At 42.8% G+C, this 57,671-nt stretch carries 50 protein-coding genes (1 of these 50 running past the window's edge); 20 read left to right on the top strand and 30 right to left on the bottom strand.

What is annotated here, in order from left to right; all coding sequences use genetic code 11:
- Positions 1–338, top strand: the 3' portion of a protein-coding gene (locus DKT73_RS11455) for a DNA alkylation repair protein (RefSeq protein WP_111638690.1). It extends 802 nt beyond the left edge of the window; only the last 338 of its 1,140 coding nucleotides appear in the window; its start codon lies beyond the left edge, outside the window; the stop codon is at positions 336–338.
- Here DKT73_RS11455 and DKT73_RS11450 read toward each other — a convergent pair.
- From DKT73_RS11450 to DKT73_RS11440, 3 genes are all read right to left on the bottom strand, one after another.
- Entirely contained in the window at positions 335–1,693 is a 1,359-nt protein-coding gene (locus DKT73_RS11450) for a GGDEF domain-containing protein (protein ID WP_111638689.1), read from the bottom strand. The genes DKT73_RS11455 and DKT73_RS11450 overlap by 4 nt on opposite strands.
- A gap of 39 nt (positions 1,694–1,732) precedes the next feature.
- Positions 1,733–3,091 carry a GGDEF domain-containing protein gene (locus DKT73_RS11445; protein ID WP_111638688.1) on the bottom strand — a complete coding sequence of 453 codons (1,359 nt, stop codon included), beginning with the start codon at positions 3,089–3,091 and terminating at the stop codon, positions 1,733–1,735.
- Between the two features lie 143 nt (positions 3,092–3,234).
- Positions 3,235–4,440, bottom strand: coding sequence for a sugar transporter (locus tag DKT73_RS11440; protein ID WP_111638687.1), 1,206 nt, complete (start codon positions 4,438–4,440; stop codon positions 3,235–3,237).
- 285 nt (positions 4,441–4,725) lie between these two features.
- Between DKT73_RS11440 and DKT73_RS11435 the strand changes: the two genes are divergently transcribed.
- Entirely contained in the window at positions 4,726–5,796 is a 1,071-nt protein-coding gene (locus DKT73_RS11435; protein ID WP_111638686.1) for a Fe(3+) ABC transporter substrate-binding protein, read from the top strand.
- Positions 5,797–5,837: 41 nt separating this feature from the next.
- Here DKT73_RS11435 and ilvY read toward each other — a convergent pair whose 3' ends face one another.
- Positions 5,838–6,728 carry an HTH-type transcriptional activator IlvY gene (gene ilvY, locus DKT73_RS11430; RefSeq protein WP_111638685.1) on the bottom strand — a complete coding sequence of 297 codons (891 nt, stop codon included), beginning with the start codon at positions 6,726–6,728 and terminating at the stop codon, positions 5,838–5,840.
- Between the two features lie 237 nt (positions 6,729–6,965).
- On the opposite strand from ilvY, the gene ilvC reads away from it, so the two are divergent.
- Both ilvC and modF read left to right on the top strand, forming a co-directional pair.
- On the top strand, positions 6,966–8,438 hold the full coding sequence (gene ilvC / locus DKT73_RS11425; RefSeq protein WP_111638684.1) for a ketol-acid reductoisomerase: 1,473 nt from the start codon (positions 6,966–6,968) through the stop codon (positions 8,436–8,438).
- 214 nt (positions 8,439–8,652) lie between these two features.
- Positions 8,653–10,092 carry a molybdate ABC transporter ATP-binding protein ModF gene (modF, locus tag DKT73_RS11420; RefSeq protein WP_111638683.1) on the top strand — a complete coding sequence of 480 codons (1,440 nt, stop codon included), beginning with the start codon at positions 8,653–8,655 and terminating at the stop codon, positions 10,090–10,092.
- Between the two features lie 67 nt (positions 10,093–10,159).
- Here the strand turns inward: modF and DKT73_RS11415 are convergent, their stop codons facing one another.
- Both DKT73_RS11415 and DKT73_RS11410 read right to left on the bottom strand, forming a co-directional pair.
- A complete protein-coding gene (locus tag DKT73_RS11415; protein WP_111638682.1) occupies positions 10,160–10,759 on the bottom strand; it encodes a DUF4276 family protein in 600 nt (199 codons plus the stop codon).
- Positions 10,753–11,874 carry an AAA family ATPase gene (locus DKT73_RS11410; RefSeq protein ID WP_111638681.1) on the bottom strand — a complete coding sequence of 374 codons (1,122 nt, stop codon included), beginning with the start codon at positions 11,872–11,874 and terminating at the stop codon, positions 10,753–10,755. The genes DKT73_RS11415 and DKT73_RS11410 overlap by 7 nt, the downstream gene beginning before the upstream one ends.
- A gap of 263 nt (positions 11,875–12,137) precedes the next feature.
- Between DKT73_RS11410 and aphA the strand changes: the two genes are divergently transcribed.
- A complete protein-coding gene (gene aphA, locus DKT73_RS11405; protein WP_111638787.1) occupies positions 12,138–12,848 on the top strand; it encodes an acid phosphatase AphA in 711 nt (236 codons plus the stop codon).
- 104 nt (positions 12,849–12,952) lie between these two features.
- Here the strand turns inward: aphA and DKT73_RS11400 are convergent, their stop codons facing one another.
- Both DKT73_RS11400 and DKT73_RS11395 read right to left on the bottom strand, forming a co-directional pair.
- Complete coding sequence (locus tag DKT73_RS11400; protein ID WP_111638680.1) at positions 12,953–13,375, bottom strand: VOC family protein; 423 nt, start codon at positions 13,373–13,375, stop codon at positions 12,953–12,955.
- A gap of 153 nt (positions 13,376–13,528) precedes the next feature.
- Positions 13,529–14,557, bottom strand: coding sequence for a stealth family protein (locus DKT73_RS11395; RefSeq protein WP_111638679.1), 1,029 nt, complete (start codon positions 14,555–14,557; stop codon positions 13,529–13,531).
- Positions 14,558–15,011: 454 nt separating this feature from the next.
- Here DKT73_RS11395 and DKT73_RS11390 point away from each other — a divergent pair, with 454 nt between their 5' ends.
- On the top strand, positions 15,012–15,413 hold the full coding sequence (locus DKT73_RS11390; protein WP_111638678.1) for a hypothetical protein: 402 nt from the start codon (positions 15,012–15,014) through the stop codon (positions 15,411–15,413).
- Positions 15,414–15,483: 70 nt separating this feature from the next.
- Here DKT73_RS11390 and DKT73_RS11385 read toward each other — a convergent pair whose 3' ends face one another.
- The 3 genes from DKT73_RS11385 to DKT73_RS11375 all read right to left on the bottom strand — a co-directional run bounded on the left by DKT73_RS11385 (position 15,484) and on the right by DKT73_RS11375 (position 18,246).
- Positions 15,484–16,254, bottom strand: a complete 771-nt coding sequence (locus tag DKT73_RS11385) for an SHOCT domain-containing protein (protein ID WP_111638786.1) — start codon at positions 16,252–16,254, stop codon at positions 15,484–15,486.
- Positions 16,255–16,558: 304 nt separating this feature from the next.
- A complete protein-coding gene (gene yghU, locus DKT73_RS11380) occupies positions 16,559–17,422 on the bottom strand; it encodes a glutathione-dependent disulfide-bond oxidoreductase (protein WP_111638677.1) in 864 nt (287 codons plus the stop codon).
- A 47-nt stretch (positions 17,423–17,469) separates the two neighbouring features.
- A complete protein-coding gene (locus DKT73_RS11375; RefSeq protein ID WP_111638676.1) occupies positions 17,470–18,246 on the bottom strand; it encodes a ferredoxin--NADP reductase in 777 nt (258 codons plus the stop codon).
- A gap of 313 nt (positions 18,247–18,559) precedes the next feature.
- Between DKT73_RS11375 and msrA the strand changes: the two genes are divergently transcribed.
- The 5 genes from msrA to DKT73_RS11345 all read left to right on the top strand — a co-directional run bounded on the left by msrA (position 18,560) and on the right by DKT73_RS11345 (position 23,494).
- On the top strand, positions 18,560–19,186 hold the full coding sequence (gene msrA, locus DKT73_RS11365; RefSeq protein ID WP_111638674.1) for a peptide-methionine (S)-S-oxide reductase MsrA: 627 nt from the start codon (positions 18,560–18,562) through the stop codon (positions 19,184–19,186).
- Positions 19,187–19,460: 274 nt separating this feature from the next.
- Positions 19,461–20,030: a porin family protein gene (locus DKT73_RS11360; protein WP_111638673.1), complete on the top strand. Its 570-nt coding sequence runs from the start codon at positions 19,461–19,463 to the stop codon at positions 20,028–20,030.
- A gap of 400 nt (positions 20,031–20,430) precedes the next feature.
- Positions 20,431–21,168 (top strand): oxygen-insensitive NADPH nitroreductase, encoded by a 738-nt coding sequence (gene nfsA / locus DKT73_RS11355; protein WP_111638672.1) that lies wholly within the window; start codon positions 20,431–20,433, stop codon positions 21,166–21,168.
- A gap of 127 nt (positions 21,169–21,295) precedes the next feature.
- A complete protein-coding gene (locus tag DKT73_RS20305; RefSeq protein ID WP_232827855.1) occupies positions 21,296–21,472 on the top strand; it encodes a redoxin family protein in 177 nt (58 codons plus the stop codon).
- A 369-nt stretch (positions 21,473–21,841) separates the two neighbouring features.
- Entirely contained in the window at positions 21,842–23,494 is a 1,653-nt protein-coding gene (locus DKT73_RS11345) for an EAL domain-containing protein (protein ID WP_111638671.1), read from the top strand.
- A gap of 268 nt (positions 23,495–23,762) precedes the next feature.
- On the opposite strand, the gene DKT73_RS11340 is transcribed toward DKT73_RS11345, so the two are convergent.
- The 4 genes from DKT73_RS11340 to DKT73_RS11325 form a co-directional block, all read right to left on the bottom strand.
- Positions 23,763–25,235 carry a cache domain-containing protein gene (locus DKT73_RS11340; protein WP_111638670.1) on the bottom strand — a complete coding sequence of 491 codons (1,473 nt, stop codon included), beginning with the start codon at positions 25,233–25,235 and terminating at the stop codon, positions 23,763–23,765.
- 268 nt (positions 25,236–25,503) lie between these two features.
- Entirely contained in the window at positions 25,504–26,805 is a 1,302-nt protein-coding gene (locus DKT73_RS11335) for an NAD(P)/FAD-dependent oxidoreductase (protein ID WP_232827854.1), read from the bottom strand.
- Positions 26,806–26,906: 101 nt separating this feature from the next.
- On the bottom strand, positions 26,907–27,389 hold the full coding sequence (locus tag DKT73_RS11330) for an Hsp20 family protein (protein WP_111638669.1): 483 nt from the start codon (positions 27,387–27,389) through the stop codon (positions 26,907–26,909).
- A gap of 184 nt (positions 27,390–27,573) precedes the next feature.
- Positions 27,574–28,524 carry a LysR family transcriptional regulator gene (locus DKT73_RS11325; RefSeq protein ID WP_111638668.1) on the bottom strand — a complete coding sequence of 317 codons (951 nt, stop codon included), beginning with the start codon at positions 28,522–28,524 and terminating at the stop codon, positions 27,574–27,576.
- Between the two features lie 154 nt (positions 28,525–28,678).
- Here DKT73_RS11325 and DKT73_RS11320 point away from each other — a divergent pair, with 154 nt between their 5' ends.
- From DKT73_RS11320 to DKT73_RS11295, 6 genes are all read left to right on the top strand, one after another.
- A complete protein-coding gene (locus tag DKT73_RS11320; protein WP_111638667.1) occupies positions 28,679–29,335 on the top strand; it encodes an NAD(P)H-dependent oxidoreductase in 657 nt (218 codons plus the stop codon).
- Between the two features lie 695 nt (positions 29,336–30,030).
- Positions 30,031–32,175 (top strand): TonB-dependent hemoglobin/transferrin/lactoferrin family receptor, encoded by a 2,145-nt coding sequence (locus DKT73_RS11315; RefSeq protein ID WP_157959177.1) that lies wholly within the window; start codon positions 30,031–30,033, stop codon positions 32,173–32,175.
- A gap of 84 nt (positions 32,176–32,259) precedes the next feature.
- Positions 32,260–33,339 carry a hemin-degrading factor gene (locus tag DKT73_RS11310; RefSeq protein ID WP_111638665.1) on the top strand — a complete coding sequence of 360 codons (1,080 nt, stop codon included), beginning with the start codon at positions 32,260–32,262 and terminating at the stop codon, positions 33,337–33,339.
- On the top strand, positions 33,329–34,180 hold the full coding sequence (locus DKT73_RS11305; RefSeq protein WP_111638664.1) for a heme/hemin ABC transporter substrate-binding protein: 852 nt from the start codon (positions 33,329–33,331) through the stop codon (positions 34,178–34,180). The genes DKT73_RS11310 and DKT73_RS11305 overlap by 11 nt, the downstream gene beginning before the upstream one ends.
- Entirely contained in the window at positions 34,177–35,196 is a 1,020-nt protein-coding gene (locus DKT73_RS11300; protein WP_111638663.1) for a FecCD family ABC transporter permease, read from the top strand. Before DKT73_RS11305 ends, DKT73_RS11300 begins: the two co-directional genes overlap by 4 nt.
- Positions 35,190–35,969, top strand: coding sequence for a heme ABC transporter ATP-binding protein (locus tag DKT73_RS11295; RefSeq protein WP_198666602.1), 780 nt, complete (start codon positions 35,190–35,192; stop codon positions 35,967–35,969). The genes DKT73_RS11300 and DKT73_RS11295 overlap by 7 nt, the downstream gene beginning before the upstream one ends.
- Before the next feature lie 142 nt (positions 35,970–36,111).
- On the opposite strand, the gene DKT73_RS11290 is transcribed toward DKT73_RS11295, so the two are convergent.
- The 3 genes from DKT73_RS11290 to DKT73_RS11280 all read right to left on the bottom strand — a co-directional run bounded on the left by DKT73_RS11290 (position 36,112) and on the right by DKT73_RS11280 (position 38,430).
- Complete coding sequence (locus DKT73_RS11290) at positions 36,112–36,510, bottom strand: HI0074 family nucleotidyltransferase substrate-binding subunit (protein WP_198666601.1); 399 nt, start codon at positions 36,508–36,510, stop codon at positions 36,112–36,114.
- Positions 36,491–36,814, bottom strand: a complete 324-nt coding sequence (locus DKT73_RS11285; RefSeq protein ID WP_111638661.1) for a nucleotidyltransferase family protein — start codon at positions 36,812–36,814, stop codon at positions 36,491–36,493. The genes DKT73_RS11290 and DKT73_RS11285 overlap by 20 nt, the downstream gene beginning before the upstream one ends.
- A 179-nt stretch (positions 36,815–36,993) precedes the next feature.
- Positions 36,994–38,430, bottom strand: coding sequence for an MATE family efflux transporter (locus DKT73_RS11280; protein ID WP_232827853.1), 1,437 nt, complete (start codon positions 38,428–38,430; stop codon positions 36,994–36,996).
- Between the two features lie 186 nt (positions 38,431–38,616).
- Between DKT73_RS11280 and DKT73_RS11275 the strand changes: the two genes are divergently transcribed.
- Together DKT73_RS11275 and DKT73_RS11270 are read left to right on the top strand one after the other, a co-directional pair.
- Positions 38,617–39,531 (top strand): LysO family transporter, encoded by a 915-nt coding sequence (locus DKT73_RS11275; RefSeq protein WP_111638660.1) that lies wholly within the window; start codon positions 38,617–38,619, stop codon positions 39,529–39,531.
- Positions 39,532–40,843: 1,312 nt separating this feature from the next.
- Complete coding sequence (locus DKT73_RS11270; protein ID WP_111638659.1) at positions 40,844–41,575, top strand: FKBP-type peptidyl-prolyl cis-trans isomerase; 732 nt, start codon at positions 40,844–40,846, stop codon at positions 41,573–41,575.
- Positions 41,576–41,678: 103 nt separating this feature from the next.
- Here DKT73_RS11270 and DKT73_RS11265 read toward each other — a convergent pair whose 3' ends face one another.
- Positions 41,679–42,917 (bottom strand): O-antigen ligase family protein, encoded by a 1,239-nt coding sequence (locus DKT73_RS11265; RefSeq protein WP_111638658.1) that lies wholly within the window; start codon positions 42,915–42,917, stop codon positions 41,679–41,681.
- A 133-nt stretch (positions 42,918–43,050) separates the two neighbouring features.
- On the opposite strand from DKT73_RS11265, the gene DKT73_RS11260 reads away from it, so the two are divergent.
- Positions 43,051–44,457 (top strand): undecaprenyl-phosphate glucose phosphotransferase, encoded by a 1,407-nt coding sequence (locus DKT73_RS11260; protein WP_232827852.1) that lies wholly within the window; start codon positions 43,051–43,053, stop codon positions 44,455–44,457.
- A gap of 12 nt (positions 44,458–44,469) precedes the next feature.
- Here the strand turns inward: DKT73_RS11260 and DKT73_RS11255 are convergent, their stop codons facing one another.
- The 11 genes from DKT73_RS11255 to DKT73_RS11205 are packed head-to-tail and all read right to left on the bottom strand — an operon-like array spanning position 44,470 to position 57,436.
- Entirely contained in the window at positions 44,470–45,687 is a 1,218-nt protein-coding gene (locus tag DKT73_RS11255; protein ID WP_111638657.1) for a glycosyltransferase family 2 protein, read from the bottom strand.
- Positions 45,681–46,748 carry a glycosyltransferase gene (locus tag DKT73_RS11250; RefSeq protein WP_111638656.1) on the bottom strand — a complete coding sequence of 356 codons (1,068 nt, stop codon included), beginning with the start codon at positions 46,746–46,748 and terminating at the stop codon, positions 45,681–45,683. Before DKT73_RS11250 ends, DKT73_RS11255 begins: the two co-directional genes overlap by 7 nt.
- Positions 46,749–46,805: 57 nt before the next feature.
- The gene (locus DKT73_RS11245; RefSeq protein WP_111638655.1) at positions 46,806–47,342 is read right to left on the bottom strand and encodes an acyltransferase; all 537 of its coding nucleotides are present in this window, start codon (positions 47,340–47,342) and stop codon (positions 46,806–46,808) included.
- Complete coding sequence (locus DKT73_RS11240; protein ID WP_111638654.1) at positions 47,339–48,334, bottom strand: glycosyltransferase family 2 protein; 996 nt, start codon at positions 48,332–48,334, stop codon at positions 47,339–47,341. The genes DKT73_RS11245 and DKT73_RS11240 overlap by 4 nt, the downstream gene beginning before the upstream one ends.
- Positions 48,331–49,560 (bottom strand): glycosyltransferase family 4 protein, encoded by a 1,230-nt coding sequence (locus tag DKT73_RS11235; protein WP_111638653.1) that lies wholly within the window; start codon positions 49,558–49,560, stop codon positions 48,331–48,333. Before DKT73_RS11235 ends, DKT73_RS11240 begins: the two co-directional genes overlap by 4 nt.
- Complete coding sequence (locus DKT73_RS11230) at positions 49,557–51,041, bottom strand: hypothetical protein (RefSeq protein ID WP_111638652.1); 1,485 nt, start codon at positions 51,039–51,041, stop codon at positions 49,557–49,559. Before DKT73_RS11230 ends, DKT73_RS11235 begins: the two co-directional genes overlap by 4 nt.
- Complete coding sequence (locus tag DKT73_RS11225; protein ID WP_198666600.1) at positions 51,038–52,339, bottom strand: flippase; 1,302 nt, start codon at positions 52,337–52,339, stop codon at positions 51,038–51,040. Before DKT73_RS11225 ends, DKT73_RS11230 begins: the two co-directional genes overlap by 4 nt.
- A gap of 36 nt (positions 52,340–52,375) precedes the next feature.
- Positions 52,376–53,341: a GDP-L-fucose synthase gene (fcl, locus tag DKT73_RS11220; RefSeq protein ID WP_111638650.1), complete on the bottom strand. Its 966-nt coding sequence runs from the start codon at positions 53,339–53,341 to the stop codon at positions 52,376–52,378.
- On the bottom strand, positions 53,341–54,468 hold the full coding sequence (gene gmd, locus DKT73_RS11215; protein ID WP_111638649.1) for a GDP-mannose 4,6-dehydratase: 1,128 nt from the start codon (positions 54,466–54,468) through the stop codon (positions 53,341–53,343). Before gmd ends, fcl begins: the two co-directional genes overlap by 1 nt.
- A 40-nt stretch (positions 54,469–54,508) precedes the next feature.
- Positions 54,509–55,993 (bottom strand): phosphomannomutase, encoded by a 1,485-nt coding sequence (locus DKT73_RS11210; protein ID WP_111638648.1) that lies wholly within the window; start codon positions 55,991–55,993, stop codon positions 54,509–54,511.
- Positions 55,994–56,038: 45 nt separating this feature from the next.
- Positions 56,039–57,436, bottom strand: coding sequence for a mannose-1-phosphate guanylyltransferase/mannose-6-phosphate isomerase (locus DKT73_RS11205; protein ID WP_111638647.1), 1,398 nt, complete (start codon positions 57,434–57,436; stop codon positions 56,039–56,041).
- Positions 57,437–57,671: the final 235 nt, after the last annotated feature.

Here is a 57,671-nt window from a genome sequence, read left to right as displayed (position 1 = left end):
CCGCACTAAAGCAAATAGAACTGACCCTCACAGAGGAACAGGTTCAGCTGAATGAAGCACTGGAGTTTTCCCTCAACCTACACTCTGTCAGCGACCAAGATCAAACCTTAATGATTGACTATGTGATTCATCATCAAAAAAAGAACGGAAAAACAACGCCCAAAGTATTTAAATGGAAAAAAGCCATATTGCCCGCTGGGCAGTCTTTGACCATGAATAAAAAGCACCCCTTCAAAATCATCACTACACGAGTCTATTATGAAGGGCTACACGAGATAGAAATTCTTATTAATGGTCAATCCAGTGCCAAAAAACGCTTTTTTTTAGCCAAGGATTAACCCGCCATAACACGATTACGCCCAGCCCCTTTGGCTTCATAAAGCAAAATGTCGGCACGTTTTATAACACGAGTTTGATCATCAGTGTCTTGGTAATCGGTCACGCCAAGACTGATGGTAAAATGCGGGATGTCTGCTATTTTTAGCGTTTCTACACTATGACGTAATTGCTCCGCTAGCATCGCCGCCTCCGCCAAATGCGTGTCTTTTAGCAATATGGCAAACTCTTCGCCACCGACTCGACACAAAATATCGGTCTCTCTAAGGCGTTTTCGAAGGGTATTCACTAATAGCCTGAGCACGTTATCACCAACATCATGCCCCTGTGTGTCATTGATTTTTTTGAAATGATCAACATCTAACAAGATCACACTAAAATGATGCCCTCGATTGGCCAACGCCAATTCAGCTTTGACCTGTTCATCCCATTTGTGACGATTAAAAGCGCCTGTCAACTTGTCTCGTGTTGCCAGTTCGAGCAGCTGAGTTTCCACTTCGTCTCGATTATTCATTTCTGCCGAAAACTGCCGAACTAACGCTTTTAAATCTGTCTCTAACTCATCAAACTCATCCAAGCCCTTGTAGCGAATGAGGGAATTATCATGCTCAACGTCAATCGAGCGATGCAAAGAATCTATCTGCCCACGTAATGACCAAATACGTTTGCGAAAACTAATAATGATGTACAAGGTTAAATAGGTGCCAATGGCAAAAGCAGACAGACCTAAAATGACATTCATAGTCACAAAATGCCGTTCTTGATTTTCAACCGTTGCCGAGACATTCATGGTTAACTGGTCTATCTTTTTCAACAACTCATCAGCTTGTGTGTCTAATGCTTCATCTTGTTGTTCTAACTCAGCCCAAACGTTTGCAAAAGCTTGTTTCTCCTGGGCAAGAAAGGCGTCAGCAAGACGATCAAAGTTCATTCGATGCTGATGGAGCAAGTTAATTTGCTGCATCAGTGCTTGATGATCGATTAATTGAATTCTCACGCTGCCAAAGCCAAGCCCTGTGCGAAGTATCTCCGTCGCCTTATCCAATTGTGTGGCTAACTGGGCACTAAATTCATCAAACCCTTTTATGCTATTGGCGCGTAAAGAGGCATCCGTGAAAAAAGCGTCCCCCTGCTGGCGAATACTTTCCATCAATAAATGCTGTTTAAGTTGCAACATCTCCATGTCAGAAATCACTTCAGACAGGGGCACATCAATTTCAGCGACTTCATGCATTTCTGTGTAAATGCGCTGAGATTGATAAGCCGAATAGACAATCACCACAAATAAAAAGGATAAGAGGACAAATGACAAGCCACTAATTTTTCGTGTCATAGAAACATTTAACCAATGAAACATAAAAACTGAATACCTATCGTTAACTAAGAATGCGAAGAATTAACCCGCCACCACTCGATTGCGTCCAGCCCCTTTGGCTTCATAAAGCAGGATATCCGCGCGTTTTACAATACCGTTTTGGTCATCAAAATCTTGATACTCAGTAACGCCAAGACTAATAGTAAAAGCGGGGATATTTTTTTCATTCAGTGTCTCAATTTTTTTACGCAGCTGCTCGGCCAATGAATGGGCGTCACCAAGATGGGTGTCTCTTAGTAATACCGCAAACTCTTCGCCACCAACTCGAAACAACATATCCGTTTCACGCAGACGTCTTCGCAAGGTTTTCACCAAGAAGATCAGCACATTATCACCGACATCGTGACCATGGCTGTCGTTGATTGCTTTAAAATGATCCACATCCAGCAAGATCAAACTAAAATGATGGCCTCGATTCGCCAGCGCCAATTCATCTTTAATCTGCTCATCCCATTTATGGCGATTAAACGCACCGGTTAATTTGTCCCGTGTCGCCAACTCTATCAACTGAGTTTCCACTTCGTCGCGACTGTCTTTTTCCAATGAAAAGCGCGTCATGAGTATCTGCAGATCTTTTTCTAACTCATCTAATTCGTCCGTTCCCTTGTAGCGAAAGGAATCATCCGTTTCATTGGATGACATAGAACGATGAAGGGATTCTATTTGGCCGCGCAATGAGCCGACTTTACGACGAAAAGACAAAATCGTGTAGAGCGTCAAATACCCACCAATCGCGAAGGCAGAAAAACCTAACATAGCGTTTACAATCATAAAGTCACGCTCCTGCTTTTCCACCGTCGCGGCCACCTTCATCGTAAGCTGTTCAATATTCAAAAGCAGCTTTTCCGCTTCAGCGTCTAATAAATCGTCCTGCTTTTCCAGTTCATCCCAAGACCCAGCCTGTCGCTCTCTTCCTGTGTCTAAAAAATGCGAAAACGAGGCTTCGAAACTTATCCTATGACTATGCAACGTATTAATCTGTTTAATTAACGCTTGATGATCCGCCACATTAATACGAATACTGCCCAACGTCATACCAGAATGAATGATGCTAATACTCTTATCAAGCTGCGAAGAAAGACGCTGACTGAACGACTCAAACCCTTTAATACTGTCTTGCCTGAGCACGTCATTCGTCAAAAAGGCCTCTCCCTGCAGGCGAATCTTCTCCATCAACAAATGCTGCTTTAATTGCAGTATTTCAATATCCGCGATCACCTCAGACAAAGGAATGTCAATCTGAGCAACTTCTTGCATTTCTCTGTAGATTTTTTGTGTCTGATAATTTGAATAAACAATGACCACGAATAGAAACGACAAAAGAATGAAAGAAAGACTGCTGATTTTGCGTGTTGTTGAAACAGTTAACCAAGTAAACATAAGACATTCTTATTGACTGAGTTGAAAATAAAACGCGCCTGACCACCTTAACAAAAGTCGCCCCCTAAAACGCATCACCATTGAAGGCGTGATACGATCACTACGGTTACTAAATGGGCACCGCATTAACTCCGTAAATTGCCTCAATCAACCGCAGGTGACAGTGGCTTTGCTAAACGTTTTAACAACATAATAAGCACCACTAAAGCCCCTATCCCCAACAACGCTCCGGTGAAACCAACGCTGCCTAACCCCATATAATGAATTGCTTGACCGCCAACCAGAGCCCCCGCACCAATGCCTAAATTAATGATACCGGAATACAAAGACATAATAATATCAGCTGCGCTGTTGTCGACTTTTAACACTCTGATTTGCATGCTTAAACCAATAATCATGATAGAAGCGCCCCACAACAAGATACAACAAATCAGAAGTGATTCGCTTGGGGCAACAAAATACAAAGCGCTCATGCACACAGATGCCACCGTCACACTCGTGAGCAGCATTAAAGTATTGGCTTTATCGCCAAAATAGCTGAACAAGACACTGCCAAAAATACCCGCCATACCAAACAACAACAAAATCAAGGTAGTAAAGCCACCACTGACAGAACCGACGTCTCTCAAAAAGGGTTCAATGTAACTATAGGCTGTGTAATGGGCAGAAAAAATCATAAAGGTAAAAAAGTACATACCAAGCAGGATACGATTACTCAATACCTCTGGCACCTTACTGAGAGAGCCGGAAAACAAACTCGGCAAATTCGGTAACAACCGATACATAGCCAGCATAATGAACAACGCAATAACAGCAATCACGGCAAATGTCGTACGCCAATCCAGAAGCTGACCAATAATGCGTCCCGCAGGCACCCCCAGCACCATAGCCAAACCGGTTCCCGTCGCCAAAACACTTAACGCAAACGTGTGCTTTCCTTGTGGTGCCACTCGAATGGCAATCGACGCCGTAATCGACCAAAAAACCGCATGGGCAAACGCAATGCCAATACGACTCACTAACAGAACCGTGAAATTCCACGCCACAACAGACAAAATATGGCTCACAATAAACAAAGCAAACAGCCACATCAGTAACTTTTTACGCTCTACTCTGCGAGTCAGTAACATCATGGGCAAGGACATCAATGCCACAATCCAAGCATAAATGGTCAGCATCCATCCGACCTGAGCCGGCGCAATCGAAAAGCTATGCGCAATGTCGGACAATAATCCAACCGGAACAAATTCTGTGGTGTTGAAGATAAACGCACTGAAGCCAAGCACAAAAACGCGCAAGTACTGGACGCGGCGAGAAACCGTTTCCTCAGAAAGTGGGATAGATGTCATGATAACCTGCAGGAAAATGGGCGAGAAGTAATTGCATTATTGTCCACTTTTTTACGCTCTCCGAAATAGGTAAATATGAATGTTTATTGGATTTTAGTTGCTTATACACAAGAACGCATTATTTAAGACATCGCACGTTCATCCTCACGCCATTCACCATAGAAATATATTTTAAAAAATGACTAACAAAAAATAACAAGAACAGGAACTATTCCCATTATTATTTGTCAATTTATCTGTAAAATAGCAACCAATGCACATTGCTTAAATAAAAAGGAAACAATAATGACCAAGTTAGTAAAAACGACCTTAGCGTCTTCAATCCGCAAAGCCTCTACCGTATGTGCTGTTGTGGGCACCTCTATGTTGTCTTTGAGCAGTTTATCCGCTCATGCAGCTGGCGAAGTGAACGTTTACTCCGCACGTGCCGAAGCCTTGATCGCTCCGCTTTTAGACAACTTTTCTAAAGAAAATGACGTCAAAGTGAACCTAATCACAGGCGATGCTGATGCTTTATTAAGCCGTTTGCAATCAGAAGGCAGCGCAAGTCCAGCAGACGTATTTATTACGGTTGACGCAGGCCGTTTGTTCCGTGCAAAAGACGCCGGTGTACTACAAGCATTTGAAACAGAAAAGCTTAAAGACGTTGTACCAAGTCACCTACAAGACCGCGATGGCTACTGGTATGGTCTATCACAGCGCGCTCGAGTGTTTCTATACAATCCAGAAACCGTTAACCCAGCGGAGCTTTCTACTTACGAAGATTTAGCCGATCCAAAATGGAAAGGCAAAATTTGCATTCGTTCTTCTGGCAACATCTATAACCAATCCTTGGTGGCGTCCATGATCGACGCGCACGGCGAAGCCAAAACCTTGGAATGGATCAAAGGCTTAGTGGCGAACTTTGCTCGTCCACCAGCAGGCGGTGACACGGATCAGATTAAAGCCGCGGCCGCTGGCGTATGTGATATCGCAATCGCCAATACCTATTACTTTGGTCGTCTAGGCCAAAGCGATAAGCAAGAAGAGCGCGACGTCTACAACAAACTGGCTATGTTCTGGCCAAACCAAGGCGCTAATGACCGTGGCGTACATGTCAATGTCAGCGGCATTGGTATGACAGCTTCTGCGAAAAACAAAGAAAATGCCACTAAACTGGTGGAGTTTTTAACTAACCAACAAAGTCAAGAATGGTACGCTGAAGTGAACAACGAATACCCCGTTGTTGAAGGCATTGCGCCACCGAAAAACCTAGCCGTATTTGGTGAATTCAAAGCCGATCAAGTGTCTTTGAGCGTGCTGGGTGAAAACAATCGTCAAGCGGTTAAGTTAATGGACCAAGGTGGTTGGAAATAAGTTCATCCTTCCACAGTCTTAGCTAAAAAGAAGAGGCGTGATTACGCCTCTTCTTCCATCAAATTCCAAAACGCTTCTACCAGCGGATTTTTCAAACTTTTCTTCAATGTAAACAAGCCGATATCGTATGGCTCCAGCTCAGGCTGTACATCCAACACCTTAATTCGATCTACAAGCGGGCTGTTATCCAAGACGATTTTCGGCACTACGCCAATACCAAAGCCCAAACTCACCATGCTCACGATGGCTTCGTTACCGGTGACTTGCGCGTAAATACGCGGTGCAATGCCATGCTGTCTAAACCATTCATCCACACGAGTTCGAGACACCCCACTTTCCGATAGAATCATCGGAATGTTTGCCCACTCTTCCGCTGTAATGGGTGTGTGAGTAGGTACATTCGGCACTTGCTGCTCCAGTGGCGCAATGAACAATAAAGGCGAAATGGCAATAGGTTTGAACGCTAAACCACGAGGTAAGTTCGCTGGCCTCGCGGCAATAGTAATGTCTTCTTTACCATCCAAGATATGGGCGATGGCGTGTTCCGGATCACCGGTCCGCAATTTGATTTCTATCCCAGGATACGCAATGCGAAAGCGACGCAATAATTCATACAAAAAACTGTAACTGGCTGTCACCGAACCATAAAGACTGATTTCACCACTCAACTCTCCGGAATTGTCCGTTAGCTCATGTCGAATCAAATGCCACTGACGACTGGTATCGCGGGCGTATTTGAGAAATTTTTGCCCTTCTTTGGTCAATATCACCGTACGATTATCACGATGAAACAGCATTACCCCTAATTCCTCTTCCAAGTGACGAATATTGCGCGACAGAGCCGAAATGCTGATGTGGCACTCGTCGCTCGCACGACCAAAATTCAACGTCTCCGCCAAGGCGAGGAACTGCTTAAGTGTCTTTATATTCATGAAGAACTCTTCTTTTTATTGCGGCCAAACCATAATAAATCATGTTTGCATAAAATGGGACACTGTATTGCGAATATATCAATTTACGAAAAGGTTCTGCTACGTTAGATTAGTCCTACTTGCAGGACGCCATTAAAAGCATAGCTTGGCGGCTGTATCACTTTTTTATATCGGCTTTTTAATATCAGCGTGTTCTTATCGTTGATACATTAATCAAATCTATAGGATGTGTATAACATGGCTAACTACTTCAATACTTTGCCGCTACGTGAGCAACTAGCAGAACTCGCAAAATGTCGCTTCATGAACAGCTCTGAATTTGCAGACGGCGTAGAAGCGCTTAAAGGCAAAAAAATGGTGGTTATCGGTTGTGGTGCACAAGGCCTTAACCAAGGCTTGAACCTACGCGATTCTGGTCTAGATGTTTCTTACGCTTTACGCCCAGAGGCCATTGCGCAAAAACGTCAATCTTGGAAAAACGCCACAGAAAACGGCTTTGTTGTGGGTACTTACGAAGAGTTGATCCCAACGGCTGACGTTGTACTTAACTTAACACCAGATAAGCAACACACGCCTGTTGTTACTGCGGTTATGCCTCTGATGAAAGAAGGCGCTTGCCTATCTTACTCTCACGGTTTCAACATCGTAGAAGAAGGCATGAAAATTCGTGAAGATCTAACCGTCATCATGGTTGCTCCTAAGTGCCCAGGCTCTGAAGTTCGTGCTGAATACGTTCGTGGCTTCGGTGTTCCTACTTTGATCGCGGTTCACGAAGACAACGACCCTAAAGGCGAAGGTCTTGCGCTAGCAAAAGCGTACGCAGTGGGTACTGGCGGTCACAAAGCAGGCGTTCTAATGTCTTCTTTCATCGCAGAAGTAAAATCTGACCTAATGGGTGAGCAAACTATCCTTTGCGGTATGTTGCAAACAGGTTCTATCCTTTGCTTCGACAAAATGGTTGAAGAAGGCATCGACCCAGGTTATGCCTCTCGCTTGATCCAATACGGTTGGGAAACCATCACGGAAGCATTGAAATACGGCGGCGTTACCAACATGCTAGATCGTCTTTCTAACCCAGCTAAGATCAAAGCATTTGATCTTTCTGAAGAGCTAAAAGTGATCATGCGTCCTTTGTACAACAAACACCAAGACGACATCATCAGCGGTCACTTCTCTAAGACTATGATGGAAGACTGGGCGAACGACGATGTTAACTTGCTAAAATGGCGTGCAGAAACGGCTGAAACCAACTTCGAGAAAACACCGGCTGGCGATGTAAAAATTTCTGAACAAGAATTCTTCGACAACGGCATCTTGATGGTCGCTATGGTAAAAGCCGGCGTTGAGCTTGCTTTCGAAACCATGACTGCAGCGGGTATCATTGCAGAGTCTGCTTACTACGAGTCTCTACACGAAACACCATTGATCGCAAACACCATCGCTCGTAAGAAATTGTACGAAATGAACGCGACCATATCTGATACAGCAGAATACGGTTGCTACCTATACAACCACGCTTGCGTACCACTATTGGCTGACTTCATGAAAGGCATCAAAACCGACGTTATCGGTAAAGGGCTTTCTGTAGAAGACAATGGCGTTGACAACAAACGCTTGATCGAAGTTAACACAGCGCTACGCTCTCACCCAGTTGAAGCAGTAGGTGCGGTATTGCGCGGTCACATGGCGGACATGAAGAAGATTGTTTAATACGATTATTGCGCTCGCCAATACTTTGTTAAAAATAGACTCGAAATGCTCATTTATACTTATAAACTCTGCTTTCTCGTCTATTTTTGCCTCGTCTTGGCTTCGCTCATGACATCGTAATGTTTAATGTTTATTTAAAAAGCCGAGATTGTTTCTGTAAATAATCTCGGCTTTTTTGTCTCTACTGGTTCTAAAAAAAACATCAGGAAATACCATGGACAGCATCGGCTTAGACAATATTTACTTCGAAAAAGTAACGGTGAACTTTGATGATCGCTTTACCCTAAGCGAAATTGACTGGACCATTGAGCCCAACCAGCATTGGGTGATTACCGGTACAAACGGTGCGGGTAAGTCTGCTTTGGCGGCGGTGCTGGCAGGCGTAGGCGAAATCGAAAATGGCACAGTCATAGGCCTGCCCAAAAATGTGGGACTGGTGTCTTTTGAGGCCCAAGCCGAACTGATTGCCAAAGAACTAAAAAAAGACGATGCCGATATCATGGACGTGATTTCCCTTGGCACACCCGTTCATGAAATGATTTTCGATTATTGCCAAGACACGGCTCTCGCCCAAGCTCTGGTGGAAAAGTTCGGTTTAAGCACATTGCTCGACCGCGCCTTTCGCAAACTCTCTACAGGCGAAACTCGCAAGGTCATGTTGATTCGCGCCTTAGCGAACAGACCCGATTTACTGATACTAGACGAACCCTTTGATGGCTTAGATGTAGACACCCTTGCCATGCTGCAAGACCATCTTGCTTCCATCATAGACTCCACGCCTATGATCATGGTGCTCAATCGTTTTGATGAAATGCCAGCTTTTATCACGCATATTGCTTACGTTGATAAAGGTAAACTTACCCTTACGGTCGATAAAAGCGACGAAAACGCTTTCAATGAGCTTTATCAACTGCTGCATTTAAAAACCACCGACCTTAACGTACCGCAGGCCGATCCAGCCAACAAACTGCCAGCACTCGACCCCAGCCAGCCATTGGTCAGACTCAACCAAGCCACGATTAAATACGGCGATACGATCATTGTTGATAAGCTGGATTGGACCATAGAACGTGGCCAACATTGGCAACTCAGCGGCCCCAATGGCAGCGGCAAAACCGGCGTTTTGTCCTTGATCACTGGCGATCACCCACAATGCTATGTGAACGACATTTTCGTCTTTGGATTCCAACGCGGTAAGGGCGAAAGCATTTGGCAAATCAAACAATTTATCGGCTACGTTTCCACATCTTTGCAATGGGAATACCGCGTCAGCACCAGCTGTAAAAACGTCATTATTTCCGGCTTCTACGACAGCATCGGTATGTATAGCAAGTCTACCGACAACCAAAAGAAAATCGCCGACCAGTGGCTTACACTATTGGGCATGGAAGACCGCGCCGATCAGCCCTTTAACAAACTTTCCTACGGTGACCAGCGCTTACTGCTCATCGCCCGCGCCATGGTGAAACACCCACCACTCTTGATCCTAGACGAACCCTGCCTTGGTCTAGACGACATGAACCGCCAACTCGTCCTCGCTCTTATCGAGAAAATTTGTGAAGACAAAGAGACTACGGTTTTGTATGTTAATCATCATGCGGAAGACCAGATCAAAGGGATAGAGAACTACTTGGGATTGAAGAAAAACAACTAGCCTTTTCGACTTCCAGAAACACAAAAGCCAACTGAATGAGTTGGCTTTTGTGTTTTATTGCCAGCGCTTATTGTGCAAGACGCTCGATTTTACATAACCATTCATGGAAACCAAGACACATTTCTCGCATTTTAGGGATACCGATTTCAGCGGCTATGTTTGGTCCATGTGTCGTTTTTCTATATTTCGTATTGCTCAACAAACGTTTGGAGGGAGCTGTTTCTACAGAGTTATTGATCGTTTCTGGATTGCTATTAAACTCGGCTAAAACATTCTTGCACCACTGTTGGGCACCACTTTCATTTAACGCTCGCGCCATAGATTCAGGACAAGAAAATAAAAGACCTTCAAATTCATACATTTGAACATATGGAATAAGCTTAGGTTTCACACCTTCATGAACAGAATCCATAAGCCTTCGTTCTAAGGCTTCTTTAGTCTCGCCATCTAGTCTTTTTTTGAACCCATAAAAATCATACAGCGTAGTAACAAACTCAAAACTATTGGCAATCTTTTTCAACTCATTTTTAGCACGCTCGACATTCACATCTCCACCCATTGAGATCGGCGTCATATAAATACCTTTCGTTGCTAAATATTGCCCTAAAACCATTTTTACAAACCGTTCTTCCGTGGGGCCTTCGACTGATATCCCTATTCTTACCATTCAGGGCGCCCTCCAATAATATTTTTAGACCAAATATCTCCCATGGAGTAATCTTCTAACCAATCTTTTAGAGCCACCTCATCAACCCGTTTAAACGTTGATGCGCCTTTTTCCTGATCAACCACAATAAAGTCTTCTGGGTTAAACTGGTTAGCGAACGTAACAGATTGAGTCGAGCAAATAACTTGATTCTCTTTAGCCGTTGCTTTCACAATATCAGCTAGTACTTCTAAAGCTGCTGGGTGCAAACCCAACTCAGGTTCATCAAGAATAATCGTTTTGGGCCTCAATGACTTCGGCTGCAAGAACAAGGTTGCCATGCAAATAAAACGAGCAGTACCATCCGACAACTGATTCGCAGAAAAAGGCTCATCGTGATCTCGATGAATCCATCTTAACAATACTTTTTCTTCACCCTCATTACCGCGAGGCTCTAGATAAAAATCATGAAAATACGGTGCTACCGTTTTTATTGCATCAACAATATCTTGGTAACTACTTTGAAAACCTTTCGTTTTGGAGTTTTTCAACCGATACAAGAAAGAAGCTAAATTACCTGCATTTGAAAATAAAAAGTCTGAAGCTGACAGATCTGTAGCCTGCTTAAAAGATGCTGTGGGGCCTGTATCATGAAAATGATAAACAAGACAATCTTCAAGATAACGTCTTGTATAATTTCGAACTGCTGGACTTTTTGCTTCAGCTCCAAGAAGTAAACCACTTTCTCCTTTAGACCCTTTTATCTCAAACTTTTGACCAGAGGATGAAATAGTGCAGTATTCATTAATAAATACTAAATTATCATCATTTGATCCATGCTCAAAAATGGCATGATAGCCATTTATATTCGCCTTAACATTTATCTCTATTTGCGGCGTGGTCTTAGAACCAAAATGGAAGAATGCATTAGCAAAGCCGTTTTTTTCGACATAGGTTTGTAATTTTCCTTCTGACAAATTCCGCAGAAAAGTAAATAAGGATATAAAATTTGACTTGCCCGAGCCATTCGCTCCAATGACAATATTGATGGGCTCCATTTTCAAGTCCATCTCTTTGATCGATTTAAAACCTTTGATAGCAACACGCTCTAAATGTGTGCTCTGGTTATCCGTCATTCTACACCTACAAACTGTATTAAATACGGTCACAGTATACCAAGAGATCATGCCTGACACGATCCAATTGAGCTTGATCCAAAATTATAAGTCAGCGATGCTGACTGAGATACTTTTTTCATTAGCAGGCTCCTTCGCGAGAGCGAACAGTCTACCTCTACATATCACCTCACTTCATCTTAGCCAAACCAAGAAGCTAGCAAGCCGTATTTTTTAGCGATAGAATGAGAAAATCATTACTAATGAAACCTATAGGGAACACTGTGAACCATACTCTACGCTCACTCACTATTGCACTGGCTTGTGTCGCTAGTTTATCTGCTAATGCAGATCCAAAAACACCAGGCACTCATAAGGGCTATTCCACTATCGATATGACCACGGCGGGCATGCCGTCGGATGTGAAGATGATCTCTGTTGCAGACATTAAGCAAGAGCTTCAAGGCAAAGCGCCTTTTGCGGTGGGTTTTGATATCGATGATACGACTCTGTTTAGCACGCCAGTTTTTTATCGTGGCCAGCAAGAATTCTCGCCAAATGGTTATGCTTATTTAGAAAATCAAGATTTCTGGGATAAAGCAAACTGTGGTTGGGATGCCTTCAGTATGCCTAAGAACATTGCCAAAGAGCTCATTGCAATGCACCAAGAACGTGGTGACAGTATTTACTTCATCACAGGTCGCACTGGTTCTGATTGTAATTTCACGACAGAATATCTAAAAAAGACGTTTGATATCAAAGATATGAATGATGTCATTTTTGCGGGATCAAGCCGTACTGAATACACCAAAACTAAGTACATTAAAGACAATGGCATCAAAATTTATTATGGCGATGCCGATGGTGACATTATTTCAGCAAGAGATGCCGGCGCAGAAGGCATACGTGTGATGCGCGCGGCCAACTCTAGCTACACACCGATTCCAAAGAATGGCATCTATGGTGAACGAGTGCTAAAAGACTCTCAATATTAAATATTGATCCCATATTAAAGAAACTTGAAAGCCGCCATTCATGTAATGAGCGGCTTTTTCTTTCAAATTAATAGGTTAACAGCAAAGTATGCAAAAATGTGACTCTAGCCCTCTTCACTGTTGTTACGTTCTTCTGGTAAATCAGAAAAGTACTCCACAAACTCCAACTCTATGCCTGAAGGGTCAATGAAATACACATTTTTCCTATGAGGGTTTTCTCTTCCGCGATGAGATTCCTGAAAACCAGCGTCTCTTAATCGGTGAATAACCGCTTCGACATTATGGACCTCATAAGCAAAGTGAGCGACACCAAGTTGGTTACTCTTAATGTCTCGACTTTCTCCGGTGCCATTGTCATTAAAGGTGAGAAACTGATAATCATCACCAAAATGCACCCAATTACGCTGAACGCCGTACCAATCTGCCTGACCTTGGGCTCGAATACGCCAATGAGGAAAGGCAGCTTGATAAAAAGCCAAGGTAGTTTTCATGTCTTGCACGACTAAATTTACGTGTTCCAGTTTCATACTTCTTCTCCTTAATCGTCCTATGAAATATCACTATAAGACCTCAAGTTAAGTTGAGGTAAAGTAATTTCTTAGCACTTTTTAAGAAAAATCTGCTTCATAGCAGTACGACTAACACGCCACGATATTGTGTTATGCGTCGCCACCTCATGCCTAAACTAAATCCATCAAGATATCATCTGGTTGCAAACTTAATCGCGTTCTCTCTGGAAAGCCGCCAATGGCTTGAGCAATCCAATCCGCTGCGTTTGGAATGATTTCTACCAATTGAGGAAGATCATTGACGCATAAAAACTTGATGCCAGGATCGGTCGCTTTGCTAAGCAACGCCAACGTATCGCTGCTCGGTTGTCCCTTGCCGTGCCCGCTTGAAATATGAAGATGATCATTGGTTGGATTGATTTTGGCCGCTTTGTTCCGAATACAAGCATGATTATGCAGCCCCTGCGGTAGAAACTGCGCTAAGTTGCGAAATCGGTGACTTATGTTATGCAGGAACTCATCAGGATAACGGGCAAATAATTCAGCCATTATTGAGCGTCGAAAGGGATGCACAACATGTGCCGCAGAAAACAGTTTGGTGGCAGGATACGCCATAATTTGAGCCGCATTGATCTGCATAAAACAATGAAACTTCGCAGGGTCTTCACGCATATCATCACAACCAAGCACCTGACTGTAATCAACCCATTTGCCTCGCAGAACAGGAGTAAGGCCCTCAAAAACATCATCAGGACAGAGGGGTGCCGTTAAAAAAACATCGTCATTAAAGTATATAAATCGCTCGCTCAGCCCTTCTATCCGCCAGAGCATGCTCTCAATCGCCAAGGAATTGAAAGTCGGCAAAACCTGTGCGAAGCCATCAAAAATTTCCGCATGATAAACAAGATGAACCTTCGTCTTAATGCTTTCTGAGAGACTTGATAAATCAGGGCCATCTTCGTCCACAACGACCCAAATCTTACCTATCCAGGGTGCATGGTTTTCAATCGATTGAATACAGTACAAAATTTCATCGTTGCACATCCAACGATGTGGATTAGACGCATTTTCATGCAGCGGCAAAGATTCCAGCGCCATATATTTTTGTCTTTTTTGTTGATGTTTCGCAGCATTCCCATCGACCCAAGTGATAACAGCATCGATTGGGTCAAGCTCGCGCTCGATTGCATTACTTAGCATATCAGTATCCGTATACATTGATGATATTTTAGCTGATGCCACTACGGGTTCAGGCAGATCATCGAACGAGTCAATTCTAGGTGAGTCAGCTCTTCACTGAGATGACTTGATAGTGAGTCTATCTTTTCTCCAACTCTTTAGAAGGAGTAGATGTTTGTCTTAGGTGGCTTCTTCAACAGGATCTTTACTTCTTATGATGGGGTTTCTCTCGCTTTACAGTGAAGAAATACATAAAAACAGACGTTGGATCAGCTTACTTGCCTAGTCTATACATACGCTAATATACAGAAAATGGATCTATGAAGAGCGGTATTGGCACGCGATTCTGATTTCATGCATAAGTATTTTTCTAAACGCCATCAAGACGTGCCTTGTGAGATAAATCATCTTTTCTAATTGGATTAAATAATAGAAAATGAGACTGATTATTTTTATCGTGTAAGGAAATCAATAAATGGAATGGACTGATGTGTTTAAAGCGTTAAAAAACAAAGGTTATAAAACAAAATTCAATGATGCTCGTAATCAAATAACGATTGGGTCATGGAGAAATAATTACCGTTTTAAAATCCGCCGAAATGACGGTACAAGACATTTATGCTTAGAAAACTGCGCTGCCTCCCAATATTTAGCGGGGTTATGGACAGGCATTGCAATCATGCTAATGAACTTTCTGTCACGACAAAATGCTTCTTTAACCCTAGTTACCTGTACTTATGCCTTTATATTTTTTAGCTTTCTTTATATTCGTTATCTTGGTAAAAAAGAACGCCGCATCAAACAGGACTTAGACACTTTACTTTTTGAGCTGAACCTAGACGAGTACAAAGCGAATCAAACGCTTACTGATTCATAATGGCACATTAAACACCCGATAAAAGCCAACTCAACAGTTGGCTTTTATCGATCTACTTCACGCTCATAAATCAAATACGATTCAATAAATCGGTTTTCTTCGCATTGTATTCATTGTCTGAAATCGCGCCCATGTCTCGTAACTTGGCTAACTTTTCAATCAATTGAATCACCTCATCCACTGAGGCCGTATTCGTCACATTCTGAGCGCCTTGTACAGCTGGAGCTGGCGTATACGCTATGGGCGCTGGCGGTTCAACAAAGTTATTTTGCGGTGCAGGCATAGAAGAAGCAGAACTCCCGCCAGACACAACGGGTAAGGAGCTTACGAGAATGGTGCCGTATTGGCTGGAAAACGTCAGTAACGAATTTCCGCCCTGCTGCTGACTTATGCCACCAATGTTGTTGTCTAAGGTGTCATAAACCGTTACTTGACCATTCACTTCCACGGCCAAGCGGTTAGGGAAAATCGCGTAACGTGTGCTATTTTGCGCACCACTACTAAAAGGTTGACCAAGATCACCAGGCCACCATTGATTGCTTGAGAGTGAACCTTTGGGTAAGGGCATAAAGACTTGCATGCTCGCCAAGCCGTTGGTAAGTTCATTACACAAGTTATCCACCGTGGATTTCAAGCCATAATTAAACATGTCACCCACCATGGTCATACCACCACGCATCCACTGACCACCACCGCCCAACTCTGGACAATTGAATTGCGCCATGGATCCACTGCCATTATTCACGGCGATTAGCATGTGCATGACGGCATCAAAGCTTAGGTTGTAACGACGGGAAAGGGAATTAACGAGGTTTTGTCCATCTTGCGTTAAATTTTGCATTATTGAGCTCTCTTGGGGGGACGTAGAGCTGTTCTCTTTTTCTCGTCTGTGCAATACGCCAACATCGCCCAGCACACGGATAAAATAAAGAGGAGGTTGCAGCATCATGCTGGCCAACAGATTTCGTAAGTCACTACTCTAACACATTCCCACCTTACAAAACGGTGACAAACCGCAGAATAGACGCAAATAACGGTTTATTTTTTGAGCACATGTTTTGTACGACCATAAAAAAAGAGACAAGTCATCTAATCAACTTGTCTCTTTCACTTATAGAGAAGCGCTCTACTAACGGGTTATTTTTTTATTCAATAAGCCCATCAAAATCGGATGCATCATGACGCTCTTCCAATCTAGCACCGTCACCAAACGACTTATTGACAATCCGCCCACGCTGTACCGCTGGACGCTGCTCAATGGCTTTCGCCCAACGTAAAACGTGTTTATAACTGGCAACATCCAGAAACTCAGCGGCGTTATACAAATTACCTAACACCAAATTGCCATACCAAGGCCAAATCGCAATATCCGCGATAGAATATTCATCGCCAGCCATATAAGTATGCTCAGCCAAGTGCTTATCCAAGACATCTAACTGACGCTTAGTTTCCATGGTAAAACGGTCGATGGGGTATTGCATTTTAGTTGGCGCATAGGCATAAAAATGCCCAAAACCACCACCTAAATAAGGCGCAGAACCCATTTGCCAGAACAGCCAATTACGACATTCCGTTTTACTCGCATGGTCTTTTGGCACCAGCGCATCAAACTTTTCCGCCAAATATTGCAAAATAGAACCCGATTCAAACACACGAGTCGGTGGCGTCGTACTGTGATCCATTAGCGCTGGAATTTTGGAGTTCGGGTTAATATCAACAAAACCAGAACCAAACTGATTGCCCTCACCGATGTTTACCAAATACGCGTCGTATTCTGCCGCATCGATGCCCAAAGCCAACAATTCCTCCAACATAATAGTCACTTTTTGACCATTTGGTGTCGCTAAGGAATGCAATTGTAGTGAGTGCTTACCGACTGGCAAGACTTTCTCATGCGTAGCACCAGCAATAGGTCGGTTGATACTGGCAAATTTACCGCCACTTTCTGTATCCCATTGCCATACTTTTGGAGGAACGTACTCTTGATTCGATTTCGTCTCAGAACTCATAACAACTCCTACATAATTTTTCGACAAAAGAGCCAACGCTGTCAGTGTTAATGTTCAACAAACGCGCGCTCAATCACATAATCTCCTGGCACACCGATTTTTGGCGACTCGTTAAAGCCCAGCTCATCAAGCAGCGCTGACGTGTCTTTTAGCATACTCGGACTGCCGCAGATCATTACCCTATCATTCATGGGGCTAAGTTGCGGTAATCCAATGTCTTCGGCCAATTTCCCACTGCGAATCAAATCGGTCAAGCGACCTTGGTTACGAAACGGTTCACGTGTCACGGTTGGATAATAAATCAGCTTGTCACGAACTTGATCACCAAAAAATTCATTCTCAGGCAATACTTTCTCAATAAAATCCGCATAGGCCAATTCATTAATATGACGAACCCCATGAACCAAAACGATTTTTTCGTATTTTTCGTAAGCATCAAAATCTTGAATCACACTGAGAAATGGCGCCAAGCCAGTTCCCGTTGATAACAAATAAAGATGTTTTCCTGGCAGCAAATCCCGCGTCACCAAGGTACCAGTCGGTTTACGGCTCACCAAGATGTCATCACCAACCTGTAGATGCTGTAAACGCGAGGTAAGTGGACCATTAGGCACTTTAATACTGAAAAACTCTAAATGTTCTTCATAATTAGGACTCGCAATACTGTAAGCACGCATCAAAGGGCGAGTCTCGGTTTCCAAGCCAATCATCACAAACTGACCATTATCAAAACGTAAACTCGGATTACGCGTGGTCTTGAAGCTGAATAAACTGTCATTCCAGTGATGAACGCTCAAAACACGTTCCGTAACAAATGCGCTCATAACGACCCCATTCAAATTTAAAGAAACATTAACGATTGATAGACATACTATAAGACAAGCCTATATTTGTTTAATTGATTATTCAGATGTCTTTAATATGCTCAGCATATATAAAGAAACCACGCTAGACAAATCAATGAATAAGCACAGTGTGCCATGAAAATGGCTAAAAAATAGGCGATTAAATAGGAAGAATAGAGCATCATGACAATTAATCAGCACAAACTGTAAGAAAATGCTTCTTGGCGCGTCAAAGAAACCAATCAACAAAATAGTCGCCTGACTATTTTTGAACAAGCAGAGGGCTTTCAAAATGACAATGAAAAATACGCTCACTCGCACCTTAGGGTTGCTGGTTTTTGGTGGCGCTGCCAGCTTAAGTAGCATGCTGAACGCTGCGCCACAAACCATGGTGGTTGCTGGCGGATGCTTTTGGTGTGTGGAGTCCGACTTTGAATTAGTACAAGGTGTCAGTGATGTGGTTTCCGGCTACACAGGCGGCCACACTGAAAACCCAACCTATAAGAAAGTATCTGCAGGTGACACTGGACACTTTGAGGCCGTGGTTATTTATTTTGATGATGACATTGTCTCGCTCAACACCCTTGCCAATTATTATTGGAAAACCATAGATCCCACCGACGCAGAAGGCCAGTTCTGTGACAAAGGAGCCCCTTACAAAACCGCGATGTTTTATCAGAACGACCAACAAAAAGCGGTTTTTGAAGCCTCACTCGCCAATGTTAAAAAAACCAAACCGTTCAAAGACGATGTTGTGACGCAGATTCTTCCTGCAAAAACCTTTTACCCTGCAGAGGAATATCACCAAAGCTACTACACCAAAAACCCGATCCGTTATGCGTACTACCGCGCCAGCTGCGGACGCGACAACCGTATTGAACGCTTATGGGGCGAAGTGGCCAGTCACAAGTACCATTAAAGCGACGCACTCGAGCCCTTTCAATGCGTTGTATTCCACAAAAAAGATGCCAAACGACAGGCATCTTTTTTTATTTAAAGCCGCATAGCCTCTTTTATAAAACGAAAAACATCCCTCGCAAGTATCAGCAAAGTGTTTCTTACCTAGGTTTACCGCATAGAAAATGAAGCAAATAGGTAACTGACCGCAAAAACCTAGCCTTCGATCCCGTCATACGCCACATTAATAGTGCAACTCACGAAGTTCTCAAAAAGTAACTAAAAGGAGTTATAAAATGAAAAAGTTCATTCCCGTAATAGCAGGTAGCATCGCTTTAGCTTCTCTCAGTGGTGTAGCAAAAGCTGAAGAAATGTACGACAACAACAGCGGCCTTTACGTTGGTGGTAACTACGGTTACCTTAAAGTGGAAAGCGACGACGACTTTGATGACAACAACGATGTAGTACAGGGCATTGTCGGCTATCGTTTTAATTCTTTCCTTGCTCTAGAAGGCAGCTACATTGACTTTGGTAAGTATGGCGGCAGTGCCGCTAACGCCGAAACAGCCGGTTATACTGCCGCTTTGAAAGGGACCATTCCGATTACACAGACGGTTGAACTGTTTGCCAAAGCGGGTCAGCTCTGGCACGAAACCGACTACAACATTGCCTCAGTCAAAGGCAGCTCAGACGACAGAAGCTTGTTCGCCGGGGCTGGTGTGAACTTCAAAGTAACAGAAAACTTGCTCGTAAACGCACAATACACCTGGTATGACGTCGACTTGAATGCCGATAACGTCAACTCTGACTCCGAATTTGACACTGACTTCAAACAAGCCAGTGTGGGTGCAGAATACCGTTTCTAAAACAGACGTTTCCCTTAAGGGAAAGACTTAGCCCAGCGGTTAGGTCTTTCCTTTGTTTATGCTTATTTCTTAACCTGAAGATCTTTGACCCATCACCACTAAGCCTCTAGTATCTAAGGAAGAAGCGAACAAGTCCTCTTGTCTCAGCATGTGGATAAAAGCCTGTTATTCGAGGCGAGTACTGAATGTGAATAGTGGTTCTATTGTCGAGGTGCTCAACAAAGAATACAGGGTTTTAGACCATGCCCTTCGGGTCTTTCAGAGCTTACTATGAAAATCTTTGAAAGGTTCCTACATTGCTTCAGAGTCGTGCCTTCTTTGGCGTTTTCTCTGAAAGACTGAGGCTTAGTAGACTTATTCGCACCTTCCCTAAGTATCTCATTAATAAAAGATGTGAATTATGAACCCGATTCTTCAAGCTCAGTCCAACCATAAGTCTATTCGTCAGTACACAAACAAAACGATTGATGAATCCCTAATAAAACAATTGATCCAATGTGCACAAGGTGCTGCTTCTTCTAGCTTTATTCAGGCCTATTCTCTTGTCCAAGTGAGCAACCCAGAAAATCGCCAAAAAATTGCGACTCTAGCGGGCGGCCAAAAGTGGGTTGAATCAGCGGCGGAGTTTTTCGTCATTTGCGCAGATCTCACCCGTGTTGAATACTGCAGTTTAGAACAAGGCTTAGGCGTATTAGAAGGCAACGCAGAGCACTTTATCGCAGCCACAACAGACGCCACTTTTTTTGCCCAGAACCTCATGCTCGGTGCGGAATCAGTCGGTCTTGGTGCTGTGTTTATTGGTGGTATTCGAAATGACCCAGCGCAGGTCGCCGAGCTCTTAAACTTACCGAATCAAGTGTATCCGATATTTGGTCTTTGTCTCGGCTACCCTGATGCTCAGCCAGATTTAAAGCCCCGTCTACCGGTTGATGTGATTCTTCATAAAGACAGCTACGACAGCAGCCGTTGTGCGGACGATGTAAAAACCTACGATGCACAAATGCAGGCTTACTACCAAAACCGTGGCGACAATCAAAAAAGCAGCAACTGGTCAGAGCAAACCGCCGCTGCGGTACAAAAGAAAAAGCGCGAACACATGCTCCCCTTCTTGCAACAGCGTGGTTTCTTAAAACGCTAATAGTCAAGGCATAATCGTAAACTTAAAAAAAGAAAAAACATGACCAACACTGTACCGAATACTGTCTTTAAAACACGTGTTCGTTAACGAGGATCTAGGTGGACTAAACCTATTTGAATGAAAAGATTTGACCACTGCCAGCTCTTTCAACAATAAAAAAGTCGTTGTTTTTTCTTTACTTGGTGCCTTTCCCTCAACCTCTTATCTTCTAGGTTACGAAGAGCTTTACAAAACATTTAAAGCACAAGGTGTTGATACGGTAATCTGTGTCTCCGTAAACGATGCTTTTGTTATGTTGCAGTGAGGAAACGTCTTCCTATTACCTGACGGTAACGGCGATTTTATTCGTAAAATGAGCATGTTGGTTGACAACGGTGAAATCAAGAAAATGTTTGCTAATCAGGCTACCAAGACGATAAACCAAACGCCCCATTTGAAGTATCTGATGCAGACGCCATATTAAACTACCTAACGGCAAATTAATCTTATTTTTGCTATCCAACTCCCAAAAAAGGCATGTATGATATGTGCCCCCTTTTTCGTTTCAGAAAAAGTTTACGCCATACACGAAAAATAACACAATTATTGTCTTTTAGTTCTGCGCCATTCCACTACAATTAAAAATTTATAAATCTCAACAATGATAAAATAAGTGACTTACAGGACATGGCTGATGTTGGACTATTTTAGGAGTAAATCTATAATATTAGAGATAATATTATCGTCACTGGCTAAGCCTTCTTGGAAAAACCTTGTTGCTTTTATCGCCATTTCAGTATGTTTTTCTGTTTTTCTCCATAACTGGAGCGCATTACTCTCAGAAAAAGCCAAACTCAATACGTATGTCAAAAACATTTCCCATCGAGTCACGCAGTCCACGTTTCAGATGAAAACAGGGATATTTCTAGCCAATCAAATTGCTGCCCCTATTTGCTCCCACGAAGACATAAATGAACTGCGTACCATTTTATCTAACTATCACTATATCAGTGACTTAGGAAGAATAACCGAAGATAACCAGATACTTTGCAGTGCCATGTGGGGCAAACTGTTAGAACCGAAAAGCCTTCCAGAAAAAAGCATTCGAAGCTCAAGTTTTGAGAAATCATGGCCCTTCATCAGTGGGTTGTTTTCTAGCAATCAAATACGTGAAATATTCAGTACAGGAAACGCATTTGTGGTTGCTTCACCGGCCACTTACCTAGATATCGTCAGATATTCATCAAAGACGGGAAGCGTGTTATACACCAAAGAAACCAAACAAATTTATAGAATATTTGATGATATCACCATTCAGCAAGCGCAGAACCTCATCCATTCACCTACGCCAAAATTACCATTACTGACCACACCAAACAGTGTTTTGACCGTGACAAATTGCCCCAAAAGCTACGATTTTTGCGTAAGTGCGATTGATAGCAAAATCGGCATTTATGACATGGGGCTGTGGGACTGGATTAAAATGCTGTTCATCGGTAGCGCTATCGGCATTATCTTATCGTTTCTTGTCACCTTTTACATAGCCAATAGAAGAACCTTAATATATCGATTAAAATATGCCATAAAGATGAATGCCATTTACTCTTTATACCAGCCTAAAATACACCTTAAAACAGGGAAAATTGTCGGCGTGGAAGCCCTTGCCAGATGGGATGATAATGAACTTGGAAAAGTGTCGCCTGATCTGTTCATTAATGCCGCAGAATCACATAACATCATCACAGAGTTAACGAAGAACCTGATCATTAAGAACCTAAAACAAATCGCCCCTTTTTTAAAAAATGACACTCTGTTTTCTCTCAGCATCAACCTCACTGTAAAAGATCTGTCTGATCAAGATTTCCTAACCTTCATCGACAATGAAGTGAAACGCAATGGTATTAATAGCGAACAAATTATTTTTGAAGTGACAGAACGATCAGCCGCACAAAATAACGTTCTAAAAAATGCGACAAAAAACTTTTTACGTAAGGGATATAAAATATCATTAGATGACTTTGGCACTGGATTTTCTAATTTATCTTGGCTGACAACCTTTGAACCCAATGAAATTAAAATAGATAAAATGTTCGTTCAATCTATAGGAACCCAAACGGTTAGCCAAATTGCACTAAATGGTATTTTTCAATTAGTAGGAAGCCTAAATGTCAATCTCGTATTCGAAGGGATAGAATCCGTCAAAGAGGTAAATTATATTTTGCAGTTTTCACCTGATGCGATAGGTCAAGGCTGGCTATATTCGAAAGCCGTCGATATCGCAACACTCGACGAATTAATAAAATCCCAGCCCTACATGCAATCATCCTTCCTTAAAGACAAAAGGTAATACTAGGGAAGGTGCGAACAAGTCCTCTTGTCTCAGCATGTGGATAAAAGCCTGTTATTCGAGGCGAGTAGCGAATGTGAATAGTGGTTCTATTTTCGAGGTGCTCAACAAAGAATACAGGCTTTTAGACCATGCCCTTCGGGTCTTTCAGAGAAAACGCCACATGTCGTTGCGACTCTTTGAAAGGTACCTACATTCCTTCAGAGTCGCGCCTTATTTGACGATTTCTCTGAAAGACTGAGTCTTAGTAGACTTATTCGTACCTTCCCTAGAATTTAATGCAGTCTAAATCATAGCTCATTTTTTCAGAGCTTTTTTTAATGTCATCAATCAGTTCGGTGAGCGTCGCTAAAGAAGACAAAATATCGTCTATCGGCAAATCCTCTTGTCTCGTGGTTTCACGCAGTAGATCCGCCTTAGCATTAGCCACCTCTTCTAGCTGCTGCTGTACACTCACTAAGTGCCCTGCGAAAGACTCTAACGACGCTCGTTGCAGACAGAAAGACTCTAAAAGCTGCCCCACATCATCGCCAGACTGAGTGATCGACTGCTTTATTAGGTTAATATCGTTAGATAAATCGACCATAATACTGTTCGCTTTCGCAGAACCATTATTATCGATCACCGCTGCCACATCCGTATGTGGCTTAGAGACGCCTAAAAATTCAGCCAATTGCTGAATTTTCTTTTCTATTTCTTGTAATTTATCGGCATTAATATGAATGGATGCCTCTATTTTTTTAAACTCTTTCTCACTACTTTTATTGATTATTATATTATCTGCCACTCTGCTCGCGACCACATCCAAATAGTTTTCGCTTTTTGTTAATTCGGCATAAGCTTGATGGATTTGGTTTTTACTTTCCGCCAACACATTACTAATCTGTTTACTTTCTTGATAAAGTTCATCCGTGAGGTTTTTTACTTTTTTACCCACATCCATCAGTCCAATACTTTTTTCTGCAATAACGCCAGATTGATGACGCAACGACTCAAAGATACAGTGTATATATTGATAAAGATTTCCCAATAAAAACAATAAACTATGCTTTGGATAAGTGACATTTAGCGCCTGTTGCCCTCCCTCTTGATCAACTCTCTCAACCATCCTCATCACATTCTGAGGATCATCACCCAGCTGCTTAATAACACTGCGATAAAGCAACATGAGCCCGATGAAGGTCACTAAAAACAGTACGACTATTGCAAACAAAAACGAGAAAGCGAGTTTATTGGCTTCTACATTGAGCTCATCAACATACACTCCCATTCCTATCATCCATTTCCATTTTGGCAAAAGTGTCATGCCGTTGACTTTGACAAATAATGCATTGGTATTCGCTTTTTCACTTTCACCAACGACAAACATAAAGTCATGCTTTTCGAGGTACTCAATATACTTGGCATAGGAAGACTGAAAAACACCAATGACATTATCTTTAATATGAACACGAGCAATGCCATTTGCATCATTCGCCCACAAGAAATCATTGCCATCACGCACGGCAGAAAGGACACGGATAACATTTTTCTCCGCTTCTTCACGAGACATTTGATTCGTTTGTTCTAACTCTACGAAATGACTGACCTGACTCAATGAGAAAGTCAAAATAGACTGAATTTCATGTTTTCTTGACTCGATTAGGTGATTTTTTATTGTACTAAGCGCAAAGATATAGAAAAAAATCATGGTGATCACTAACACCGTAACGACCATACCCACTTTTATGGAAAGCTTCATACCTAATCACCCAAAGAGAATAGAACGGGACAAAACTACTATATATTTCAATGCAATAAAATATATATCTCAGCTTAAAGGAAATAAAAACCGCAAGAATAGACGATAAAAATCGGTCCCTACAATAAGCATTTTTATCACTAATAAAGACACAAAGGAGCGAACAGCGTCTTTATTAGACTAAAAATATGCTTGTAAACCCGCTCACAATTATTGCCAATAGCGCCGCTCTCTGGGAAAGATAAAAGATAACCTTTCAGCAATCACATCATTTAGAAAGTCGATTATGGGGCGATAGCGCCGAAAGTAACCCGTTAGACTCTCCTTCCATCACCTGCATAAGCAAGGCTGCGGTAGTAGGACCAAGCGTGAAGCCTTGATGCCCATGACCAAAGTGAAACCATAAACCTTTATGATTTGGTGCCTCGCCCACAAGTGGCAGCATGTCTGGCATACAAGGGCGCGTACCCATCCACTGCGGCTCTTTGACTTGCTCACCTAAGTCGATAATCTCATTTAATGCATCAGCACCGCGTTTTAACTGGCGTGTATCCAACTCTGAATTCATCGGCACCAAAGCCGCGCCTGTTGTGACTCTTAAACCTTTCACCATGGGAGCCGCCAGGACGCCATGTTCCACATCTAGAAAAGGACGTTGTAAAGAATTAGGCGCATTAAAATGCCCATGGTAACCACGCTTATAAACCATAGGAATGCGGTAACCAAAACGCTTTACTAACTCAGGAGACCAAGGCCCAAGCGCTATCACGACGTGTTCCGCATGAAGCTCACCATCACGGGTAAGAATTTTCCAGCCAGAAACGCTGTGTTGTAAGGTGTTAGCATCCCCAGTGACAAAGCGACCACCGCGTTTAACAAACAAATCGCAGTAGGCTTTGGTTAACGCTCCGGGAGAAGAACAACTCCAACTTTGCGTATAATGCACCGCACCAGCGGGTGTCTTCTTCAAGGCAGGTTCTTCTTGCTGGTAGCCTTTGCCATCAAAAATACGCGACGTGACGCCGTATTCCCTCATCACAAATTCGGCTTTCTTCACGGCTTTTTCAAACTCAGCGTCGTCTCGGTGTAACATGACAAGACCACAATGACGAATCAGATGCTCAGACCCAGACTCCCGAATCAAAGGATCATGATCTGCCGTAGACCGAAAAGTTAACTGCGCATGGACACGAGAAATTTTGGCGTGTTTTTCAGGAGAGGAATGGCGAAAGTACGACCACAAAGCCGGTGCCATTTGCAAAGCCCCGCTCAGTTTCCAAGTCACGTCATTGCTAATCTCAAAGGCATATTTGCATAAGGTCACCATGTCTCTCGGTAACGCATAAGGCTCTGCCGCCTCGACTTGAATCATCCCCGCATTGCCATAACTGGTTTCCAACCCCACCCCCGTGCGATCCACAATGGTTACCTGATGACCGCGAGCCTGCAACGCCAGCGCACTGCTTACTCCAACCATGCCAGCACCCAACACAAGAAACTCTGCCATATCCCTACCTCGACCACTTTCTAAAAAAATATTCAGCCCCATCACTATAGCAATATCCTGCATAGATGAGCCAATCGTCAATAGAGGGAATAACACACGCAAAAACAAAAAGGGCCGCGATGACTCACAGCCCTTTACTATCATCACACTAAGCGATGTTTGACTTAAGCTACCTTAGCATCCTTTTGTGATGAGCTTTCTTTTTGATGCTCAAGAACACTGCGAGAAGCCTTGTTAATGGCAATGCTTCTAGGTTTCATTGCCTCAGGTATCTCTTTTACCAAACTGATGGTAAGGAGCCCATTTTTTAACTCTGCATCGGTTACCTCAACATAATCGGCAAGATTGAACTTGCGTTCAAATGAACGGTTTGCAATGCCTTGATGGAGATACCTGTGCTCACCAGAATCCGCTTTATCACCGCGAATGGTCAACACATTCTTCTCCACTTTGATATCCAAATCGCTTTCATCAAAGCCCGCTAAGGCAAGCGAAATGGCATAACGGTTATCATCAACCACCTCGATATTATAAGGGGGATAACCTGCAGACACATTGTCTGTTGTTAACGCGCTATCGAGCAAAGAAGCTAAACGGTCAAAGCCAATGCTACTGCGATAAAGTGGACTAAGATCAATTGAGTTCATAATAAATCCTCCTAATTGAAGCAAAATACTAATCGTCAAAAGTAGTAACAGACACTCTCTTCATAGTCAGACGAACCTGTTACATCGCTAAAAATAGGATCCTTGCTGCCATTTTCAAGGGCTTTTTTTAGAAAAATTCTGTCTATAAAAATACACTTTATTTATAAAACAACGCTCAGCCGACCTAATCTTCCAACACACTCTTTTCCAAAAAACCTTGCTCGACCAATTGCGTCAAAAGCGCCTTAGTGCGTTCACGAAACATATCTCGCAATAGCCGAACCGTTGGCGTAATAGATTGACGACTTGGGCTAATTAACCAAAGCTCACCTTGCGGCGCTTTATAATGTGGCATCAACGACACAACTCGGCCAGCCAATAAATCATTGGCAATGTCCAACGAGGATTTAATCGCCACCCCTTTCCCTGCCACACACCAACGCCGAACCAAATCGCCATCATTGGCCGCACAATAGGCTTTGGGCTTAATTTTGTAGGATCGCTCTGACCCGGGTTCTTTGCATGAAAAGTGCCACGTATCGTTCAATATATTTTGTAATTGATAAAACAAACCTTGGTGATTCAGTAAGTCTTTAGGGTGTTCCGGCGTCCCCTGCAACTCAAGATAACGAGGGCTAGCCACCAGCAAACGCGGTACATTGCAAATTTTAAAACCGTATAAATTGGAATCGGCAGGTGGGCCATAGCGCAAAGCAACGTCCAGCGCATCGCGGTAAAAATCAACATTACTGTCGCTAATATGCACACGCAAAGTCACTTTGGGGTGCTGCATCATGAAATCATCCACCCAAGGAATGGCCATATTTCGACCCAAATCGGACGAAACCGCAAGGCGAATCTCACCACTAATAATGTCCAAATCATTGTGTATCGTCTGCTTGGCTTCCTCTAACATCGCAAGCGCCGCACGACATTGTGGCAAATAGCGTTCTCCCGCATTGGAAAGACGTAAATGACGCGTGGTGCGCACAAATAATTCTACGCCAAGTGATGCTTCAACTCGCTTCACCGCCGCACTGGCTGTCGCCATTTGCATATCTAAATGAACCGCTGCAGCCGTAATGCTGTGAAACTCAGCCACTTTTACCACAACACGAAGATCGTCAAGCTGCATAACTTAGCCTTTAATAGAAAACAACGTTCTTATTATCAAATATATTTTGATAATAACTCAATAAAAACACTGTTTTTCATTAAATAAAGTCTCGCTAATATAGGACTATCAAGACTCGCCAACGCAGTCTTTCAACTCAATAATGGAAAAAACGATGTCACACCCAATTGTTACTGACCTAGAAAAACGCTACACAGCAAAACAATACGACGCCACAAAACGCATTGCCCCTGCTGATCTCGACATCATCTACGAATCACTGCGCTTATCACCTTCTTCCATTAACTCACAACCATGGAAGTTCATCGTGATTGAAAGCGATGCCGCCAAAGAACGTTTTCACGACACCTTTGCCAACAAATTTCAGTTTAATCAAAAACACGCTAAAAGCGCTTCGCACATTGTATTGTTTGCACACAAAACCCACTACAAACGTGAAGACTACGCAAAAGTCGTCGACAAAGGCATTGCCGATGGTCGTACCAAACCAGAAAATAGAGAGCAAGCATTTGGCAGCTTCGCTTTTGCCGAACTCAACACCGATGAAAGTGGCAGCACCGCTCAATGGACCAAAGCACAGGCTTACATAGCTCTAGGTAACCTAATGCACACATTGGCTCGCCTCAACATTGATTCAACCCCAATGGAAGGCGTAGATGCCGAATTGATTGGCGAACTATTTCATAACGAGCTAGTGGGTTACCAATGCGACGTAGCACTCGCGATCGGTTATCACCACAAAGACGAAGACTACAACGCTGCGTTACCTAAATCCCGCCTCGCGTTGGAAGATGTCGTCACCGTATTGTAAGCAAACATCGCAATGGCGTGTGTTTTCGTAGGGCATCATGAACGAAGTGTAATTTGCCGGTTAATGCCGTTGGTTGAGATAAAATGATGTTGGTTTTTCGTAGGGCATCATGAGCGCAGCGTAATGTGCCGTTTCACGACGTTGGTTGGGAATGTCAGATTACGCCTCGTACCTCGTCTCATCTGACCTACGGGATGGGTTGGCGTAGATAATGTGGTTGGTGTTTTCGTAGGGCATCATGAACGAAGTGTAATGTGCCGTTTGATGATGCGGGTTGGGAATGTCAGATTACGCCTCGTGCCTCGTCTCATCTGACCTATGGGGGATACAGAGACAGTGCAGATATCACTGAAAAACGTCTTCTATTTTCTCAGCAAAAAACAATAGTTCAGACCATTCCAGTAGGGTTTCAGGATCGGCTTTTTCAATCTCGCCTCAGTTACGTCAACGCCGTATTTGCGTACCATCAGGCGCAGCATAATAGTCGCCTCACCCTACAGCATTCCCTTCTCAATTCCAAAACACTCTTCACTGGTTGCGTAAACTTCACCAAGAAAGCTCATCACGCTTTCCTTAATAATATTAACAATTCTTAATGAAAATCATTTTCATTTAATTTGATATATTTGTGATAATCATTCTCATAAAGGATTGCATATTAATAGGGAAGACTTAATTAATTGATGAGAAGAAACATGAAGAAAACGGCTTTTCCTACTCCCTTATCTCTCCTTGCTTTGTCTATTATGGCGGCCTCACCCGCCTTTTCTGCTGATACCCCAATACAAGAAAACCCATTAGGTACCATTACTGTTGAAGCGGATTCGCTCACCGAAGCGACCACTGAGCTGGGCAGCTCGGTTTCTAAAATCAAAAGTGACGATATTGAAAAAACATTAACTCGTAACCTAGACGACCTAGTACGCTATGAGCCAGGTGTCGAAGCGAGCCAAGATTCTCGTTTTGGTATCAGCAGTGTGAACATCCGCGGCTTAGATGGCGATCGAGTCAAAATCAGTGTCGATGGTGTCACCCAAGCCGATGCATACGGTCCTACCACCACCTACCTAAGAACAGGTCGAAATACCGTTGACATGGATTCATTGGAATCTGTTGACATTATTAAAGGTGGCGACGTAGTAGAAGGCAGTGGCGCTCTGGGTGGCGTGGTAAAATACACCACCAAAGAACCCAGTAGCTTTTTAGCGCCAGAAGGCAACGATACCAGTGCTTCCTTAAAGGCAGGCTACAAAAGTGCCTCAGACGAATACAGCCAAACTCTTACGACCGCGAACCGCACTGGTAAAGTAGAGTCCTTGCTGCTTTATACCCATCGTGATGGCCATGAAAACGAGAATCATCAAGGCGATGCAGGCTCTGATCAAACGGTTGGCGCAACACGCGCGTCGGTAGATCCGGCAGATACCGGATCAGACAACGTCCTCGCCAAAGTGCAGGTGCAAGTAAATGACACCAACCGTATTGGCGTTGTAGGAGAGTATTTCCACAGCACGACCGAATCCGACTTGTATTCAGAAAGTTCAGCGACAGACCAACAAAGCTCAGATGACAAAAGTGTCCGCCGCCGTCTTGGTTTCTTTCATGAAAATACCCAAGCCAATACCCTTTACGATCGCTTAAAATGGCAATTGGATTACCAAGACACCAAAACCACTAACATTACGAACAGAACATCGGGCAATCGCGTTGTAGACCGCTTTTATGATGAAGAAAATATCAGCCTCAAGGCGGATTTGGTCAAACAACTCGATGCGCATCAGCTTCGTTATGGGATGAATTACGACGATAAATCGTTAGAAAACCTCAATAAAAACACCGTCTCTGGCGTGACAACGGCCTCTCGTTTTTCGCCCATCGCCGACGCGGATATATTGGGCCTATATTTGGAAGACAGCTGGGCAGTGACAGACAAGCTCACTCTTGTACCTGCTATTCGCTACGATAATTACCAATACACCACCAAGGGCGACGAATACATCGAATCATGGGGCGACAATAAAAACGAAGCAGTGACCGCACAGCTTTCCGCTGATTTTGCTATCAATGACACCTACAGTGTTTTTGGTAAAACAGGCTCAGGCTTTAGAGCCCCAAATTTAGACGAACTCTATTATTACTTTGAAAACTCTGCGTCTTATGGCGCGTATAGAATCAAGCCGAATCCTGACCTAAAACCGGAAGAAAGCCTGTTTGTAGAAGCTGGCGTTCGAGCGCAAAATGCTTACGGCGCTGCCGAATTGGTCGCTTTTTATAACGACTATACCAACTTTATTGAACAGGTATCTTTAGGCACCTCTAGCACATACAGGTTGGGAGAATTTACCAACAAAAACCTTGCGCATGTGGTCATCAAAGGGGCAGAGATTAAGGGTAACATCGACCTATCTAAAAGCATTGACGTTCTTAATGACGGCTGGACACTCAATGGTGCGATTGCTTACGCCGAAGGCGATAACCTAGAAGACGATGAACCTCTCGATAGCATATCACCACTTAGCGCGGTGGTAGGTCTTGGCTACGACGCCCCTTCAGACCAATGGGGTGGCAAACTTAACCTAACATGGGCTTCTGGTAAGAAAAAATCGGATTTGACCAGCAGTAGCCAATGGCTCGCCACGTCCGACTATCACCTTGTTGATCTAACGGCCTATTACAAACCCACAGACAATCTTACTTTTAACGCGGGGCTGTTTAACCTCACCGATGAAAAGTATCTAAATTGGAATGACATCCGCAACATTACCAACACCAGCACGAATCTGGACCGCTATACCCGCGCAGGTCGTAACTTTGGTATTGACGCGACACTGTCTTTCTAAGCCTATTTTTACCTAACAGCATAGACCAAAAAACAGTGTGTTTTTGGCCTATGCTAACCCGTTAACGTTAAACGGAGCATCAAGATGTTTCAAACCACAGCCACAAGACCAAACACAGAGCATCCAGCCTATTCTCATTACCAAGCCACGATGGCCGCCGGCTCAACGCTACGCGCCAGAGAACTGGCCAAAGAACTAGGCATCACCGAAGGCGATCTCGTCGCATGCCGACAAAATATCGATACATGGCAGCTACGCGCCCCTTTTCACCTATTGCTAGCCGAACTAAAAAACGTCGGCGAAGTGATGACCATCACCCGCAACGACCAAGCTGTACACGAAACAACAGGTGTGTACCACAGCTTCCAGTTTGCTGAGGCCAGAAAAACCGGCCTAGTGTTATCAGACGCTATCGACTTGCGTCTTTTCATCGGCCAATGGCACAGTGGCTTTCATGTTGTAGAAAAGGGTCGCCATAGCCTGCAATTTTTCGACAAACATGGCCTCGCTGTGCATAAAATCTATCGAACAGACAACACGATTGCAGATAAGTGGGACGCTCTGATCGCGAAATATCGTGATGCATCGCCTATTATTCCCGTGTATTTGCCCACAGAAGAAGCGCCTGTTAGCGAGCCACCAGCAACGTTTGACCAAGCCAGCTTCGCAGACGATTGGGCGAATTTAAAAGACGTGCATGAATACCACGGCATGTTGAAAAAACATGGGCTTTCTCGCACTCAAGCCCTGTCGCTCATTGGCTCTCAATGGGCGACACCGCTAGCCCAAGACAGCCTTGCCTTTGTGCTCAAACTTGCGCAAGAAAGAACCGCAGACATCATGGTATTTGTTGGCAATCCTGGCTGCATCCAAATCTACTCAGGCCCCGTTCACAAGCTCTTAACCCAAGGGCCATGGTTCAATGTATTGGACCCGACATTCAACCTTCACCTAAGAACCGATCAAATTACCCAAGCTTGGGTCATAGAACGCCCCAGTGGTGATGGCGTCATCACGTCCATTGAAGCCTTTAACGCCAGTGGCGATTCTATCATCACATTATTTGGCAAACGTAAGCCAGGACAGCCAGAACTGACCCTATGGCGTGACATCGTTCAAGCGACCAAACAGCAGCACCCAAAGGAGCCTAGCCATGCATGCTAAGCCGCGTTTTTTCAAGGGACTCGTACTGGCATCGGTGATGGTGATATCAACGGGAGCAAACGCAGCACAACGCGTCGTCAGTATCGGTGGCACCGTCACCGAAATCGTCTATCTGTTAGGGGCAGAGTCTCAGCTTGTCGCCAGTGATACCAGCAGCATCTACCCAGAAGCGGCCAACCAGACACCCAAAGTCGGCTATCAGCGTACCTTATCGGCAGAAGGCGTGCTTAGCGTGCATCCAGATACTCTGTTGATAACACCCGCAGCAGGGCCAGCAAAAGTATTACAACAATTAAAAGACACCGGCATCAACTTGATCACCATAGAAGCACCGGATACCAAGCAAGGCATACTGGATAAAATCACCCAAGTCGCCAGCGCTTTACACCAAGAGGAAAAAGGCAAATATCTCGTTCAACAAATAGAACACGCATTTGAAGCATTAAGTACCCCCAAAGCATGGCATGAACAACGTCCACCACGCTTACTGTTCGTCTTGCAAATGGGCGGTGCGCCTATGGTGGCAGGCAAGAACACAGCACCAGACGCCTTGTTTACATTAGCAGGCGCGACAAACGCGGTAGGTACGCTAGACGGCTACAAAGCTCTCACGCCAGAAGCCATTTTATTGGCTCAACCAGACGCCATTGTCGTCACCCAACAAGGCCTCAGCCGCGCAGGCGAACAAGCCATCTGGGCACTGCCAGGAATGCTGGCCACACCTGCTGGCAAAGCCCAACGTATGCTGTCGTTGGATGCGTTACTCGCCCTTGGACTAGGCCCTAGAACGCCAGAAGCCATCCAGTCTCTTCAACAGCAGCTAGAAGAATGGGCACCATGAGACACACCCAATATTCGCATATTCCCTATCCGTTGCTGATCGTTATTTTGGCTATGGTAGGATTATTCGCCCTAACCCAAGGCGCCTATTCAATAAGCTGGAAAGAGGTACTCTTGTCGTCCATAAACGACATAGACAAGCAAATTCTCATGACAGTACGACTGCCAAGGTTACTCATGGCAATATTGGTAGGCGCGGCATTGGCCGTGTCTGGGGCGCTCATGCAGGCCCTGTTTCGTAATCCATTGGCGGATCCTGGATTACTGGGCGTGTCTTCAGGGGCATCGGTCTTTGTTGGTATCTTGATTGTTATCAACCCATTTTCAGGTGGCTTGCCCCTTTGGGCACAGTCTTATATGCAAAGCATAGCGGCCTTTCTTGGGGCCGTATTAACCTGCTGGCTGATCTTTCAATTGTCCAAACACAAAGGACAAGTCTCTGTCCTGCACCTGTTGCTGGCAGGCATTGCTATTAACGCATTATCGGGTTCTGCCACCGGCTTACTGACGTACTTGAGCAACGACGAGCAACTGCGCGCACTGACATTTTGGGCCATGGGCAACCTTGGTGGCGCACGATGGGAACAAGTCGCCGTTGTCGCCAGTATTTTACTACCGTTGCTTTGTTATGTGTGGCGTCAGTCGAAAAATCTGAATCTGCTGTTACTAGGGGAAGAAGAAGCCCGTTATCTTGGCTTGGATGTGGAAACGTTTAAAGTCAAACTCATTGCCATTGTGGCCTTATGCGTCGGCGTGACCGTCGCCTTCACTGGGTTAATTGGTTTTATTGGCCTCATGGTGCCACACTTGATTCGCATGATGTTTGGTGCCGACAACCGCATTGTCATTCCCTGCTCCGCGCTACTCGGTGCCAGCTTACTCACCAGCGCCGACACTCTGGCTAGGATTGCAGTCATTCCCGCCGAACTGCCCGTTGGCCTCGTCACCAGCTTACTTGGCGGACCCTTCTTTTTATGGCTACTGTTAAAAAATATTCGAGCAACTCACTCATGTTAACCGTCAACCAACTCTCTCTAATCCGATCTGGCAAACCGCTTTTGGATCAGGTGTCTTTGTCCATCAAACCCGGTCAACTCACCATCATACTGGGCCCAAATGGTGCGGGAAAATCCACTTTATTAAAATGTTGCTCAGGGGCGCTTCACGCCGACACAGGGTACATTCACCTAGAAGACAAACTACTCACCGACTGGTCATTAGCGGACTTAGCCAAAAAGCGTGCCGTGCTCACACAACAAATTCACATGCCTTTTACGCTTACCGTTAAAGAAGTGGTTTCATTGGGGCTCGCTCCATGGCGTTTATCCGATGATCAGGCAAACCATTTGATACACAACACACTTGTGGAAGTCGGCATGGCCGACGCTGAAGCACGCATCTACGCCAGCTTGTCCGGTGGTGAACAACAACGCATCCAACTTGCCCGAGTGCTAGTGCAAGTCTACGCGGACCCACACCCACAAGCAGCAAAATACCTACTGTTGGACGAACCCATTTCCGCCCTAGACCTACATCAACAACAACGGGTACTCAGACTCTTAAAAACACTCACCCAAAAAGGACTGGGCATACTCTGTATACTGCACGACATCAACCTAGCGGCACTCTACGGAGACAAGCTTGTCCTGCTGGAAAAAGGCAAAATCACCTTCGACAGCGAACCCAGCCAACTGGCCCAAGGAAAACAAATAGAAACCACCTACCAAGCCGATCTCATCCGCTTGTCACACCCAGACACCCAACTGCCACAATGGCAATTTAAACAATAACCCACCGTCATTCCCGCGAAGGCGGGACCCCATATCCCTTGTAGGTCAGATGAGCCGAGGCACGAGGCGTAATCTGACAGTTAACGATATACGTGATGCATACCGAAGCAGGCGCCAAACCTAGGTCAATGACAACCCCAAATTATGCCGCTTGGATGATGGCCATTAATCGATTTTGAAGACGCTCCATCATTTTCAAATGGCGCGGTAAATGAGAATAAATTTCTCGGGCATATTCTTCTCGATAAGTATGCGAGGTAAGGTTTCGATCATTAAGCATGCTTAACCAAGCTTGCTCATCATCAATCCACTCCAATTGAAAAGCAAACTGCAAAGACTTCTTAGGCGACAATGCATCAATTCCCTCGACGTCCAACAACATCTTCTTCAGCAACTTCCAACCCAGCTCAAAACAAAATTCAAAGCGTTGAATGGAACCATCAATGGCGAGAGGATTAGATTCATCTTCCGCCAATGCCTCTGAAAAACGCAACAAAGCCTTCGAAAAATAAGACATAGCATCATGCGTTTCTGTTTTCATATACCACAACCTTATTTTGATCAATTTTATGTCTAAACGCGCAGTCACCTAGATGATCGTACCGGACGACATCAATGCCTAAAAGCGTATCGGCCTCTTCTACAATATCCAATACTTTCTGCCATTGCTGAAAAGAAGCACTCGGGCAATTTATCGCAAGATCAATATCCGACTTAGGCCTTGCATCACCACGGGCTCTTGACCCAAATAAATAGACCGCCTCTACAAATGGCAGCGCAACTAACTTATGCCAAAAACCATATTCAGCGATATCTATCGGGAGATTTAACGTAGAAATACTCATATTTTATTACTTCAACCAAAAACAACTCATAGGCCAAAAATGTCGGTCTAGTATCTACCAGGAGATCAGCACGAGGCGTAATCTGACAGTTAACGATATACGTGATGCATACCAATGATCCTGTCACACATCATGGCCACAAAAACCAATTCACACGCAAAATCGAGCATTTCCTCACCCTACGCCACCTCTCTTGGTGACGCAATGCGTCGGCCTTCGTAGCGCGCTAATATCACCCGAAAACGCAGGATCAAAATCACCGCCAACAGGGTCAAACCCGCCCCCAAACCGATGTAAAACCCCCTCAAAGAAAGAGTCTCGGCCCAAGGACTGTAATGAGACAACCAGAACCCAAACGGAATACTCAAACCAAACAAAGACACCGCAAAGGCGATCATGGTAGAACGCGTATCACGAAACCCTCGCAAAGCACCGGTAAACACAGTCTGCAACATATCTGGAAATTGATAACACGAAGAGATCAACAAAATACTCGCCGCCAACGCCACCACTTGCGCATTATTGCTGTAAATATACGGAATCTGCTCGTGGAACAGCTGCGTGATCACAAAGCAGGTACTGACATAAGAAAGCCCCAACCACACAATCACCCGAATACGCTTTCTCACCCCATCAACGCCTTCTTTCGACATGGCCTTCGCCACCACAATCGCCGTTACCGCACTCATCGCCATCATAGGGGTAAACAAGAAAGACGTATAAGACATCACAATCTGCCCGCCGCCTAATGCCAAATCACCAAAAGACGAAATCAGCCACGTCATCGACGAAAACAGACCCACCTCAAAAGCAAAAGCAAAGCCCGCCGGCGCACCAACATTTAAAAGAATCGAAAATTTACGGGTGTAACGCCATACCAAGCGCGTAAAAAGAGGCGTTTTATTAAGAAAACGGTCATACACAAAAAACAACGCCACCGCCAAATACAAAGACAAGGCAGACGCCAACGCCGCGCCTTTTGCCCCCATTTCAGGGAAACCGAAATTGCCGAAAATGAGCACATAGTTAAACAAGATATTCAGTACTAAACCAAAGCTCGCCACAAACAAAGGAAAGCCCGGACGCCCTGCCGCTTCAAACAAATTCTTGTACGCGGTCATCAACGCCAACATAGGCAAAGCAGGGGCAAAAATATACAAATACGTCACAGAAACCTGTCTCGTCTCTTCTTCTGTGGCCATCAGTCCCGCAAAATACGGCAAAATCGTAATGGCAACTAAACTTGCCAACACCCCAAGCCCAACAGACAACCCCACCGCTTGCGACATATACAAATTAACCAACTTTGGCTGGCGACCATGCAAATGCCGCGTCACCAAAGGCGTAATGCCAAACGTTACCCCAATCAAAAAGCACCCAACCGGCAACCACAAGCTCGACGCCAAGCCAACCGCCGCCAAATGCAAAGCGCTGTAATGGCCCAACATAATGGTATCGACCACACTGATCGACAACTCCAATGTCATCGTCAACACCATAGGAAACAACAAATGCAACACTTCACTCAACACAGGAAAACGCTTAACCACAAACCACCACCGACTATCCATAGAAAACGCCAAAAAACGACCGAACAATTTACCACCGATCGCCATCCATTGCACCGTTGGTCAAGTTTATTTCGCTTTCCCACAAGGTAGGTCAGATGAGATGAGGAACGAAGCGTAATCCGACGTTTACCCTAGACACAACACACAACTTGTATTTACACCGCAATACCGAGAAAATGCCGCTCTTATTTTTATTATCAAACAATACCTGTCTAGGAAGACCACGCCCACATGACCATTATCGCCACACTCGGCCCATTACTTATCGCACTGCTCTTTGGCTACTGGGTTAATATCACACTCTTCACCCCTGCTCGTGTGGCAAAAGGACTCGAACAACTCGTCTATCTCATTCTAGGACTGATAGGTTTCAGTTTAGGGGCACTGGACAACCTTGCCGAAAAATTATTAATTGCCGGCTACCAAGCCTTGGTTCTTTTTATCCTCATTAGCGTCATCAGCTTAACAGGACTCTACCTAAGCGGCTTGCGCTTTGGCGGCACCCACGCACAGAGCCTTGCAAAAGGTCCCAGTGACAGCAAAACACATGCACTGATTGATGCACTAAAAACTCTAGCTTGGGTGATTGGTGGCGTCCTAGTCGGTATCGTTGGCAAAGATTGGCTAACGGGCGTCGACGAACTGGTAACAGGCTTACTCTACGTACTGCTGTTTCTGATTGGCTGTCAACTGCGTCAAGGCAACCACCGCCTGCGCAAACTCTTTTTAAACGTTCAAGGCGTCATCATCGCCCTCGTTACCATTTCCACCACCTTATTAGCAGGCTGGATTGGCAGCCTGATCCTAGGGCTTAGCTGGAACCAAGGACTCGCCGTGGTATCGGGCTTTGGTTGGTACAGCCTTTCTGGCATCCTTATTACGGGCTTAGGCGACCCCGTACTTGGCACAACGGCTTTCTTACTCGACCTAAGCCGAGAAATCCTTGCCCTTATGCTGATTCCTTTCTTAGCGCGCCTAAACAGCCACATGTCCGTCGGTTACTCCGGCGCCACTGCCATGGACTTCACTCTCCCCATGCTCGGCAAATTCCATGGTGCACAGATTGTTCCCGTCTGCATCGCCAGCGGCTTCATCATGAGCATACTCGTGCCCGTCCTAATTCCCTTATTTATGGGGATAAGTTAATGTAGGTCGGCCTTCAGGCCGTCAAAAGCTCAATCACACCAAACACAATCACCTGTAGGTCGGCCTTTAGGCCGTCAAAAAAGCATCCAGCCTTTGCAAACCCCTTGACGCGCTAAAGCACGACCTACAAAAAACCAATCCCCTGTAGGTCGGCCTTTAGGCCGTCAAAAAAGCATCCAGCCGTTACGAAACATCCTTGACGCGCTAAAGCACGACCTACAAAAACCTAACCCAATCACCTGTAGGTCGGCCTTTAGGCCGTCAAAAAGCATCCAGCCTTTGCAAACCCCTTGACGCGCTAAAGCACGACCTACAAAAAACCAATCCCCTGTAGGTCGGCCTTTAGGCCGTCAAAAAAGCATCCAGCCGTTACGAAACATCCTTGACGCGCTAAAGCACGACCTACAAAAACCTAACCCAATCACCTGTAGGTCGGCCTTTAGGCCGTCAAAAAGCATCCAGCCTTTGCAAACCCCTTGACGCGCTAAAGCACGACCTACAAAAAACCAATCCCCTGTAGGTCGGCCTTTAGGCCGTCAAAAAAGCATCCAGCCGTTACGAAACATCCTTGACGCGCTAAAGCACGACCTACAAAAACCTAACCCAATCACCTGTAGGTCGGCCTTTAGGCCGTCAAAAAGCATCCAGCCTTTGCAAACCCCTTGACGCGCTAAAGCACGACCTACAAAAAACCAATCCCCTGTAGGTCGGCCTTTAGGCCGTCAAAAAAGCATCCAGCCGTTACGAAACATCCTTGACGCGCTAAAGCACGACCTACAAAAAACCAATCCCCTGTAGGTCGGCCTTTAGGCCGTCAAAAAAGCATCCAGCCGTTACGAAACATTCTTGACGCGCTAAAGCACGACATCCAAGATCCCCAGCCTTATCAAAGTCAACAAATCGTAAAGACCCACGAATAAACAAAGCGGCTTTAGCAAACACTGTCATGCTTGTGTAAAAGCGATTGTCTCGCCAAATAACAGAGGATTACTCTCTTTGAACGTCTTGTGCTTTGCGGAACCGTTCTTGAAATGAAACGAGATCTTTTAGAACTCAAACAAAGTGTGCAGGTGAAGGGGTCACTTTGGTAACGTGAGAACATATAAATTGGCGTAAGCAGCCCATTTTATGTTAGAACACTTACGTTAAACAGAAATGACGGATATGATTTTGCAAAGCACAAGGCGTATATCATTGTTCCTGCTTTGTTTTCGCCCCATGAAATGTTAGTCAAAGATAAGCAAATCAAATTCCGCCTGAACGCTTTACATCACTGAGTGATAAATCAACAAACAATGGAACACCTTTCCTTATGAAAAAAATAGTTATGAAAAAAACGCTTATTGCCGCGCTGGTTATGTCTTCCGTTTCTTTTGCGTACGCAGACAACAGTGCAGTTAAACTCGAATCGAAAGAACAACGCCTTGGCTACAGCATAGGCACCATGTTTGGTTCACGCATGTCACAAGACTTTTCTGACCTAGACATAAAAACCTTCATGGCAGGCTTCCAAGACGCCTTTGCTGGCAAGGAAGGCAAAATGACCATGGATGAAGTCACGCAAACCATCCAAAGCTACCAGCAAGAACAGATGGCAAAAGCACAGCTTGAAGAAGAAAAAGCCGCTGAAGAAGCCAAAGCAGCATCAGCCGCGTGGTTGAAAGAAAAAGAAGCCGAAAAAGGCGTCAAGAAAACAGAATCTGGCTTATTGTATAAAGTCGTCACCGAAGGCAAAGGTGACAAGCCAAACGCTAACGACACCGTCGAAGTGGACTACGAAGGCAGCCTAATTGACGGTACCGTATTCGACAGTTCTTACCAACGTGGCGAGTCCATCTCTTTCCCTCTAAATGGCGTCATCGCAGGCTGGACAGAAGGCCTACAACTCATGACACCAGGCTCTAAATACGAACTTTATATTCCAGCAGACCTAGCCTACGGCCCTGGTGGAACTGGCCCTATTCCACCGAATGCGGCACTGAAATTTGTGGTAGAACTACACAAAGTTGTGAACGAAGAAAGCAGCACAGAAGCGGCAAAATAAAATATTTGCCATAAATCTCAGATACAAAAATGGCCATCGAACGATGGCCATTTTTTTGCTCACATCTTTGTTTCGTTGTAAGCCTATAAAACTCAGACCTAGATTATCGCGCCAATTCTTTTCGTTCGGCCCAACGAACCGCAGCCCAGAAATACACAATAGGAAACGCATACATCATTACGCCAATATTGTGGCTAAACATTACCTGTGACAAACCAAAATCCATATAACACATCGGAACTAGAGCACCTGCTATAGCATAGGCTCGTATGTTCCAATTATCAGGATACTGACGCATTTTTTTCAGGAAAAGTTGAAGTGGAATCAAGTAAACAGCCAGAAGAAAAATAAAACCAATAATTCCAGTTAACCCTAATGCATTAATAAATTCATTGTGAGCATGACTATGTGTTAACACTTTAGCAGACACCGCGCCTTCAGCAATAAGTTTCTCCTTTACAGCAACGCTACCATACTCTCCAACACCAACAAGAGGTGACTCCGCAAACATACTTAGAGCGGCTTTCCACATTTCAAATCTCAGCCCTACAGAAGAATCCTTATCAACACCTTGATCGTATTCCACAACATCATGAACAGCCTGGCCCACTCGGTCTTTTATGCCAGTTTGAGGAATTAAAACAGCAATAAAAACCAGTAAAATTGAGACTATACAGACTCCCCATACAAGCTTTTTCCCCAATAAAAAGCGACTTTGCCATAGTAAGAAAAAACCAATCAAAGGCAGAGCTACCCAGCCACCACGGGAAGCAGATAACACGGATGCTCCAATACCGCACAAACCTCCTAGAATAGCTAGCATCAACCAAACATAACGTTTATTGGATAAAAAATAGGTTGCAGATGCAAAACTGATTAAGCCAAGCATCATACCAATATTACCGAACATGATAGGATGCTCACTACCGTTGGCACGACTCAAACCTAGTACTTTTCGCTCATAAATCGCCAAAACAAAAGCAGCAATCGCCCCAATAACCGTACCAAACCACAATAAATTCTCCCTACCCGCAGACCTCAAAAGTAACAACAAAACAGGGAGAGCTAAGATAAAACGTGAAGGCCTATCAAGTTCTCGCGTATGCCATCCGTCGAGATACACAAAACCAAACATAGCGCAAGCATACAGTGCAAATACATAAAAAAGCATCTTATCTTCTTTGTGTAGCTCAAGCCATCTGGGCTTTAAGAAAAATAATCCGAACGATAGAAGAAAAATAATCGTTGTACCAACACTATAGCCATTAGGAGCTGCAATAGATAAAGCAAAAGTCAACGCGGCAAGAAACCACACTAAAATACTAAAAGTGGTGTTTAACATATGTAAAAAATCCCTTACAAGGTATCATGATGGGTAGAACAACACCGTATTTGAAATACGCACAACATTACAATTAATCTTTAACCATTTACTGCTATCATACACCGAATATAAGCTCTTGATTATACCTAATATGCAAGATGAGGAAAAAGTGAAAAAAGGCCTAACACTAAAAGAACACAGTGCTTCCATCGGCATCAGCCACAGAGCACTAGATATACTTTGTTTATTTGCCACTGGATTGCTTAGTTATTGGTTGCGTTTTTCACACTTTGACCTAAACATTGCCTACAAAAATGTCTTACTGTTAGGTGTCATTATTGGTGCCACACTACTCTCAATCTTTGGCGGCTACCGCGCGTGGCGTGGATCTTCCTTTACCAGTGAAATAAAATGCGTAGTCAGTGCCACTTTCGGTACCTTTCTACTGCTCGTATTGAGTGCCTTTGCGACACAAACATCTGAGCTTTACTCCAGAATCTGGGTCGCTACCTGGCTTGCATCATCGACTTTTTTTATCATTGGCTATCGTCTCATACTAAGACAAAGCCTAGGGGCGCTAAGAGCAAAGGGTTATAACATACGTCGAGTACTCATCATCGGTGATGGCGAGCTTGGACAAAATGTCGCTAACAAACTTATCCAAAATCCGTCCATGGGCCTTCTGGTAAAAGGCTTTATATCCAAGGCAAACCAAAGTCCCATAAAAGATATTCCAGTGGTGGGCAGCTTAGAAGAAATAGATCAGCTAGTGCGTGATTTACACATAGACCAAGTATGGATCGCTCTTCCAATGAGCGAGGTAGCACAAATGGAAAAGGCACAAACCGCCCTAGCAACCAGCGCAGTCACCATTCGCATGGTACCAGATATATTTGGTTTTCAACTACTCAACCACTCAGTGACAGAAGTCGCTGGATTGCCAGTGATTAACCTATCAACATCGCACATGCTAGAAGGCAAAAACCGTTTTTTAAAGTCCGTTGAAGACAAACTGCTATCCAGCCTTATTTTACTCTGTATCAGCCCTATCATGATCACTTTAGCAATAGGGGTAAAACTGTCTTCACCAGGACCTATTTTTTATCGGCAGGAAAGAGTGAGTTGGAATGGACGCTCATTTAATATGCTTAAGTTTCGCTCAATGTCCGTAGACAGCGAAAAAGATGGCATAAAGTGGGGAGGGGCAACCAGTATGTCTGTCACCAAGTTTGGTGCTTTTATTCGTAAAACCAGTTTGGATGAGCTACCACAGTTTATAAATGTGCTATTGGGTGATATGTCTATCGTTGGACCACGCCCAGAAAGAACCGTTTTTGTCGATCAATTTAAACATGAAATCCCAGGTTATATGCAAAAACACATGGTAAAAGCAGGCATTACAGGCTGGGCACAAGTAAACGGTTGGCGTGGCGACACAGACCTTAAGAAACGTATAGAATGTGACTTATACTACATAGAACATTGGTCGATTTGGTTTGACCTTAGAATTATATTCCTAACCTTTTGGAAAGGTTTTATCCATAAAAACGCCGCATAATGCGGCGTTTTTTTAGCGAGTAGAATCAGCTTTTTTCCAAATTGTAATTTTTTTGCCACGAAGGGACAAATAGATACCTATAAAACAAGCAAGATTTGTCATAACAAAATATAACAAAATATCGCCAACCTTTCCTAAGACATTCAACTTCTCGTTCTTGTAACAAAGCCATAAATAAAAATATCCGAATAACTGCAAAAAAAATAAAGCACAGCCAAGCAGTGAAGAAAACATCCAAACAGCAGACGACAAAAACATCACAAACATAGGTAAAAAAGAAAACCAACGTATTACCTTGTGCGAATACATCTTGAAGAGATTAAAAATGGAAAAAGAAGCATGAATTTCTTTCTTAAGATGGCGATATGTATTAAATGAACGATTACTAATTCTCACTTTACGAGAAAACTCTTCAGTACTTTTTTCAGCACCTTTTTCATAGGCACAAATATCGGCAGAATAAGCTAAACGATAACCTTGGCAAATAGCTCCAACTGAAGTCGAAAAATCATCTAGAATACCAGTATCAAGAGGACGATAAAGTATTCTTCTAATGGCAAAAATAGAGCCATCTGCTCCCATCATGGAACCAGTATCAGATTCACATTGCTTAATAAACTCTTCGTAACGCCAATACAAACCGTTAGAAAATGCAGACCCATTAACATCTTCATTAATGTAGTTAAGCTGACCAGCCACACAACCGATACCTGAATCTAAAAATACCTCAGCAATACGAGAAAGTGCGTCCTCTCTCAAATAAACGTTTGCATCAGAGAATACAACTAAATCACTGCCTAATGTTGGCATAAGAGTATTAATAGCATGCGTTTTTCCCTTTCCATCGAAGACTTGAAAGATTCCAACAAGATCAGGGTTCATTGCTTTCACTTTTGAAGCAATGTCAAAGGTTCTATCTGTTGATGTATCATCAAGAACAATAATTTTTAATTTATCCTTTGGATAATCCAGTTCCAGATGGTTCAGAAGTTTACTTTCGATAACGGTTTCTTCATTATGCGCAGGGATGACAATGGTAATCGATGGTAAATTTTCATTCACCAATATAGTTTGACTTCTTTTATACTTCCGATTCACTTTCGATAAAAAGGAGATCAAAGCAGGATAACCAATATAAATATAAATCAGACAAAGAAAACTCGAAAAAAATAAAAAAAACATAATCAACCCACTAAAAAAAGCTATCTTTTTTAAAGAATAAATCAGCAAAAAAACTCATCTACCTTATTATCTGTCAATATATTAGACCATTCGTATTCAGATGAAACAACATCTAATCTTTCAACCAAATAATCATAATTAGTTCTTGCATAGTTAAAAGCTCTAATTATATCTTTCGGATCATCACGCTTAAAAATAAGATCATGAAAGTTATGTTTTCTTAGAAACTGTGCATTTTCACCTACATCTGAAGCAATAAAGACAACTCTATAGGCTAAAAAAGTATATAAAACTCCCGATTGAGTTGCAGCTTTATAGGGTAAAATAAATATGGCACGTTTATTAAAAATAGCTATTAATTTCTCTTCATTTATATATTCATCAAAAATATGAAAGTCTTCATATTTTTCCATTTCATTTTTCAGCTTATTAAGACTTGTACTCCAACGACCATAGATACCAAATTCAAAACCTAACGATTTTAGGGTTAATAATATATCGATTCCTTTATAGGACTCGACTCTCCCCCAAAAAATAACATCGTAATGGTATTCATTTCTTTCTTTCTTTTGAAAAAAATAGTCGCCAAAATACATATTCCCATGCTGAACAACAATATTTTTATCATTTTCAAAGTAATTATCAGAAAATCGTTTTTTAGTATATTCACTAACAAATATATTTTTCCTCGAAATCTTAGACAATATATAGTAAGTAAGCTTTCGCCTCCCTTTAAAACCATGAGGAACATCATTATGAATAGTAAATATTACTTTATCTCTTAAAAGAATAAAAAAAATAAATTCAAATGGAAAAAAAATTGACCATTGAAAGTTTATAACATCGTACCTCCCCCTATTAGAATATATTTTTAAAAGCATTTTTAAATACGAAAAAATACCGAAAAAAACATTAGCACTAGAGCTTGGCGAAATTTTATAAGAATATACATTATCACTATAGGCATTCAAATCTTCGAAAAAAACCGGATAGTCTTTACCCATTGAACAAAAAAAATCAATTCCCATTTTTTTCGAAAGACATTTTATATAGCTAGTATCATAAGGTAAGGTATAAGAAGAAGGATCAACTATCGCTATTTTTTTCATTATACACCAAATTTAAAATATCAACATTTACTATTTGAAGATCAGTGAGAAAGTGAATCATCGAAATATCCTTATACTCTTAAGTTTTTTTCTTTCACCAGAAAAAGATACTCCTGTTACTTTCGCCTTTTCAACTTTTAATACCTTACCAGCTTCAAAACGACCATGTACAATAGATCCTGCTGCGACAACAACATTTTTACCTATAAAAGTGTTCGGTAGTACAATAACCCGATTCGCAAGCCAGCAGCCATCTTCAACTATGACTTTTCCGCTTCTCGCCTCATGCCCAGAACTCTTAGGATTATGCTCTAATGACCAAATATTAACTTGAGGTGCAATATCTACATTGGAACCAATATAAACACCATCTCCTCTACCATCCAGTATTGAGTCGAAATTTATATTAGAGTACTCCCCAATGTGAATACCTCTAATATCTAGAATTTTAACACCTAAACCAATAACCGCCTTCCTACTAATTTTATTGCCACTCAAAAAACAATAAAAAAACATTCTCACCTTACGAGAGGGCACTTTATTTAAAATATGATTAATAAAATAAAACAGAATACCTTTTAATAATTCCTTCATTTAAACCCCAACTTAGATTTAAGAAGCCTCAATTTAGGTTTAACAAACTTAGAATTCAAGGCAATTGCAATTTTAAGATAATAGAAAAAATAAACTTTAAATCCATGAAATGGATAGGATGCCCGAATATACTCTCTATACCCCCTAAATCTATGTCTATCACTTACACCACCATCTCGCTGTACCGCAATAATATCGGGGATTTTCTTTATTTTGGCAACGGACTTTGCTCTGATCAATAAGTCTACATCCATCGCAATACTATACTTTTCAGAATACAATCCAATTTCTTTGTAAATATTCCGACTTAAGAAACTAGAACAATGGGAAAAGGGTACAGACATCGCCCAACTTATATTGTTGTCTTTTTTATCAAGTACGAAACCATCAGCAGTAAGTTTCTTAGTCTTTCCATATACGATTTCATTTTCTTTTAAATCCAATTTTAAGGATAATTTTTCCAGAACATCGTCATTAAAATAAAAATCATCTGCATTTAAGATTGCTATATAATCACCAAAAGATGCTCTAACCCCTTTATTAAAGGCATCACTTATTCCATTATCTTTTTCAGACACCCAGTAATCAATAGCATATTCGTACTTTCTAATAATATCCAAAGTACCATCGGTAGAGCCACCGTCTATGATGATGTATTCAACGTTATCATAAGATTGATTAATGACGCTTAAAATCGTTTCTTCCAGATGTTTTTCACCATTAAAAACTATAGTAATAACTGTAATTAAAGGTAGATCATAGCAACCATCTTTAACACAACCGTTCTTACGAAGACCACCTTCTCCTTGACGAGCATGACCTTCAGAAAGAAATAAAGCTGTTTCAAATTTATCATCTGTTTTTTTTAACTGATTAATTAACTCTGCTCTCTGATTAAAATCATTTTTAATCAGTCTACGAGTAGTACTATGGTTTGGGTTTAGAACAAAAATATCACCCATTTTATCTTCTTCTAATAAATCTGAACTCATGCTTTCTTACCAGGATCAAGTATACTTTTGTATAGTCCAATATATTTTTTTGCTACTACTTGGCTATCAAATTCGCATAAAACTTTATCTCTAGCATTTTGGCATACTTCTTCATAATTTTTTGCATTCAATACCCATTCAATGCCTTTAGCTAGATCTGCAGTATCGAAAGGCTTAGCTAGGTAGCCTGTTTTTTGGTGTTCTATCAAATCGCCATTCCCCCCTATATCAAAACCTACTGCAGGTGTAGCGCAAGACAATGATTCCATAATGGCATTTGATAAATTCTCTTGTAAACTAGGGACGACCATCACATCTGCCGCACTGTATAATATTCGTAAGCTAACATCATCATTTAACTCCCCAAGATAATGAACTTTCTGCTTAAAGTTGGGGGGGCGCTCTGGTTTGCGAGAACCAAACACAACAAGTTCTACATGAGTATTTAATAATGATAAAGAATCTGCTAATTCTTTAAAACCCTTACGTGGATCACTAGTAGCACCCATTGCACCAAAAAGAACCAGTTTCTTATTTGAAGGTAAATTAAATAAATCTCTTGCATGCCCTTTATTGAAGGGAGAATAGGCCTTAGTATCAATTGGATTAGGTAAATTGACATGTACTTTATCACCTAATAACGAGCTGTTCTTAGAACAATCGTGTAACCATTTACTCAAACCAACAACTGTTATATTTTTAATTTTTCTGTATGCTTTATTTTTTCGTGAAAAAACTTTAGCTTGATGATGTAATCTGGGCTCAGAAGATAGACCGTAATCATTAATATCAAATTTAGGATCATAATGATAGCCATCGGTAAATGGCCACATATCATGAAGAGACCAAACAATAGGCGCTTTTATACGAATCAGGTCTTCAGTGCGCATCATTCCTGCATTGACCCAGTGCAAATGTACAACATCAGGATTTATGTCATTAATACGATCAACAACATCAGAAAAAGGCAGCCAGTTTAAGCTAAATAAAGTTTTAGAGCGGTTTTTATAACGAAACAATGGCAAACTGTCTAGCGAAGGGCGAAGTTTACTCAAAGTTTTTTTAATCTTTGTGTTGGGACCAATAACTGTATAATCATCAGATGATTTAGACTGTACCAACATTGCACTGTCCACACTTTCAGCCAATAAAGCCTGATGCAACCTATAGGCAGCTCGAGCCGCGCCACCTTGAACATCCAATGTATTTACAATCAAAATTTTCATTTGCTTTTATATTTCCGATAAATTTTACGCACTAAATTATAAGTAGATGTTTTATTTAGAATGTAAAAAATAATTTTCTTAGATTCTCTTTTAAGTAATATTTTTTTATATAAAATTATTTGCCTGTACTTAGCAATGTAAAAACGGAAAAGTTTTCGTTCCATTATCGATTTCATAATTTCACAATCATTGACATCTTTCGCCTCACCTCTATTTCTTTTAAAATCAAAGGTTTGATTAAACGAAAAAAACTTAAAACCTAAATATTCAAAATAATAATTAGGATTATAAATAAGTTGAACTTTATCTATTTTATGAAATTCCAATTGACTATCATGAGGTTCAATAATTTCATTATATTCATCTAAGATATAAAAATCATTAGCAATATAATCTACATCTTTTGGATCACGTAATCCATAAACCCCCAAAGTCATACTTCCACCCAAAACAAAATCTTGATTTATACCTGAAACCTTATTTTTTTCTCCGAGTTTTTTTAGTGTTTCGTGAACTTTTCTGATTTTATATGGTTTTGCATGGTTTAAAAAATGAAGCCCATTTTCATTAAAAATTAGTTTAGAAATTCTTATTGCTTCTTCTTTTGTATCAGTTATATGAATTGAGCTAAATCCTATACCATTTATCGCTCTCACTTTTTTCTTTAAAGCCTGCACTTGCTCTAAACTATCAGACTGAAACATAATTACTGTTAAGGGTTTAAAATCAGTAAAACACTCAAATAACTTCTGATGCGCACCAGGAAAGTTATTGCTTTCACTGCCGATCCAATCCATATGTTTATATAGCTCAACAAGTAAATTAAGACCTCCCTGCGAGTTAAGCTCTATTTTCTTTTTATATACAACCTTACTAAAAAGTTGCTCTACAGCATTATAGTTTTCTCTTCCGGATGGCCATAAAAAAGCAAGATATGTATTTTCAGAATATTCAGAAAATTTAATTGCACCGATATCAAGAATTTCTGAAGGCACATTTCTTTCATAAAAATACATATAATTAGGTGAAACCTCAGGTAAATTGGTTTCAATACATGCTACATCCTTATTCAAATAAATTGCAGACGAAACTCTGTGAGCCCCATTAACTATGGTTCCATTTAAAGAAAGTGGTATTAATGTAATAGCACTATCAAAGCCATTTAATTCAATATTTAAAAATGTATCACAAAAGCTTTTAACGTATATATCAAAAGTTTTTTTATTTTCATTCCCAAACTCTTCAAATGAACCAAGTGTTTGTGATCGTATATCATGAAAATATATATTACGTGCAATACTTGGCGCTTTGTTTTTTAGCTCAAGGTAAGCCAATTTCAAAGCGAGATCAAATCTATTATATGTTAAAAGCTCTACTGCTCTCATTGTCTTCTTAAGATATTCAGTATCATCTAGACTTTCTATTAAAAAATCCTCTACTAAACCATTAACTTCATTTAAATGTAAAAACTCTTTAATCATTTTACAATTCCAAAAAAACCCTTTGTTTTTTGCATAGCCATTTCGATTTGACTCCTATCAACAAAATCATATAGATAACCAGCAATAAACCAACTTAATAATGTAGCGAATGCAGCGCCTTCACCACCATAATCGGGTATTAAATATAAATTAAGTAAAACATTACTACACATTCCAGCAAAATTCCTGAAAAATACTTTTTGTGTTTTCCCTTCATTAGTTAAAAACTTACCAGAAACAACCGTTAAAAAAACAAAAACACTTGCCCATACATGAATCTTAAGTATATTTGATGACTGCGTAAACTCTTCACCAAACAAAACAAAAACAAACCAATCACTTAAAAAAGTCAAGGGCAAAGAAATCAAAATTGCAAGCCATATCATAAGAGTATAAAAACGCTGCATTCGAAGCTTATAAAGATCATTACTTATTTTTTTTGCGTTAATAATTGCAGGAAATAATGATGCGGAAATCAATACGGGAATAAAATAAAGAGCTTCACTTAATCTAACTGCAGCAGAGTATATACCCACCTCATATTCCCCTAGCATCTCCTTAATCATAATTTGGTCGATACGCATATAGATCATAACTACAATGGCGGAGAACATCAGTGGCCACGAGTCTTTTAATAACTGCTTGGCGATATTCAAATCAAATCGTTTATAAAATGACGGATTTTTTCTAATTCTATATGCAAAAAAGTAACTAATGGCAATACTTAGCGTATCAAAGGCTGTCACTACAACAAACCAAACTAAATCAGATTGTGAGATTACTAAGTAAATCTTTATACAAGAAGAAATGACTAATTGAATAACCTTACAAATAGATATTATTTTAGCTAAAACTTGCGATTGAAAATAAAATTCGACCACTTCAAAACTTTGAAATACCAATCCAGTTGCAATAATAAATATAAATAAGTTCGTTGTTGCATCATTAGAGGTGAAAGGCACAATGAGCGCCATTAACCCCATAACAACAAAAGCACCAATTACCTTCAGCCAAAAGGCCGTACCTAGATATACATCACGCTTTTCTGGCTCATTGATGAGCTGGCGGACCATGATACCGTCCAAACCAAGCTTAGCAATACCTGCAAAGATTGCAGTAAAAGCCAATGCATAGCTGAATAAACCAAATTGCTCTGGTCCTAAGTAACGAGCTACCCATATACCAACAAACAGTCCAGCAAGAATGCGTAAAAATTGTTCTGCCATCATCCAGCTAGTATTTTTTAGATACTTTAAAAAGCCTTGGTGATGTCGCAATGCCAATACCTTAGCTAACACGGCAACCCCTCTTGTTAAAATCATCAGCAATTAGTATCAGCACCTAACATCTGCTTGATTATCTAAAAACCACGCATAGCTTTTGGTTAAGCCTTGCTCCAAGCCAATCGTCGATTTCCAACCTAACCTTTCCAAACGAGATACATCCATGAGCTTCCTTGGCGCACCATCCGGCTTACTGGCATCCCATTCGATCTTTCCTTGGTAACCCACCACTTTAGCAACCGTTTCTGTCAGTTCTTTGATCGTGCAATCAATACCACTGCCCACGTTAATATGAGATAACATCGGCTGTGTTTCTCTCTGATAAGTGGCATCGTCTAAATTCATCACAAAAATAGATGCCGCGGCCATATCATCAACATACAAAAACTCGCGCAAGGGCGTCCCAGTTCCCCAGGCATTTACCATCGGGGCATTGGCCTCCTTTGCTTCATGAAAGCGGCGAATTAAAGCTGGGATCACATGGCTGTTTTCTGGATGGAAGTTATCACCTGGCCCATAAAGATTTGTCGGCATCACACTGCGATAATCACGACCGTATTGTCGGTTATAACTTTCACACAGCTTGATTCCCGCGATTTTGGCAATGGCATAAGGTTCGTTCGTCGGCTCTAATGTTGCAGTCAATAGAGCATCCTCACGCATAGGCTGCTCAGCCAACTTAGGATAAATACAAGAAGACCCTAAAAAGAGCAGTTTTTGTACATTATGCAAATGAGCTGCATGTATGATGTTCGCTTCAATCATGAGGTTCTGATAAATGAAGTCCGCAGGGTAAGTGTTGTTCGCATGTATACCACCTACTTTCGCCGCCGCCAAATACACCTGATCAATCGACTGTTCAGCAAAAAAGTTCTGTACCGCTTGCTGGTTCGTTAAATCCAATTCAGTACGGTCAGCGGTAATAATCTCGTTATTAGGGTCTTGAGACAGTTGGCGCACCAAAGCGCTGCCAACCATACCATTGTGTCCCGCAACAAAAATACGCTGCTTAATCATTAGCGCGCTTCCTCGACAGACACAGAGACATCATGACCGTGCGATTTCAAGAAGGCATGTCGTTGCGCTACTTTTAAGTCTTCCGATACCATCTCTGCACACATTTCTTGTACTGTGATTTCCGGTGTCCAGCCAAGTTTCTGTTTCGCTTTGCTTGGATCACCCAATAAGGTTTCCACTTCCGCAGGACGGAAATAGCGTGGATCAATCTGCACCACGACATCGCCGACTTTCAACGCTGGCGCTTTATCGCCTTCGATAGCCGTTACAATGGCTTTCTCATCTACGCCCTGGCCTTCAAATTTTAACGTAATACCCAATTCTTTCGCAGACCATTCAATGAACTGGCGTACGGAATATTGCACACCTGTTGCGATAACAAAGTCCTCTGGCTGATCTTGTTGCAACATCATCCACTGCATGCGCACATAGTCTTTCGCATGGCCCCAATCACGTAATGCGTCCATGTTCCCCATATGCAAACACTTCTCTAAGCCTTGCGCAATGTTCGCCAAACCACGGGTAATCTTACGAGTCACAAAGGTTTCACCACGACGCGGTGATTCATGGTTAAATAAAATGCCGTTACACGCATACATTCCATAGGATTCACGGTAGTTCACCACGATCCAATAGGCGTACATTTTCGCCACAGCGTATGGAGAGCGCGGGTAGAAAGGCGTGGTTTCTTTTTGCGGCGTTTCTTGCACTAAGCCGTATAACTCTGAAGTAGACGCTTGATAAAACTTAGTAGTTTTTTCCAAACCAAGTAGACGAATCGCTTCCAATAAACGCAATGTACCCATTGCATCTACATCCGCTGTGTACTCAGGGGATTCAAACGACACCGCTACATGAGACTGAGCGCCTAAGTTGTACACTTCATCTGGCTTCACTTCTTGCAAAATGCGCGTCAAATTAGAAGAATCCGTCAAATCACCGTAATGAAGAATAAAACTCGCATTGTCCACATGTGGATCTTGGTAAATATGATCCACTCGTTGAGTATTAAAAGAAGAAGCACGGCGTTTGATACCATGTACTTCATACCCTTTTACCAACAAAAACTCCGCTAGGTAAGAACCGTCTTGGCCTGTTACACCGGTGATAAGGGCTTTCTTTTTCATTGAAACTCCATGCTTCTACAAGGTAGTAATTAAAATATAGTTAAAAATTAGTAAACAGTTTATGCCCAAGCATACAGGATACCACACTCACAGATCTCACCCGATCACCACTCTCAGCATAACACCTCAATTCAGGTGCATTACCAGACGGTCTTAAGTGAACAATGTCCCCGTTGTTTAGCGTCATACGAAGTCCATCGGTTTCATCAATTGAAACAACTTCTAGCGCCTCACCGTCTTGCTTTACTACCGATAAAAGCTCAGCTTGTTTCGCCTTGTTCGTTTTAATATCGGCAATAAGCTGTTTACTGACATCTGTTGGAATGTCTTTGATTCGATCGCTGGCGGTATAACGCTGCGGGAAGCCATTGGTTAATTGACTGACGGAACAAGCTTGCTCAAACGACATAGCCAATACAATTAAAGCGGGTAATACGGAGTCTCGCGTTGGTAAAGCATGTAATACTTGATTATTAACAACAAAATCAGCACCAACCAAAAAACCGCCATTGGCTTCATAACCAACGACTCTGGCATCTTGCGATTGTTGCAGCAAATCTTCCATACCAGCGATGACATAAGGCGAGCCAATTCTAGTTCTCAGCGAGATCCGTTCAGGGCTTTGCAATTTGCCTCTCAACTCAAGAACCGTATTCACATTTACGGGTGCCGCCACGTGAGTGGCTTGTAAATAATCAGCACAGAGCACACCCAGAATATCACCGCGTAACCACTCACCTTTTTCATTAGCAATAAGCGGACGATCACCATCACCGTCTGTGGATATAATGGCATCCAGCTTATAGTCTTTAGACCAATTCAAGCCTTTCTGTACATCTTCTTCCGATACCGCCTCGGTATCGATAGGCACAAACGTCTCAGTACGTTCTAACGAAATAACGTCGGCACCAAAATGCGCTAATAACGCTTTAATCACATCACGCGCCACACTGGAATGCTCGTACACACCAATACGTTTGCCTGAAAGCATATTCGACGGGAAAAGCGAGGTATAACGCTGTTTAAAAAGCTTAACAGCAGAATGATCAACGACAGGCAACGCCAACTGAGCCGCTTGCTCAGCGACAGATTTAGGCACAGCAACCGTCCCCTCCATAATAGAGGTCTCGTCTGCTTTACTGATTTCGCCATCTGGACGATAAAACTTAATACCGTTGCGATCAAAAGGAATATGACTGCCCGTGATCATCACCGCTGGCATGCTATTTTGCATAGCATAAAACGCCAAAGCAGGCGTAGGCAAAGCCCCACAAAACACAAGCTGCGCACCAAAGGACTCAACGGCCAGTAAACACGCTTTAGCAATCTCTGGGCTACTAGGACGTAAATCCATCCCAATGGCCACACGAGACGACGTCGGGCACACCTCTTGAAGGAAAGAGCGCACAAACGCAAAACAAAGCGCCGGCGTTAAATCCTTAACCAAACCACGCACACCGCTCGTGCCAAAGGCCACACCCAACTCAGTGCTAAGTTGTTTTACCTGCACAGCATTTGTACTCATTTTATCAACCCTTGCTCAGCGATCATTTTATCAACGGCCATTGTTTTAACGACCATAGCGGTCACTGAAACGCACAATGTCGTCTTCGCCCAAATAACTACCCGACTGCACTTCCACTAGCTCCAGAGGAATCTTGCCAGGATTTTCTAAGGCATGCACCACACCCACCGGAATGTAAGTCGATTCGTTTTCGGTGAGCAGAATTTCACGATCACCGTTTTGCACCTTCGCCGTACCAGACACCACCACCCAATGCTCTGCACGATGATGATGCATCTGCACACTTAACTTCTCGCCGGGCTTGACCATGATACGTTTTACTTGATGACGATGACCAAGATCGACTGTTTGGTAGGTTCCCCAAGGGCGATGCACGGTGGTGTGATACATATGCTCTTCACGACCTTCGGCTTGGATGCGTTTCACAATCTTCTTCACATCTTGGGCGTTGTTTTTATCCATTACCAACACCGCATCAGCCGTCTCGACAATCACCAAATCACGCACCCCCACCGCGGCAACCAAACGCGACTCAGAACGGATAAGGCAGTCAGTAGAACCTTCTGCCATGACATCGCCTAGCAGGACATTATTGTCAGCGTCTTTATCTGCGTAATCGTACAACGCATCCCAAGCCCCAATGTCACTCCAATCCCCCGCATAAGGCACGACTTTCGCTTTTTTCGTCGGCTCCATCACCGCGAAATCAATCGACTCTTCAGGGCATTGTGCAAACAACTCTGCATCGATACGCACAAAGTCCAAATCTTCCGAACGCTCTTGGTAGGCTTGGCTCACCGTTTGGAAAATATCCCCCCGATGCAATGCCAATTCATCCAAAAACGCCTTAGCACGGAACAAAAACATCCCGCTGTTCCACAGGTAGTCACCAGAATCTAAATAGGCCTGAGCCTTTTCAAGATTCGGTTTCTCGACAAACTCTGCGACCGCATAATCTTCACCGGCGCGAATGTAACCATAACCCGTTTCAGGACGTGTAGGCTGCACCCCAAAAGTCACCAAGGCATTTTCATTCGCCAACATAACTGCCTGCTGAATCGTCGCTTCAAAGGCCGCCACATCTCTAATCACATGATCCGCAGGCAACACCAACAATAACGCCTCATTTCCATGACAACGCTGCGCTTCCAACGCCGCCAAGGCAATCGCCGGTGCGGTATTACGACCTTTAGGCTCCAACACAATACTCGCGTCTTTCACCTTCAAAGCCTGCAACTGCTGAGCAATCAAAAAGCGATGATCCTCATTGCACACCACAATAGGCGACACCACATCCAAAGCCGCCGTTCTCAACATCGTCTGCTGTAAAAGACTGTATTCGGTATCCGTTAAAGGCAGGCATTGCTTAGGAAAATGCTCACGCGATAACGGCCAAAGACGACTACCTACACCACCAGATAAAATGACAGGAATGATTTTCAAAACAGATCCTTCGCATATGACAAAATAATCCTATCAGTCTAACAAAACTTAGGAGCAAGAAATATAAAAATGCAGAAATAAAGGACAAACACAAAACCAACACGAATCAAATGTTGAACGGCCTTTAGACCGTCAAAAAAACGGTCACACCAAACCCACCCAAATGTAGGTCGACCTTCAGGCCGTCAAAAGCCCAACCACACAAAACCCAATCGCATGTAGGTCGGCCTTCAGG

The sequence above is a fragment of the Marinomonas shanghaiensis genome (assembly GCF_003259175.1).
Taxonomy (GTDB): domain Bacteria; phylum Pseudomonadota; class Gammaproteobacteria; order Pseudomonadales; family Marinomonadaceae; genus Marinomonas; species Marinomonas shanghaiensis.
The sequence above is the reverse complement of the archived record's forward strand: the minus strand, read 5'-3'. Positions and strand labels throughout refer to the sequence as shown.

Bases quoted from the DNA above. Each gene is read 5' to 3' on its own strand.
- DKT73_RS11385 (WP_111638786.1), bottom strand. From the start codon at position 16,254: ATGCAAAATTTAACGCAAGATGGACAAAACCTCGTTAATTCCCTTTCC.
- DKT73_RS11315 (WP_157959177.1), top strand. From the start codon at position 30,031: ATGAAGAAAACGGCTTTTCCTACTCCCTTATCTCTCCTTGCTTTGTCT.
- yghU (WP_111638677.1), bottom strand. From the start codon at position 17,422: ATGAGTTCTGAGACGAAATCGAATCAAGAGTACGTTCCTCCAAAAGTA.
- DKT73_RS11275 (WP_111638660.1), top strand. From the start codon at position 38,617: ATGACCATTATCGCCACACTCGGCCCATTACTTATCGCACTGCTCTTT.
- DKT73_RS11330 (WP_111638669.1), bottom strand. From the start codon at position 27,389: ATGAACTCAATTGATCTTAGTCCACTTTATCGCAGTAGCATTGGCTTT.
- DKT73_RS11440 (WP_111638687.1), bottom strand. From the start codon at position 4,440: ATGACATCTATCCCACTTTCTGAGGAAACGGTTTCTCGCCGCGTCCAG.
- DKT73_RS11250 (WP_111638656.1), bottom strand. From the start codon at position 46,748: ATGAAAAAAATAGCGATAGTTGATCCTTCTTCTTATACCTTACCTTAT.
- DKT73_RS11345 (WP_111638671.1), top strand. From the start codon at position 21,842: ATGTTGGACTATTTTAGGAGTAAATCTATAATATTAGAGATAATATTA.
- DKT73_RS11445 (WP_111638688.1), bottom strand. From the start codon at position 3,091: ATGTTTACTTGGTTAACTGTTTCAACAACACGCAAAATCAGCAGTCTT.
- DKT73_RS11360 (WP_111638673.1), top strand. From the start codon at position 19,461: ATGAAAAAGTTCATTCCCGTAATAGCAGGTAGCATCGCTTTAGCTTCT.
- gmd (WP_111638649.1), bottom strand. From the start codon at position 54,468: ATGAAAAAGAAAGCCCTTATCACCGGTGTAACAGGCCAAGACGGTTCT.
- DKT73_RS11340 (WP_111638670.1), bottom strand. From the start codon at position 25,235: ATGAAGCTTTCCATAAAAGTGGGTATGGTCGTTACGGTGTTAGTGATC.
- DKT73_RS11285 (WP_111638661.1), bottom strand. From the start codon at position 36,814: ATGAGTATTTCTACGTTAAATCTCCCGATAGATATCGCTGAATATGGT.
- DKT73_RS11320 (WP_111638667.1), top strand. From the start codon at position 28,679: ATGTCACACCCAATTGTTACTGACCTAGAAAAACGCTACACAGCAAAA.
- DKT73_RS11210 (WP_111638648.1), bottom strand. From the start codon at position 55,993: ATGAGTACAAATGCTGTGCAGGTAAAACAACTTAGCACTGAGTTGGGT.
- DKT73_RS11295 (WP_198666602.1), top strand. From the start codon at position 35,190: ATGTTAACCGTCAACCAACTCTCTCTAATCCGATCTGGCAAACCGCTT.
- DKT73_RS11265 (WP_111638658.1), bottom strand. From the start codon at position 42,917: ATGTTAAACACCACTTTTAGTATTTTAGTGTGGTTTCTTGCCGCGTTG.
- DKT73_RS11395 (WP_111638679.1), bottom strand. From the start codon at position 14,557: ATGCTAAGTAATGCAATCGAGCGCGAGCTTGACCCAATCGATGCTGTT.
- DKT73_RS11435 (WP_111638686.1), top strand. From the start codon at position 4,726: ATGACCAAGTTAGTAAAAACGACCTTAGCGTCTTCAATCCGCAAAGCC.
- DKT73_RS11390 (WP_111638678.1), top strand. From the start codon at position 15,012: ATGGAATGGACTGATGTGTTTAAAGCGTTAAAAAACAAAGGTTATAAA.
- DKT73_RS11415 (WP_111638682.1), bottom strand. From the start codon at position 10,759: ATGGTAAGAATAGGGATATCAGTCGAAGGCCCCACGGAAGAACGGTTT.
- DKT73_RS11260 (WP_232827852.1), top strand. From the start codon at position 43,051: ATGCAAGATGAGGAAAAAGTGAAAAAAGGCCTAACACTAAAAGAACAC.
- ilvC (WP_111638684.1), top strand. From the start codon at position 6,966: ATGGCTAACTACTTCAATACTTTGCCGCTACGTGAGCAACTAGCAGAA.
- DKT73_RS11235 (WP_111638653.1), bottom strand. From the start codon at position 49,560: ATGAAAATTTTGATTGTAAATACATTGGATGTTCAAGGTGGCGCGGCT.
- DKT73_RS11400 (WP_111638680.1), bottom strand. From the start codon at position 13,375: ATGAAACTGGAACACGTAAATTTAGTCGTGCAAGACATGAAAACTACC.
- DKT73_RS11245 (WP_111638655.1), bottom strand. From the start codon at position 47,342: ATGAAGGAATTATTAAAAGGTATTCTGTTTTATTTTATTAATCATATT.
- DKT73_RS11450 (WP_111638689.1), bottom strand. From the start codon at position 1,693: ATGTTTCATTGGTTAAATGTTTCTATGACACGAAAAATTAGTGGCTTG.
- ilvY (WP_111638685.1), bottom strand. From the start codon at position 6,728: ATGAATATAAAGACACTTAAGCAGTTCCTCGCCTTGGCGGAGACGTTG.
- DKT73_RS11230 (WP_111638652.1), bottom strand. From the start codon at position 51,041: ATGATTAAAGAGTTTTTACATTTAAATGAAGTTAATGGTTTAGTAGAG.
- DKT73_RS11280 (WP_232827853.1), bottom strand. From the start codon at position 38,430: ATGGCGATCGGTGGTAAATTGTTCGGTCGTTTTTTGGCGTTTTCTATG.
- DKT73_RS11240 (WP_111638654.1), bottom strand. From the start codon at position 48,334: ATGAGTTCAGATTTATTAGAAGAAGATAAAATGGGTGATATTTTTGTT.
- DKT73_RS11375 (WP_111638676.1), bottom strand. From the start codon at position 18,246: ATGAGCGCATTTGTTACGGAACGTGTTTTGAGCGTTCATCACTGGAAT.
- DKT73_RS11335 (WP_232827854.1), bottom strand. From the start codon at position 26,805: ATGCAGGATATTGCTATAGTGATGGGGCTGAATATTTTTTTAGAAAGT.
- fcl (WP_111638650.1), bottom strand. From the start codon at position 53,341: ATGATTAAGCAGCGTATTTTTGTTGCGGGACACAATGGTATGGTTGGC.
- DKT73_RS11270 (WP_111638659.1), top strand. From the start codon at position 40,844: ATGAAAAAAATAGTTATGAAAAAAACGCTTATTGCCGCGCTGGTTATG.
- DKT73_RS11325 (WP_111638668.1), bottom strand. From the start codon at position 28,524: ATGCAGCTTGACGATCTTCGTGTTGTGGTAAAAGTGGCTGAGTTTCAC.
- DKT73_RS11305 (WP_111638664.1), top strand. From the start codon at position 33,329: ATGCATGCTAAGCCGCGTTTTTTCAAGGGACTCGTACTGGCATCGGTG.
- nfsA (WP_111638672.1), top strand. From the start codon at position 20,431: ATGAACCCGATTCTTCAAGCTCAGTCCAACCATAAGTCTATTCGTCAG.
- modF (WP_111638683.1), top strand. From the start codon at position 8,653: ATGGACAGCATCGGCTTAGACAATATTTACTTCGAAAAAGTAACGGTG.
- DKT73_RS11300 (WP_111638663.1), top strand. From the start codon at position 34,177: ATGAGACACACCCAATATTCGCATATTCCCTATCCGTTGCTGATCGTT.
- msrA (WP_111638674.1), top strand. From the start codon at position 18,560: ATGACAATGAAAAATACGCTCACTCGCACCTTAGGGTTGCTGGTTTTT.
- DKT73_RS11290 (WP_198666601.1), bottom strand. From the start codon at position 36,510: ATGAAAACAGAAACGCATGATGCTATGTCTTATTTTTCGAAGGCTTTG.
- DKT73_RS11410 (WP_111638681.1), bottom strand. From the start codon at position 11,874: ATGACGGATAACCAGAGCACACATTTAGAGCGTGTTGCTATCAAAGGT.
- DKT73_RS11310 (WP_111638665.1), top strand. From the start codon at position 32,260: ATGTTTCAAACCACAGCCACAAGACCAAACACAGAGCATCCAGCCTAT.